Below are 57671 nucleotides of genomic sequence, written 5' to 3' on the forward strand. Positions count from 1 at the left end.
CTATCGAGGCTGAGATGCCCGCCGCCTTCATGATTTAGCTGGGCGACTTCGTCTTTGAAGTCCTCATACAGCTTCTTGTTCTCTTCCAGGTATTTGTTATTCAGCGTTTGCTCAAGCTCCGGATTGCCCAGGTTGGCAATGCCGGGCGTTTCGATATGCACTTCCGTGCTGCCGTCCTGCTCGGCATATTCGCGGATGGTCATCACCTTGACGATCTCGCCCAGAACGGGCACATCGGACATGGCCTTGGCGAATGCGGGACTTGCGTTCACGCCGGCAAACAGCAGTGCGCATGCAGCGGCCACGCCGGCGAGCCAGGGCAGGGCTCTATTTTTTGTTCGTCTGGCTGCAATGGCTTTGTTGACCACCGAGCTTAGTTCGTCGGGAATAGGAGTGCTCTCGTACTGCTCTTTCATCCTATTCAGCTTGTCATGCATTATCGTTGTGCCTCCTCTTGGTCTTCCTCGCTTAGGTTCACCCGCAGTCTCTGCAGTCCTTGGTATAGCCTCGTTTTCACCGTGCTGACATTCTCATGGAGCACCTCGGCAATTTCGTCAATCTTCATGTCTTCGAAAAACCGGAGAATAATGACGACCCGATACTTGTCAGGCAGATCCTCCAAGGACTGGGCCAGATCCAGATTCGGATAATGGTCATGACTGCCGGGTAAGATGAACTCCAGGTTCTCGTCGTCCATGACGCGGACTTTTTTCTGTTTTCGAATGAGATCCAGGGAGGTTGTGACAATAATTCGGAAAAACCAGCTTTTTAGTGAACCCGTCTGCTTCAGCTTTTCCATGGATAAAAATGCTTTGTGGATCGCGTCCTGAACGATATCGAGGGCATCCTCTTTATTTCTGACGTAGCTGTATGCCAGCCGGTAGGCGCTGTCCTGATTTTCGGTTATGCATTGGATAAGAAGCTTCTCAAGCTTCCGGCCGCCTCTCATGTAAATATGACACTCCTTTGGGCCCGCGCGGGTAACCATCAATTGCAATTGACTTACGGAAGCAAGACGTACGAGTCTTTCAAAAAGTTTGATTCTGCGAAAAAAAATTTCTAAAGGCGTTTCTGTCTTCATATTCAACTTATCCTTCAACAATCGCAACAAGAAAAAGCCCCCAGTTTTCACTGGGGGCTTTTAGTCTCATCGTTATTCGCTCTCATATCTCTTGAGGATAATCGCCGAGTTATGTCCGCCGAAGCCGAAGGAATTGGACATGCCAATGCGGAGCTTGGCGCTTCTCGCCTCGTTGGGTACATAGTCCAAATCGCAGGTTGGATCGGCATGATCGAGATTGATCGTAGGCGGTATAATGCCTTCTTGCAGGGATTTCACGAGGGCAATGGCCTCCGCGCCGCCGGATGCGCCCAGCATGTGCCCGGTCATCGATTTGTTGGCTGTTACCGGGATACGGTATGCCTCCTCGCCAAATACCTGCTTGATGGCCGCCGTCTCCGAACGGTCGCCGATGACCGTGCTGGTGGCATGGGCGCTGATGACATCCACGTCGGCCGGGGAGAGATCCGCTTCGGCCAGCGCCAGCTTCATCGCACGTGCCGCGCCGCTGCCGTCTTCCGGCGTTGCGACCATATGATAGGCATCCGAGCTGGCACCGTAACCGATAACCTCGCCGAGTATGACGGCGCCTCTGCGCAAGGCATGGGAAAGCGACTCCAGGATGAGGATGCCGGCACCTTCCGCCATGACGAATCCATCGCGGTCCGCATCGAACGGCCGGCTGGCACGGCCCGGTTCATCATTGCGGGAGGACAGGGCGGTGGCATTCGCGAAGCTGGCCAGCGAGATGTCGGTCAATGCGGCTTCGGATCCGCCCGCGATAATGACGTCGGACCGGCCGGCTTGGATGTTAAAGAAAGCCTCGCCGATCGCCGTATTGCCGATCGAACATGCCGTAACCGGTGCCAGCGTGGAGCCAAGCGCCTTGTATTTAATGCTGATGAGCGCGGCCGCCATATTAGGAATCATCATGGGTACCAGGGTAGGACTGACCCGCTCGGGACCCCGCGACGACAGCGTGCCGCTCTGATTCATCAGGGTTTGGATGCCGCCGATGCCGGAGCCTACGTAGACTCCCATGCGCTCATGATCGATCTGATCAAGATCAAGGCCCGACTGGCTGATCGCTTGATCCGCCGCAGCCAGCGCAAACTGGCAGAAGCGGTCCAACCGCCGGGCTTCCTTCGCACCGAACAGCGCGTTTGCGTCAAACCCCTTCACGGCCCCTGCTATTTGTACCTTTTGTCTTGATGTGTCCAAATTTTCTATATGTGCAATACCGGATTCTCCTCGTACAAGCCGGGACCAGAACGTATCAACATCATGGCCCAGCGGCGATATGATGCCCATACCGGTGATAACGACTCTTTCCATGGATGAACAGCCTCCTTAGGACTTTATAACTTGTCAATCTTAAGGTTATAATGTCACGTGTAGTATCCTATTACAAGATACCGTTTATCCTAGTATAAAAACTGCTATCCTTGTTGAAGGAAGGAGGATGATAGATGAATTCCCAGGTTAGGCTGCAAGCGTTGTCCGCTTTTTTGAAAGGGCAGCGTGCCAAAATCTCTCCCGAGTCCGTCGGGCTGCCGCCCGGTACCCGGAGGAGAACACCGGGCTTGCGCAGGGAGGAGGTCGCCCAGTTGGCCGGCGTCAGTACCACTTGGTACACCTGGCTCGAGCAGGGGCGCGACATCCAGGTGTCGTCATCCGTGCTGGACTGCGTCGCAAGTGCGCTGCAGTTGAACGCGGACGAGCGCAGATATCTGTACTCCCTGGCGCTGGAGAGCGGGGCGGAGCCGTATACGGTCAAACACGAAGCGGTGCAGATCAGCCCGTCCCTGCAAAAAATCATCACCGAGCTAAAATATTGTCCCGTCATGATATCCGATCGGAAGTGCAATATCGTGGGGTGGAACCGCGCGGCCGCGTACGTGTTCCTTGATTTTGACCGGATCCCGCCCGAGGAGCGGAACATGATCCGGCTGCTCTTTACCCGCAGGGAATTCCAGCGGCTGGCGGTGAACTGGGAGCAGTTTGCCAGCGGCTTCCTGTCGATGTTCCGAAGCTATTACGGTCAATATGTCGAGGATGAATGGTATGATCATTTTTTGGAGGAAATGAAGAACGGGCATCCGGATTTCAACCGCATGTGGGAGCAGAGCCAGGTCAGCTACGCCCCGGAGGTGCACCTGGAATTCCGGCATGCCAAGGCCGGGAAAATGGTATATGAGCTCACGTCGCTCAAAGTGTACGGAAATGATGACCTGCGGTGCAGCATCTATACGCCGGCTCCCGACACGACCACGGAAGCGAAGCTGCGGCAGCTGATGGAGGAGAAGTGAAGGGAGGTAGCGGGGGAGCGGACCGAGTTCACTTGCTGCGCCAGAGGTAACGGATGCTGGATATACTTGTTGTACCAAAGTAATTTGGGGTCCGTGCCGTTTGCAGTTGCTTAACGGATTGCGATACTGATGGTACTTGTTATGCCAGAAAGAATGGATTCCGTGCATTTTGCGCTTGCTGCACCAGTAATTCCTGACTCCGCGCCGGCACTTACTGTTCTTGAAGTAGCCAAACTACTTGTTGTTCCCGACTAATCGGACTCCAGTTCCGTTATTTGACGAGATTACGCCCTAATTACAACTTTATCGGACACAAGATCCGTTATTGGGCTCATAACCGGCATATTCATCATATTTTGGAGCAAATAACGGACTCACAGTCCGGTTCGTGTTCCAGTATCATGGGTTTTGGCTTAATAGCGTATTCTGTGTCCGTTAATAGAAAACATCGCCCTGTCATACGAGCTTTAAACGCGTAACAATGTAAATCTTCTCGTAGCTCGTCAACCGTGGTACATAACAAAAGCCCCGTGTCTGCACACGGGGCTTTTTGCTACGCGCTATGATGTTGTTAAAGAGCAACAACTGGAAGCCGTCTAGGCGTTCCACAGGCATTCCGCACTGTGCTCCAAGGGGGCGACTGTCCACAATCGCCTGACAGCTCGCTCCTTAACGCAGCGATTACGCCCAATCGCGCCGCAGCGTGAACAAATCCTTCAGCTCATCGGTAGACAGCTCGGTAATCCAGCCCTCGCTGCTTGCAATAACCTGATCGCTTAGCTGCTGCTTGCTCTCCAGCATCTCATCGATCCGCTCTTCGAGCGTTCCCATGGAGATGAATTTGTACACCTGGACGTCCTTGGTCTGCCCCATCCGATAGGCCCGGTCGGTTGCCTGATTCTCCACGGCAGGGTTCCACCAGCGGTCAAAGTGGAACACGTGATTCGCCGCGGTCAGATTCAGGCCGACGCCGCCGGCCTTGATCGAGAGAATCATGACATTCGGCTGCTCTTCGGGCGGCAGGGTCTGGGACTGGAACTGCTCGATCATGCGATCGCGCGTCCGCTTCGGCGTGCTGCCGTTCAAGTACAGCACCGGCTCACCCAGCTCCTGATGCAGCACCTGCCGCATCATCTCGCCCATGCCGATATACTGGGTGAAGATGAGGCAGCGTTCGCCCTCGTCCCGCAGCTCCTTCACCATGGACAGCAGCCGCTCCAGCTTGGCCGAACGGTTGACCACGGCCTCGGTGTCAAGCAAGCCGCCTCCCCCCGGCAGTTCCGGGAGCGGCTCCTTCGTGAGCAAAGCCGGATGGTCGCAGAGCTGCTTGAACTGCGTCAGAGCTGCCAGAATGGCGCCTTTGCGCTCGATGCCCTCGAGCTTTTGCATGCGTTCCAGGAGGCTGTTCACGGTCTGATCGTAAAGCGCGCCTTGCTCGGCCGTGAGATGGATATAGGTCTTCATCTCGTTCTTGTCCGGCAGGTCGAGCTGAATCGCCGGATCTTTTTTCTTGCGGCGGAGCATGAAGGGCTTGATCAGCTTCTGAAGATCGGCCGTGCGCTGCTCGTTCTTGTCTTTTTCGATGGCCTGGATGAACCGGAGATTGAATGCCCGCAGGCTGCCGAGATATCCAGGGTTGATGAAGTCATAGATGGACCACAGCTCGGACAGCCGGTTCTCAATCGGTGTGCCGGTCAGCGCAACGCGGTGCCTTGCCGGGAAGCTTCGCACGGCGGCGGATTGCTTGGTGTCGGCATTCTTGATGTTCTGGGCCTCGTCGATGCCGATCGTTTCCCATTTCATGTCTCTTAACATCTCTTGATCGAGCGTTGCCGTCGCATAGGAAGTAAGAATAATGTCCGCTTGGTAAGCCTCATGATAGAAATCCTCGCTGCTGCTGCGCTTCCCGCCATAGTGCAGCATGACCCGGAGCGACGGAGCGAACCGTTCAAGCTCCTTCTGCCAATTGCCAAGCACCGAGGTCGGACAGATCAGCAGGGAAGGGAGGCGTCTCTCTTCCCGCGCCATCGTCGTCTCCTTCACGTGCAGCAGGTAGGCGATAAATTGCACGGTTTTGCCAAGGCCCATGTCATCGGCAAGGCATGCACCGAGCCCGTATCGCCGCAAAAAGGCAAGCCAGGCAAAGCCGTCATACTGGTACGACCGGAGCTCGGCTTTAAGACCGGAGGGGACAGGGAGGCTCGGCCATTCGCTTTGCCGGCCGAGTTGGCCGATGAGCTTCACGAGATGCTCGTTCAGCTCCACTTCCAGTTTGATCCGTTCCGGATCCCGCGTTTCTTCCGCATCCTGATGAACCTGCTCCGTCTCATCGCTGTTCCCGAGCAGATGCAAGTGCAGAATATCCTGAAACGACAGGCCTTCCTCACGGTCTACGCCCGCCATCATCTGGCGGATTTGGGCGACCAGAGCGGGATCCAGCGGAATCCACTGGCCCCGGAACCGAACCAGTCGTTCGTTCCGGGCAACAAGCTCGGCGAATTCCGCTTCGGAAAGGGTAGCTTCGCCGATGGCGATGCGCCAATCGAAATTGACCAGCGAATCCAAGCCGAACAGGGACCCGCCGCTGCTTCGTTCCGCGCTCTCGCCTTCGCCGGAGCGGACTTTCGCCCGCAGCTTGGGCTTCTTCCTGCTAGCGGCTTCCCACCAAGCCGGAAGCAGCACCAGCCAGCCGGACTGGAGCAGCCGCTGGCTGTCGACGGTCAGGAACTGCCACGCGGCCTCGTCGGACAGCGGGGCGCCTAGCATGTCTTCAGCCGGAGCGTGAAGCACCCGGGCCGGCAGGGCTGCCCGCAAACCTTGGAGCCAGCCGGAGGACCGCTCCTTGATATGGGCGGTCCATGCCTCCGGCCACGATCCGTATGCCTGCCCGTCTTCGGCCAGACGAACGGCTGCAAGCGCCGCTGCGTCCAGCTTGTCCTGCAATACGAGCCGAAGACGCCACTCGGCTTCTTCTTCGTCCGGCTCCAGCAATTGCAGCAGGGGCCGGAACGGAGCGGTATCCGGCCGCCATCCGATGGCGATCAGCCAGGACTTGTCATCCATCCCTTCGGCAGCGGTACGACTCGGCGAGAACAGCAGGGGATACTCCCTGCGCAGGTCAGCCGCGGCTTCTTCGCTGCCGTACCACTGTTCTTGAACGGCGGCGGAGAACGCGGCGCGCAAGCCTTCATTCCATATCTCGTCTTCATTCAAGACGGAGAGGCGGGCCTGCTCTTCGGCTGAGAAAGCCTCCGCATCCCAGATCCATTGCAGCTTGCCCGACTTGAAGGCGCTCAAGCTGGGTGCGTATTGCTTATCCTGAATGCAGGCTGCCAGCGAAGGCGCAAGTTCAATGAAGGGAAGGCAATCCTCGTCCCAAACCCATTCGATATGTTCGAGCAGCCGGCCGTCCGCAAAGAACGGTATGACTTGCTCGGAAGGCAAGATGATGACTTCCATATCCTGAACGGATTGGACGATAAGCTCCGTTCCGTAGAAGGAGGCTTCATGCCAAGCGAATAAACGGTGCTTCAGGTATTGTCCGGATACGTAACCCCGCATGACGGTAGAGCCGTAGATCACGGCATCTCCGTATTCGCTTAATGCCATATGGACCGTGATGGTTTCCGTGTATCTGCTCATGATATCAGCTTTCCTCTCCGAAGCTCTTCCTGGAATGCGCGAAGCCGGCTGTTGCGTACGGACAAGGACATAATGAACAGATCCCAGCGCTCCTGCTGTTTGAGCTTTTTATATAACTTAGCCAGCCGTTTGAGCAGCTTGACGGCTGCTTTATAGCCGGCCCGGTTCTTATGAAGGATGTATCGCTCGACGGCCTGATGATAAAAAGGCAGCAGCAGCTCGGGCGCGTTCTTCTCAATCGGCGCGAGCTCGCTGACCCGGAGCTCCAGCGGCTCCCGGCCTGTGCTTAATTGATAGTCGATCCATTCCCGCCATCTGCCGTGCGTGATCAAGGCATTCTGATAGATGTCCTTCGAATAAGGGAGCATGTCGGCAAGACTGCTCCACATCCGTTCCGCTTCCCCGGGCAGGTGCTCTATGACGGCATCCCAGTAGAATTGATAGCTGCTGAGGTGCTCGTTGCGGTGACTGCCAAGCAGCGGGCCGATCTCCGGGAGCCAGCGGGCCAAGCGGTCCCAGTCTTGTCCCGAATGCAGCATGTCGAAGAAGCCCAGGACGGAAGCCGGGGGCAGGCTGCTGACCTTGTCCGCTGCCCTGATCAGGTCCCAGGACGATTCGTCTTCTCCGAGATAGAAGGACATGAAGCTCTGCGCCATATACCATGAGGCGCGCGAAAGGCTGCTGCCGAGTTCCGATTCGGCTGCCTGCAGCTGCTCCAATTCCTCCTTGATCAAGCCGTCGTTTTTTTTCGCCAACGGATGAATCCAGTACCTCCAGAGCTGCATATAGACCTGGGCGTAAAATTTACGGTTCCGCGGTTCGCTTAGCATGCTCCGCCGGACAAACGAAATCGTCTCGGTCAGCCGCTGTCCGAATGCCTCTTCGGGCTCGTTGCCCTCCAGCCCTTCATGAAGGATTCGCTCGATTCTGGCCAGGATATGATCCGCCGCCACCTGCGTATGATAGCCGATGTAAGAGCCTGAGGCATTCCAAGCGCTGGCTGGCTGCTTGACCAGCTTCTCGAGAATGAAGAGATGGGCATGGAGCTCGTATAACGGATCCATATCCGGCGGCAGCGGCGGTTTAATGTGATGGAGGGAAGCCAGCGCGTTTTTGGCGTAAAACGAATTCTGCGTATTAGCTCCCAGCGAAGCCGTGCAAACCTCGAACAGCTCATGCCATGCGGAGATCGGCAGCTCGGGCAAATGGTCGGCCTTGACTCTCCATTTCGAAACTCCGGCAGGCGGCCGTTCATGGCCTTGGCTCAAGCCGGAATCGCTTCGGTCATACGAGGAAGATGCGGCATACGTAGTCGAATGCGCATTAACCAAAGCATGGATGGATCGGCCCTGAAGCTGGGCATAGTCAAGCAGAACGGCCACCATATGCTTGCAGCCCTCGTTAACGGGACAGCTGCATTCGCTGTCGCTCAGGGAATGCAGCTGAAGCCTGATGCGGTAGGTTTCCGTTCCATCCACGGAAGCCTCGATCACACCGGACGGATCCGCCTTTTCGCTTGCGTGGACACGGCCCTGCTTATAATATTGAAATCCCCGTTTAATGGTCAAATCGCTGAAATAACCGGCAGTTTGCTGAATGAGCGTTTGCCACTGCAGATCATCTAAAGTTAGGTTTGGGTTCATCATCGTACAGTCTCCTAAGAGAAATAATTCTAAGTATCCATTTAATCTATCATATTCCCCTAGATGAAGAAACCAGCCGGAGCAGCTTCGCGCTGGAAAAGCCCGGCAGCAGGCTGCACGGACTTTTCGGCGTAGAGCGTTCGATCAGGACTCCTCATATTGAACGATGAAACGGCCGATCTGGTCGCATTCCTCGGCGAACCATACCTCGCCGCCGGAATCCACGGTAATGCCGTGAGGCTCGGCTGAGGGGGTGGGGATCGGGTACTCGGTAATGTCCCCGGTACATGTCATTCGTCCGATCCGGTTGGCTCCCCACTCCGTAAACCATAAATCTTCGCGAGCTCCCGCCGCGATGGCATGGGGTCTGGCATTCCCGGACGGGAGCTTGAATTCCGTAATCTCCCCGGCCGTCGTGATCCGTCCGATTTGATTGCCGTTGATTTGAACGAACCACAGGGCGCCATCGGCACCTGCCGTGATGCCGACAGGCCCTGATTGCTCGGTTGGAATCCGGTACTCGGCGATCTCCCCGTCTACCGTAATCCGGCCGATGCAGTTGTTTTGGTTTTCCGTAAACCACAGCGCGCCGTCCGGACCGGCCGTGATATAGGAAGGGTACGAGCCTGCGCGCGGCAAGTCGTATTCCGTGATAACGCCTGCCGGCGTAATCCGGCCAATCCGATTGCCGATTAGCTCGGTGAACCATATGGCTCCATCCGGGCCCTCCGTCAAGCCGTAAGGAGACGAGCCTGCTTCCGGCAGCTCGAATTCCGTGAATGCCCCTTCCATTGTCATCCGTCCGATTTTATTCGCTTTGTACTCCGTGAACCAGAGGTCCCCGTTAGGGGCAGAGAGGATGGACATGACCCCCGCATCCGGCGTCGGGACATCGAAAGTACGCATATCCCCTCCCTTGGTGATTCGTCCGATCCGGTTTCCTTTTTGCTCCGTGAACCAGATGGCCCCGTCTCGTCCTGCCGCAATGCCATAAGGTCCCGACTCCCGGTTCGCTATCTTGTACTCCTGTATCGTGATCTGCATGCGAACATGCCTCCTTGTAGAAGTTGTTAGGATGCTTAAAGCGGATTCTTCATTTGATTGAGCGTGTTCAAATCTCGCGTTCGGCTTTCCCGGAACGGGGAAGGCTCTCCCTTGGATGCTTAGATGAGTTCCTGTCATCGATAATCTCTAGCCTCTCAATTGGTGTTGATAAAATAGAAAAACCCCCCACTCCGAGATTTCGGAATAGGAGGCGAATACGAACAAAGAAGATGCGGACTCTACATGGAGAAGTCTCAAACATCCACCCGTCACATATAAAAAAAGCCGCACGAATCCTATCCCGAAAACCTCGTATCGTGAAATCGAAGTGTTTTCCAAATGCTTGGGACAGGATTAGTAGATCATTGGCTTTGGGTTCACCCTTTCATTTCTGGTTGCCTAGACTTTACCATAGGATATTCCGTGGTTTCAACCTCGGTTTATCCGAAGTTTGCCTTTACAACCGTCGGTTGCGCTTCTCGTCGATGTAGAGTTCAAGCGCGGTTATGGCCCGGATCATCAATTTGATGAGGAGATACAAAGCATATAAACCGAGAAGTGCGAATAGCCCGTGTACGATAATGCTGAGCATGGAAAACATGCCGAAAAAGGATATCCCCTGGTTCAAGGAGCTCACCTCCCTTCAAGGTACTGTTTTACGAATCATATCGAAGATTCCAGCTGTCGTATCCTTAAGACCAGGCGATGGCTTAACTCCCCGCTTATGCTCGGAGCTCGGATACAGGTGAGTTCGTGCCCGATCCATGACATACTGATCGTTGGTATCCCGAATGAATGCCATTAACCTTGAATTAAATATGTTCCATAATATAACAATCATTTCTGATTCTAACATATCATCTGGAATGTGGTCATGAATTTAAGTTTAAAAGCGGCAATTTTTACTGATGATGATCGAAAAAAATCGAAATAGAGACGTTTTTCGTCATTTTTCATGGATATGCACGAACCAATTGCGTTCACCTTGCGTCTTAGTTATAGATGCATTTGCTGAATATTACAAGCCAAGGAGATTAGCGAACATGATAACCCGGAAATGGACAAAAATGGCTGCAAGCGGCGCTATAGCGGCCGCAATGCTGTTAAGTACGGCGGTACAGGCCCAGGCCGCGCACAAGAAGGACTTGGAATTTTTAAACGTCAATCATTATGTAATGACGCCGGATGTCAAACCCGTCATCGTGAACGGCACAGTGCTGGTCCCCCTGAACACGGTCAAGGAATACTTGAAGCCTATGGGGCTCCGCTGGGATAACAAGAATAAGACGCTAACCGTCAACACGGGCACCGATCAAGTCACCCTGAAAATGGCAAGCGACGTTGCCGAGGGAAAAGAGAAGACCTACGCCCTGTCCGTTCCCGCGCAGCTTATGGATGGTCGCGTCATGGCTCCCGCCCGATTCATGACGGAGCTGTACGATGCTGAAGTCCGCTTGGATACGAAGGATGGCATGGTTTACATTTATACGCCGGAGGTTGACCTGTTGACGGCGGAGGAGAACAGCAATGTGAAGCTGTATCCGGTCAGCGCATCGAAATATGGCAGATATGAAGGCATGGTGGTCGAGGTAGAAGGCAGGAAGCGGGTCTTTAAGGACTGGCATGGAGGAGAGGCTACGCGTAAACCGGTCATTCATTACCAGGATGTCACAGGCGATGGCAAGCCGGACGTTGTTGTGTTCTACGTGGACGGGACGGGCACCGGTCTGTACGCGGGGGAGATGCATGTAGTGGATGCCGGTTCTCTGGAGGAAATCCCGATCGAATCGCTGGAGCAGGCCGTATCGAGCCATGTGAAATCCAGCATCGAGAAGGAAGCGGATCACTTTACGGTTAAGGTTACGGTTGACGGAAAGGAAAGCGTCCAGAAGTTCAAGGACGATTCCAAAGATAAAAGCTATCTATTTGATAAGCTTGGCTTCGGAGCCGTTGTCAGACATCGTTTGGCGGAAGGACGGCTTCTTACGGAAGCGGCAGGAAGCATGAGCCCGGCCGGTTTTGCCGGGGATCTCCGAATAACATACCGATTTAATGAAGAGCTGAACCGGTTTGAGGTGGATGACATGGAATATCGTCGCTTGGAAGAGCGAGGGCAATAACGGTTTTTCATTATAAAGCTTTAGGACTACACATAAACGCATGTTGGCAGGATGTGATCAACATGGGTTAGAAGCGGAAGGTTTCGGTCGAATGATGTGAATTCCGAATGTGAGGGCGCTGCGGCGCCCTTTTTGTGCTGTGCTTTTATAGATTTCAACGCCGTTTTCATCTCCGTAGCCGATCGCCGAAATGGGGCGTATACCATATGCTTCAAGAAGATTTCATCCCTCCTCATAGGACTTTATTACCATTTACTTGAGTCTTAAGATTCCTCTAAGATAGTTAATAAACCTGACACATTTTAGCGAAGAATGGAGATTGATTTTGAAGTAAACGCATTCAATGTTAAGTAATATAACAAGCCCATACCATGGGGACTTTGAACGGGGTGTATGTATGCAGCAATGGCTTGGGAAATCGCTAAAGCATAAATTGTCGTTGCTTATCATTATCGCTACGCTGGTGCCGCTGCTGTTTCTGGGTATTTTCTCTTTTAACATAGCCAAAAGCCTGACCGAAGAGAAGGCCAAAATTACGGGGATGAATACGCTCCGCCAACTGGAAGCTTACCTGGATACGATGGTCAAGGACGTGGAGAATATCTCGCTGTTTCTCATCGGGCATACCGGTGTTCAGGCCTATCTGAAGACCGAGCAGAGCAACTACGTTCAGCAGACGACGGTTATTAATTTTTTGACGAACCTGGCCTTTTCCAAAGATTATATCGCCAACATCATCGTTGAACCGCTCGGCAGCAAAGATGCGATTTCGCATAAATCCTTGGTACGCTCCGAGTTCCGGAATATTACCGAAACGGTTCCCGATTATTACGAACACCATCCCAAATGGTGGTCATTCGTTCACCGGCAGTGGACCTTTGAAGGCGTCAGGAAGGTCATCACGCTGGCCAGGCCGATTCGGAGCACGGATAAATACAAGCCGATCGGGAACCTGCAGATCAATCTGGATCAGGGCGTCATTGCCAATCAGTTCCGGCAAGCCGTCCTGGAGAAGACCGGATTCGTCCTTCTTCTTGACGAGAATAACCGGATTATCGCCGGTCCGCCGGATATGGAGACCAATTTGACGCTGGCGGATTATTATCCTGCGATTGGAGAGTTCGAGGGGCTTAGCGGAAATATTGACTATGGCGAGGGAAGCAGCAAGAAGACCATTCTCTATAAGAAAATGTCCAGCGTGAACTGGAAGCTCGTCGGCATCATTCCCTCGCAGGAATACCGTTCCCAGAACCAGTATTTCATCAAATTGACGGCGGTTGCGGTCACGGTGGCCATCCTGCTCGCCATTGTGCTGGTTCTTTTCCTGATCCAGAAGATTACGAATCCTCTGTCCGTCTTGACGAAATTCCTCAAGAACTCAAGCCCGGAAGAGCCGCTGCCGGCGCTGCCGGTTAAGACGGTCGACGAGGTCGGGCAGCTGATTATCAGTTATAACCGGCTCAGCTCCCGGATCGTGAAGCTTACCGATGAAGTGAAGCTGAACGAGTCGCTGAAGAAGGAGGCGGATATGCATGCGCTGCAGGTGCAGATCAATCCGCATTTCCTCTACAATACGCTGTCATCGATCCATTGGCTGGCGCTGATGAACCAGGATGTGAAGATTGCCGAGATGGTGGGGTCGCTCAGCGATTTTCTGAGGTTCAGCCTCAACAACGGGCAGGAATACTGCACGATACAGCAGGAGATCATGCATGTCCGCCATTACGTGAATATCCAAACCATCCGTTATCCGGAAAAATTCGAGTTTAAGGATCATGTGGAGGAGGATCTGTATCAGCACACCATGCTGAAGCTGCTGCTGCAGCCGTTGGTGGAGAATTCCATGCTGCATGGCATCCTGAGCCGTGACGGGATAGGGACGATTACGATTCGCGGACACCGCGAACCCGAAGGGATCCGCTTCGTGGTGGAGGATGACGGCATCGGGATGACGGCGGAGCGCCTGAAATGGCTCCAGGAGCAGCTGGTCGAAAATCCGCTGCAGTACGAGAAGGGACAAACCCCGCGCGGCAGCTACGGGCTGCGGAACGTCCATAAGCGGCTGCTCCTTCATTACGGGAAGGATGCGGGGCTGCGTGTGGAGAGCACCGAGGGTGCCGGGACGCGGGTGATGTTTACGATACCTGATTTACCTGAAATTCAACAATCGGAAATATCCGGCAAAGGGGATGGCGACATTGAAGGTCATGATCGTTGATGATGAAGTGATCATTCGAAATGGTTTGAGTACCGTGATCAATTGGGCGGATAACGGCTTTACGGTGCTGACGCCCGCGGCTTCGGCGGAGGAAGCCCTTCAGCGTATTCCCGTTGAAATGCCCGAAATCATATTTACGGACATACGCATGACAGGCCTGAGCGGATTGGACATGGCGCATCAAGTCAAGCAGCAGCATCCCGAGATCGAGATCATCGTCATCTCGGGATACGATGAATTCGCGTATGCGCAGCAGGCGATGCGGGAAGGCGTGAGCGATTACCTGCTGAAGACGAGCAGGCCCAGGGAAATTATCGAGGCTGCTGTCCAAGCCAGGGAACGGCTGCTGCAGCGCAGGCTTACACAAGCGAAGGGGAAGGCCCAGGAAATGGTGGTCAACCGGGGTTTTCTGCGAAGGCTGCTTGCTTCCGGCACTCCGCTGGATGAGCATGCCGAGGCCGAATTGTGTGAGCGATACCCGGAGCTGTGTTTGGAATCGAACGGCTCGGTGCTGCAGATCTGGATGCTGTCGGTATATCCGCTGCATCCAGAAGAGGCGGAGCAATCGAACGTTAGCGAGCTGCATCGATTAATCGGCACGGAGCTGGCCGAAGTGCTGCAATGCGCGTGGCTGGAATGGAACGGCTCCCTGCTTCTGTTGGTGCGGGCAGAGCCGAATCATGGCTGGGGGCGGGTAGATTCCGCTCTGCATAAGATGGAATCCACGCATGCCTGCCGCATCACGGCTGCCAGCGGCCGGCGGGTCGCAAGCGCCAGGGAGCTGCACATTGCGCTGGCTACCGCGGTAGAGGCCAGCTCCTACGAGTGGCTGCTGCAATCGGAACGGCATATCCGTTATGAAGATATCGAAGGACGTACAGGCATCCGCACGGTATGTTCGATGGAAGAAGAGACCAAGCTGTCATCCCTGCTGCGTTCGGGGGAATCCGCCGACTTGCAGGCATGGGTGGCGGATCTGCTGCGGCGTATCCAAAGCCAGGGCCAGGCAACGCCCGGCTCGGTTCAGGCTTACCTGCATTCCCTGATCGTTTCGGCACAGCGCTGGCTCATACGGGCTGCGACGTCTATCGGCTATACCAGTCCGGTGAAAGTGGAAGAGACGTACGATATCCGCGAGTTGACCAAGAATCCGGAGAAGGTGCTGGTCGATTCGCTCGGTCTCATCATGAAGGAGTACCGTGATATGGTGTCGACGACAAGTCCCGTCCAGCGAGCGATCTCCTTCATTCATGAGCACCTGGGACAGAGCTTGTCTCTCCAACAAGTGGCCAAGCATGTTCATATGAACCCCAACTATTTCAGCGAAATGTTCAAGAAGGAGACCGGACAGAATTACATCGAATTCGTAACCCAGGCGAAGCTTCGGAAAGCGATGCACCTGCTGCGGGAAACGCCGGCCAAAATCAGTGAAATCGCGAATGAAATCGGCTACGAGGATATCAAATATTTTAACCGCCTGTTCAAAAAGTGGACCGGACTGACCCCTTCGGAGTATCGGACAAATCCCGAATCCTGAATTTTGTCCCTCTATGGACTGAATTATATCCCCTATGTAAGCGTTACATCCTCTTTTATACTTGGGCTAATCATCTTGAAGCTTCATCATTTTCGTATATTAAAAGGGGGATTGACCATGAGACCAAAACGTAAAATAGGTCTTGTACTGCTGATGATGACACTGGTTCTTGCAGCTTGCGGAGGCGGGCAAAGCAAAGAGCAGGCCGGAGGGAACGAAGGCGATCAAGAAAAGGTCAAGCTGACCATCTGGCATAACTTTGCCGGTGACGACCTGCGCGCGAAATCAGTCCGAAGTTTTATCGATCAATTTGCTCAGGACCATCCTGAAGTTACGCTCGACGCGCAAGCGATTCCGCCGGACGGTTACCGTCAGCGTCTGAGCACCGTTGCGGCTGCGAATGAAATGCCGGACGTGTTCTTCGTTTATGCGGGAAGTCAGTCGGCCGAGCTTCATCAAGCGAAGCTGCTTCAACCGATCACGGAAGTGTTGGACGCCCATTCCGATTGGAAGGACAAATTCCTGCCGGGCGCATTTGATCCATACGAGTTCGAGGACGGCCAGATTTACTCCGCTCCACTGGGCATGTCCGCAACATCGATTCTCTACTACAACAAAGCGTTGTTTGACAAACATAACGTAAAAGTTCCGACGACTTGGGAAGAAATGATGGCGGCGGTTAAAACGTTCAACGATAACGGCATTACGCCGATCGCCCTCGGAAACAAAGCGCCGTGGGTTGCGCAATCCACCATTATCGGATCGATTGCCGACCGCGTGACCGGCACCGAATGGTTCAAAAAAGCGGCAGCACAGGATGGCGCGAAATTCACCGATCCTGAGTTTATCGAAGCACTTGGCTATTTCAAAGAGCTCGTCGACAACAAAGCATTCCAAGAAGGTGCCAACAGCATCGACAACACGCAAGCCGAGCAGTATTTCATCCAAGGCAATGCAGCAATGATGATCAGCGGCGCGTGGACGCTCACCAACTTGGCGGCTTCTTCCTCCGAAGAGCAGATGAAGGATATTGAAGTGACGACTCTGCCTGCGATCCCTGGTGGCAAAGGCGAAGCTAACACCATCTCCGGCGGAGCTGGCGGCGGTCTGGCCCTTAGCAGCAGAACGGAAGGGAAAGCGAAAGAATTGGCGCTCGAACTGATTTATGCCGTGAGTGGACCGGAAGCGCAAAAAGCGATTGCCGAGAGCAACTCCATGGTCATGTACGATACCGAAATCGATGAGTCGAAAGTTACTTCCTTGTACTACAAAGCCTTTAACCTGGTGAAATCCACAGGCATTACGCCGGTATACGATGCTTATCTGTCTGCAGAAGCGGCTGAAGTCATCAACAACGGCCTGCAGGAAATCATGATGGGCGGTGCCGTCGAAGGCGTGGCCCAGAAGCTGCAGGATGCGCAAGCCCGATCCGCTACTCCATAAGAATAGATTACCCGCTGCATAAGGATTAGGAGGGAGGAGGCTGCCATGCCTACAGCGATGAGAAGCAAAGGATTTATAGCCATAGCTCTTCTTCCTGCGCTTCTGTTGTTTCTGATATTTGTCATCATTCCGGTTTTTTGGTCAGCTTACTACGGATTTTTCAGTTGGAAAGGGTTCGGAGACGCCACGTTCATCGGCCTTGACAATTATAGAGAGATGTTCAAGGATCCGATCTTCTGGCGGGCGCTTCGAAACAACCTGATTCTGGTCGTATCGTCCATTATCGGCCAGGTTCCGATCGCGTTGATTCTGGCTATCGTATTGTTCAAGAATTCGTTCTTCTCCAGGTTCATCCGGTCCGCCGTCTTCATGCCGATGGTTCTCTCTACGGTGGTTGTCGGTCTCATCTGGGGTTACATTTACCACCCGCAGTTCGGGATTGCCAACTATGTGCTGGAGATGCTCGGCCTGGAGTCATGGACCCGTGCTTGGCTGTCCGATCCGAAGGTCAACATGCTGGCGATATCGATCCCGATTAACTGGGCGAACATTGGCCCTTATCTGGTCATCTTTATCGCAGCGCTGCAAAATATTTCGCCAGAGATCCACGATGCGGCCAAAATCGATGGCTCCACCGGCTGGAACAAGCTGATGCAAATCACGCTGCCGATGGTCTGGAGCACGGTGGTCGTAACCATTGTGCTCTGTATCTCGGGAAGCCTGAAAGCTTTTGACCATGTCATCGTGATGACAGGCGGCGGACCGGCGCAGTCGACCGAGCTTCTTGCTACCTATATGTACAACAGCACGTTCAGCGTATACCGTTACGGTTACGGCTCCGCCGTTTCCACGATGATCATGATCGTCAGCGCCATTCTTATCGCGCTTAACTATTTCGCAACGCGCAGAAAGTCAAGTTAACATGAAGGAGGGAGCGATGTGAATTTACAGACGACCGGGACCGGAAGTACCTCAGGGAAACGCGTCATCACGAAGGGGTTAACCGGATTCGTAAAATTGCTGCTGATTGTGTATGCGATTCTTACGCTCTATCCCTTGTACTGGCTTTTTACGAGCGCGTTTAAATCGAACCAGGATTTCTTCAACAACCCTTACGGCTTGCCGAAGGAGTGGATGACCGAGAATTTATTCCGGGCATGGGAGCTCGGAAATATGGGCCGAGCGATGATCAATTCGACGGTTGTAACGATTACGGCCGTCGTGCTGACCATCCTGCTCAGCGTGCTGGCGGCGTATGTGCTGTCCAGATTCCAGTTTCGGTTTAAAAAGCTGGTGGTCGTATTGTTTACGACGGGGCTGCTGATTCCGATCCATAGTACGCTGGTGCCCCTGTTCATTATGATGAAAAATATCGGCTTGCTCGACACGTACGGCGCACTCATCCTGCCATATACGGCGTTTGAGCTGCCGATCGCGATCTTCCTGGCGATGGCGTACATGTCATCCATTCCAAGAGAGATTGAAGAAGCGGCCATGATCGACGGCAGCGGCTGGTGGGGAATCTTCGGCCGAATGATTCTGCCGCTCTGTACGCCGATTGTGGCAACGATATCGATTCTGGCATTCCTCCGATTCTGGAATGATTTCTCTTTCGCCCTCGTATTCATCAATACGCAGGCATTGAAGACGCTCCCGCTCAGCTTGTCCCTGTTCTCGGACGGCTTCGGTACGGATTACAGCCTGACGATGGGAGCGATGGCGATCGCGGTCATTCCGACGATCGTGGCCTACCTGATCCTGCAGGAGCAGATCATGAAGGGCATGGTGGCAGGATCCATTAAAGGTTAAACTTCAAGCGAAATTCATATTCTTGAAAGAAAATAGCCTCTTCCGGTCAACGGAAGGGGCTTTTCGTATGATTGGTCAATCAGGGTCACGGAGTCGGCACTTTTTCCTCTCGAAAATATTCGTGCACGTTTTTCGGCCACGTCATGCCGGCAAAAGAAATATAATAGAAACACGAGAACAAGAGAGCATGATGATTAAGGCCAACAAGCGTATGGCCCTTTAGAAAGTACATCAGAGCGGGGAGGAACCCAAGTGATATCGGCTGCCAATCAGCAGGAGTATTACCAGGCGCTGCTGGAAAAGAAATCGGAGTACGAAGGCGTGTTTTATGTAGGCGTGAAGACTACAGGGGTGTTCTGCCGCCCGACATGCCCGGCCCGGAAACCGAAGATGGAAAACTGCGAATTTTACGAGACGGCTCAAGAAGCGCTGCTTGCATCCTTCAGGCCTTGCAAACGCTGCCGTCCGCTATCGCACCCCAATCAGGTATCGGACCTGGTCCGGCTGCTTGTAGAAGCCGTTGAGGAGAATCCGGAGAAAAGGTGGACCAACCAGGATTTCCAGAAGCTGTCCGTCGATGCTTCAACGGCAAGGCGCCAGTTCAAGAAACGGTTCGGGATGACCTTCGTTGAATACGCACGGGCACGGCGAATGGGACTTGCCCTGAAGCAAATCCGGGAGGGGCATGCCGTCATCGATGCGCAGCTGTCGACCGGCTACGAGTCGAGCAGCGGTTTTAGGGATGCATTTTCCCGCATCATGGGCGCGGCGCCTAGCCGATCGGGGCACCATAACATTTTAAAAGCTTCATGGATCGACACGCGTCTCGGGCCGATGATGGCCATCGCGGATGAAGAGGCGCTGTATCTGCTCGAATTCGTGGACCGCCGGGGCCTGGAGCGTGAGGTTGAACGTCTCCGGCAGAGAACCAAGTCGGCGATCATTCCGGGCCATACGGCTCCGATCCGTTCGATCGAGCTGGAGCTCGCAGCGTATTTTGAAGGGAAGTTAACGGAATTCAAGACGCCCTTGTTCTTGCGGGGTTCGCCGTTTCAACAAGAAGTGTGGGGCCGATTGCTGCGGATTCCCCCCGGCCAAACATCTTCGTATGGCGAAATCGCAGCGGCGATGGGAAGACCGACCGCGTATCGTGCCGTTGCCCAAGCGAATGGCGCCAATCAGCTTGCGATTGTCATTCCATGCCACCGCGTGATCAATACGAGCGGTGAGCTCGGCGGATATGGCGGCGGCTTATCGCGAAAGCAGTGGTTGCTGCATCATGAGCAGTCCATGAGTGCCGGAACCATTCATGAATAGTGGACTTTCGTCGTAGAAAATGGTCTTACCTATAGGTAAGACCATTTTTGTATAAATCGTGCAGTCATTGGTATGACGTAATGATATATAGAATCTTTAAAATAAAGAGCATACCTTACATCAGAAGAAAGGGAGCGTGAACTTTGTGCAGAATCAAGGACAACTGCCTCAGTGGGCAAATAACTATTTGCAATATATTCAAGTCCCGATAAGGGAAGCTTCATTGGAATATTTAACTGAAATTTGCACCGCACATCATCAGCGTGTACCGTTCGAGAACGTTACCACGTTGCTGCAGTATCGAGAATATCATCAAAAAGGAAGATTGGAGCAGGATGAGAAGAGATTCGTAGATCAGCTGTGGCAGCTGAATGCGGGAGGCACTTGTTATATGATTAACAGCAGTCTCCATCAGCTGTTGAACCGGCTTGGTTTCCAAACCCGTTATACGTTGCTGGGCGGAGGGCATGTCGGATTGCTTGTTCGTCTGCCCAACGAAAGCGAAGAAGTGTACGTGGATTGTGGAAACTCCGCACCTTTTTTCGAACCCGTTCGTTTGGAGACCGATTCAGATCGAGTTTCCGAGTATGCTGGAATCGAAGTGAGGTTGCGTTCGGGGGATGAACCGGGAACGTATACTTATTATCGGTATGTAGATGGCCGACTGCTGACAGAGTTGGTTTGGTCATTCGATACGAGGGAAACGTATCAATTCGATGACTTCCAACCTGCCATAAGAGAGTACTTCAAGCCTAATGATCTCTTCACCTCTACATTACGCTGCCAGCTGTGGCAATTGGATCAGCAGCGCTCGCTGTCCCTGGTCGACAATGTGCTGAGTATCCGGTATGCAGACGGGAAGGTGGAAAAGCGGATTCTATCCGGGCTCAGCGAGCTGCAAGAGGTCATCGATCAGGAGTTTCATCTCCCCAAACTGCCTGTTGAAGATGCCGTGAAGGTTCTTCAGGAACTCGGATTTGATATTTTTAAGGGCAGCGGTCTAACCAATTCTCTGGAGTAACCTGTCATTATTATCCAAGCACACGGCTTATCGCCTCCATCCTGCTGGTGACGATAAGCTATAAAGTAAGCCCGGGATACAGGAGCTCTATGCTATAATTTGGAATGTCCCTATCTGGTTTCAAGATGCCTGTTTCTGAAACGGGACGTTTGTTACATCGGTTCCTGTTCATCGAAAGCGTGTTGGATCAAGAGTTCAACAATTTTATGCTAAGACCGCATGGTTCAGCAGGTACGAGAGTGAGTGGAAGAGAACATGATGATTCCGATTCTAGCTTTGGCGGCAGCCGTTTCGGGGGGCGTTGTCGCTTCAGGAGCAGGTGTGGCCATTTTGGTCGGGTTTGTATTCTTTTTGATCGGCTTTTCCGGAAAGAAGGGGAGACGGCCGAATTTCCTGACTTCGGACGGTCTCAAGGCCATCGGCACGCTTTTGATCGTGGCCGTGTTCATGGTTTTGGCTTATTCCGGTACCTTGACCAGCGGCTCCCTGATCCGTTTTAACGGGATGGACCCTGTCTTCCAATACGAGCAAGGAAAGAAACTGCTGTTTATCGGATTGGCCTCCGCTGCATGGTTTGTCGCCAGCTTCCTGTGGCTGCTCCCGTACATTATCGAGATCAAGCCGCGGGAGTGGAATCGCAATCATCTGATAGGGGTCGGCGTTTATTTCGCGCTGGTCTTTGCCGCCGCTGGGGCTGCGATGCTATGAATGAAGATATGAGGGTTCGGATATAGGAATAGCTGGCTCCGGGAAACCGGGGCTATTTTAATTTGGTTCAAATTACCTATATATGTTGTCGAAACATGTTATAATATTCCGGATTCATCTTGGAGGAAAGATTATACATATACTGGAGGATTATTCTGTGAGAAAGATGTTGTTTTTTCTGGTTTTCTTGATTGCCCTGTGCAGTTTGCCGGGGGTTGGCACCGCAGCAAGTTCGGGGAACATCACAGCTTCAAAGCTAAAAGAAGAGGGCGTGATTCTCAAGAATAACACGATGGTTCCGGCGGCAGCTGTAACCAAGGCATTGGATATCAATTTTGAAATGAATAACAAAACCGGGCAAGTTTCCATCTGGAAGGGTACGATGAAGGTGGTCGCAAAAAAGAATTCAAAATACGTGAAAATCAACGGCGTTGCCACGTCTTATACTGCGCCTGTCCAGTTGGTCGAGGGCAAACTCATGATTCCGGTCCAGCTGCTGAAAGATGCCTTCAAAATCAAAGTTTCGGCAGATTATGATTTGCTGCATGACTACTTGAAGAACGTGACGCTCCAAAGCGAAACACATAAAGTCACAGTGCCGGTAAACGATCTTTACGAATCGCATCATAAATATATTGGAAAGACAGCGTGGATTTTTAAGCACAACATGATAATCAATAATGCCCAGGGAAGCATAGCAAACGGCGTCGGCAATCTGGCCCAGGTGAAAATAACCAAGATCAAACGCGACGGCGTTCTTGGCGATTGGTTGAACGTTTATTTTACACATAACGGCAGGACCTATTATGCCGAACTGGATGCCTACGATTTTGAATCCGGCTTCATGACAACTAGTCCGTATAAGCAATTTCATTTTCCGGAGAAATATTGGAAAAAAATCAGGGAATCCGTAATCAGCACAGGAATGACGACCGAGATGGTTTATCTGTCATGGGGATTATATGATCGTCACTATGAAGATATCTACTCATGGGGAACGACCGACATGTGGGTCTATGAATCCTCGTATGGCTCAGACCATTATCTCTACTTCTATAATGGCATTTTGGAGAATATTTCGAGTTACTAAAGTACAAAGCAGCCTAGCCCCTGCCTTTAAGGAGGAGCATGGGTTGCTTCTTTATATTATAGTAGAAAAAAATCAGCGGGGGCTCTTCTCCTGCCCCGGCCTTGCCGGAACCGTTGCCGTTTCCCGGAATTTGACCGGGGATACGCCATAGTTGGCCCGGAATACCCGGTGAAAGTAGGAGTAGCTGGCGAAGCCGCAGGTTTCCGCGATTTCCTCCAGCGTCATCGTGCTGTATTTGATGCGCTCGACGGCTGCGTTCAGCCTGATCTCGAGGGCGTACTGGATCATGGTTTTTCCGTAATACTCCTTGAACAGTTTAACCGCCCGGGATAAGCTGAGCCCGACATGGGAAGCAGCCTCCTCCAGCTTGAAGGTTAGGGTGGCATGCTCCTCCACGAATCGCTTCAGCCGCAGGGCAGTGAAGGCAAGGCGATCGGTAGGCTTGATCTCGGTAATGGCGCGGTCCAGGCAGAGGCAGAGACTGCGCAGCAGGTAGTCGGTCAATTCCCCGATTTCCCCTTCAAGGCCGCGCCGCTTCTCCAGCAGCATCTGTCTCCACAATCCCAGCAAATAATCGTCGAGCCCGACGTGACTGACGACAGGGCGGGGGATGCGGTTCCACCAATCATCAATCCAGGAGCCGTCGCAGAATATAAAATAATCCCCGCTGGACACGCGGCCATCCTCGCCGTCTTCCTTCACCCGCAGCTCGTATTCATCTCCGGGCTTCAGCAGCAGCAGGTCGCCTGCCTGCACATGGTGCTCGATGCCGTTGCAGTAGATTTCGCAGGAGCCCTCGGTTTGGAGTCGGAACAGATAGGTTGTCAAGCCGCCCCGATGGCTGTTGCTGAATTGCTGAAAGTGATAGGAATAGTCGCAGATGAGCAGCCTAGCTTCCATAATGGTAACAACCCCCAGTAAAAATATAAGCAGATAGTTCATGTTGCAGCAATATTGTTTATGTTCATTTTAGCCTATTTGCATGTATGATAGTAGCAGATAGAGCAGTAACTCATTTTTGGAATCGAGGTGCGCTATAATGAGAAGAATGAACATTGGTTTGCAAATGTATACGCTGCGCGATGAAACGGCACAGGATTTCCGCGGTACGCTCCGCAAAGTTGCTGAATTGGGTTATGAAGGCGTGGAATTCGCAGGTTATGGAGACATTCCGGCCGAGGAAATGAAAACGCTTCTTCAAGAGCTTGGCCTGAAAGCGATCGGCAGTCACGTGGGCCTGCATCTGCTTCGTGCAGACCTGCAGAAGGAAATTGATTACCTGAAAACCATTGGCGCTAAATATATGATGTGTCCATACGTAGCCGAAGAAGATCGTAAAGATGCCGAGGATTGGAAGAACCTCTTCTCCTTCCTGGAGGAAGTCGGGGCCGAAGCCCGCAAGCAGGGACTGATCTTTGGTTACCATAACCATGCATTCGAATTCGAATCCGAGGTTGATGGCCAGTTCGTTTTTGATGCGATGTATTCCGCAACGACGCCGGAAGCCGTGCAAGTGGAGATGGACGTATGCTGGGTACAATTCGCCGGACAAGATCCGCTCACTTACATTCCGAAATACGCCGGACGTCTTCCGCTGCTTCACCTGAAAGACTTCAGCAAGGATGCGGATGGCAACATGAAGACGCTGGAGCTGAGCCAAGGCTCGGTTAACCTGCCGGGCGTCATTCAGGCTGCATCCGATGCAGGCACGGAATGGCTGATCGTGGAGCAGGACGTATGTCAGAATCCGCCGCTGCAAAGCGTGGAGAACAGCATGAACTGGCTGAAGCAGAACTACCTGAACCAATTTTAATCTATAAGCAAAAAAGGAGACTATCAATGAGCAAAATTAAAGTGGCAGTGTTTGGCTGCGGCGCGATCGCCCAGCGCAGACATATTCCTGAATACGCGAACAATGCTAACGTGGAGCTGGTTGCTTTTGCCGATCCGGTGAAGGAACGCGCCGAAGAGATGGCAGCCCAGTATGGCGGTAAAGCCTACGCAGACTACCAAGAACTGCTGAAGAACGAGAAGCTGGACGCCGTTAGCGTATGTACGCCGAACTATCTGCATGCTCCGATGAGCATCGCGGCTGCAAATGCCGGCCTTCATGTGCTGGTGGAGAAGCCGATGGCTACGACGGCTGAAGAGGGAGAGCAAATGATCGAGGCCGCCCGCAAGAACGGGGTGTACCTGATGGTAGGCCACAATCAGCGCCTCATGCCTCCGCACGTAAAAGCGAAGGAAATTCTGGATTCCGGCAAGCTCGGCAAAGTGCTTACCTTCCGCACTTCCTTCGGCCACGGCGGTCCGGAGAGCTGGAGCCTGGATGGACGCGACAGCTGGTTCTTCCGCAAGGAAGAAGCGATTATGGGCGCCATGGGCGATCTCGGCGTGCACAAATCCGACTTTATCCGTTACCTGCTGAACGATGAAATCGTGGAAGTGGCAGGTTTCATCGGAACGGTCCATAAAGAAGGAACCGATGTGGACGACAACGCGACTTGCATCGTTCGCATGAAGAGCGGGGCCGTGGGCACGTTGATGGCAAGCTGGACGCATTACAGATCCGGCGATAACGGAACGGTGCTGTGGTGCGAGAAGGGTGCCATGAAGATCGGTACCGTTAACGGCGATGAGGTGGTTGTTGAACTGACCGACGGTACGGTTGAAACCTACAAGGTTGGCGCCATGGCAACCAATGAGAAACAGGTACCGAGCGGCGTCATCGACGCTTTCGTCGAATCCATTCTCACGAACACGCCGCCTAGCATTTCCGGTGAGGAAGGACTTCGTTCTTTGAACGTGATCCTGGGTGCATTCGAATCCCAAGAGACCGGTAAAATCGTGAAGCTGTAATAAATGAGTAGAGGGAGGCCGTATGCGTACGGCTTCCTTTTGTTTGTACTGCAAATCAAAGCAAAGCATAGCTTAGCTTAGGAATGCAAAAAAACTATTAAAAGACCGCTCTGCCATCTTCATGGAGAGCGGCCTTTTTGTATAGGGATTTTACTTGGGCATACGTGTTGTCCGATACATCCTATCCACCTTGATGCTATCACCATCTTCCGCGACGGGGATGAAGATCGGCCGTTCATCCGGCGTGCGGTTCGGGGTATGCACGGTCAGCATCAGCTGGCCGTTCCAGGTACGGAACACCATGCCGTGCCCGCCGTCGCTGGAATATAAGGGTTCGGGCTCTTGAAGCCAGGGACCCGTCAGCTTGCCGGTTGGCGACTTGGCAACGCCGAGCGCGTATCGGCCATCCACAAAGCTGGCCCATAATAGGAGCAGACTCCCCGATGTTGTCCGAAAAAGAAACGGGCCGTCCGTCACATAATTGCCCGATCCGGGAAAGCGGGGCGAGTGGAACGGCGTGGCCCAAGCGGCTTCAGAGGCTCGGAACAGGGTCACGGGCTCCGAGGCGGCCTCCGTGAGATCGGGACTCAGGCGCATGGCGCAAATCTCGCCGTCGCCGACCTGCTGCCACTCGTGGCAGAACACCATCCACGGCCGGTCCGTTTCGTCGATATGCAGCGTACCATCCAGGGAACTCCAGTCGACAGGGGTCACGGGCCCATCGCTATAGAGGGAGAAGGGCCCTGTCGGCTGCTCAGCCGACAGCACCGCAATGCCCAGCAGATCGTTATCTTTTCGGCGGAAGGTGGCAAACATGATGTAACGCCCATGGTAATAGTAGACCTCGGGCGCCCAGAAGTTCACGTCCGCGAAGAAATCGTCCGGTTTGCGAAAGACCGGATAAGGGCCTTCCCAATCGATTAGATCCCGACTGATATAGACATCGAAGCCGTTTCCTTCCTTCCATATATTTTTGTCGGTGCTGCCGTACATGTAGTATATTCGCTGTGTCGGGTCAGGCAGTACGTAGGGGTCCCGAAGCTGAATGTCTGCAATTTTCACGCTTAAGCGTTCACCTCCTTCAATTAACGATAGCTAGGATAGATGATGCCGATATCCCTCTCCGTCTTCAAATCTCCGTCTGAATACTGCTGCATTTCATTGCCTTTGATCCGGATCGGAATGGATGTGCCTTGATAGCGGAGCTCGCCTTCAATGGTTCGCGCGCTCATGCCGATCACGCCATCCAATTGTCCGCTGCGGTCCGTGACCAGCCGAATCCCGGCGGGCCCTTGAATATGAACGCGGCCTTCCCGGTATACGGTGACGTTGTCCGGGGTATTCACCAGTTCGTAGTGCAGCCCGTTCACGGTTCGGCTATAGGCCGTGTTGCCGGCGACTTCTTCCCCATGGTCCATATCGACCGGAAGCAATCCCGTAAACCACAGGCGATCCGATCCGATCGGCATGATGCCGCAGAGCCGTTCCACGTAATCCAGCAGGCACAGAATGGAGGGGGAATACGCCTCGGTAAAGCCCTCTGCACCTGTCCAAGGGCTCAAGGTTTGCGGGAAGCGCTTCGCCTTGGACAAGGCGGACAGAATCGGCTGCAGCACCCAGGTCAGCTCGACATAGCGGTGGTGATGTTCAAAGGCATGCGGCGCCCGGATCAAGCTCAGGAAATTGGACGGCCCGCCCCAGCTGTTATAAGAGGAGGACGGATCGAACCGCGGATCGTCCATCGCCATGGACGTAAACGGATATTTGGCGAAGAATTTGCCGGTATTCAGCAAATACCGCCGCAGCATGTTGCCAAACAGCTCGTCGTCGCCCACCTCGCAGGCCATCACGCGCAGCAGCACGTCGGATTGGACCCGGACCAGCTCGTCGTTCCGATCCCGGTCATAGAAGAATTGATCGTCTTCGTCATAACAGTAACGGAAGAGGCTGTCCAGGCTGGCTTCGGCTTTGGTCCTCCAATCGGCTCCGGATTCGCCGAGCTCTTCGGCCATGCGGGCCAAATACATGCGCTGGCAGTAGATGTTGGCCGTCAAATCCGGTGCCAGGAAAGGCAGAACCGGGGAGTCCGGGTGGAAGGCTGCGGCATCGTTCCTATAAGGCGTGTCCGGAACATGCCAGAACCTGGGCGACAGATCATGCCCGGTATCAAAGGTACTGAAAGCCTCCACGCAGCCGGTCCCCCGGGTGTTGCGGTAACGCGCGATCCAATCGTCGTAACGCGACATGGCTTGGTACATGGTCTTCAGGAAGGAGAGACCCCTTCCATGAAGCTCATAGTGGTTCCAGACGCAGCGCGCCAGCGGCGTGACGAGCTGGATCTGGCGGAATGAAGCGCCCTTCTCCGTCAGTTTATAAGGGAGCAGCCCATCCTCTCTTTGCTGATCGGCAAAGGCGAGGTAGGTTGTTTCCGAGACCGAAGGGATCAGTCGCGATAGCAGTTCCGCGTTGATGGTGCCGGTGCTCTCCAGCCAGCAGCCGAGATAGATACCGCCCTCCTGCAGAATCGGATCGGTGCCGTTCATCGGCACGATGCAGGCCAGCAGCTTCTCCAGCGCGGTATAATAAGCCGTTTCCAGCCGTCCTCCCGATGCCGCGAATCGGACGCCTGTCGCCTGCCACTCCTGCAGCAGCCTCCGGTCTTCCGGTTTGCCCGGCTGCACCCGATCCGGTATCGAAATCCGCCGCAGCCGGTCCAGCATAGCTTCTGTCATGTCCGCCTCCTTGAAAGCTTTGTTATTGATTCGATTCAAATATGCGCACGGTGCCGTTGTAGAAGTCCGCAACGGCCTGCTCGACGTTTTTCCGGCCGAAACCGATCTCCTGGGTCGTCGTCTGGGCCAGCTTGGAGAACTCGGCGAATCCCGGCGGATTATAACTCACGTCAAAAGGCTCGGTCTTCGTGGCTTCCGATACGAGGCTCGTATAATTGTACACAATCTCTTCCACAGGACCCGCTTCCTCCTGGAGAAGGTTGCGGTTGGCTTCCGTCACCGGCACGCCGCGGTCGTTGCCGAGGATTTTGGCCGCTTCGGGATCGTTGATCCAGAAGTCCATGAGCGTGGCGACTTCCTTCGGATGCTTGGTGTTGGCATATCCGGATAGTCCTTGGCTGGACTCGAATACCACGCCCGTACCCTTCGGACCTCTAGGTACCGGATGGAGGATGAGCGGATCTTCCGTCAGGCTCTGGAATGCGGCCAACTGATTGGAAGGGAGGAGGCTCATGGCGGCTTTACCCGTAATCAACAAGGATTTGCTGGTATCATCGTGCGGATTGGACACCTGAAGTTCAGGCGTAACGACACCGCCGGCCTTCGAAGCCTGTTCCCAATACTCGAACCATTCCTGAATGTCTTCCTTCGCGAAGCCGAGCTTTCCGTTCTCCATATCATACAGCTGTTTTCCGCGCTGCTTCAGAAAGATATCCATTCCGTCGACGGTGAAATTATAGGTACCGTATACGCCGTCGCCAAGCTTATCGGACAATTCTTTGCTGATGGCGGCAAAGTCCTCCCAATCCCAATCCTGCTCCGGCAGAGGAATGCCTGCCTTTTCGAACAGTGCCTTGTTGATGACGATTCCCCGGGCGTTTGCGCCGGCCGAAATATGCTGCAGCTTCCCATCCAGGCGGCCGTATTCCACCATGGTGGCATCCATGCCGTCCAGCTTCAGTTCGCTGCCGACATACGGATCCAGGTTCAGCAGCACATCTTTTTTGGCATAGTCCACGACGTTTCCGCCCAGGAAGAAGATATCCGGCGCGGTGCCGGAAGCGAGCTGGGTGTTCAGCTTATCGAAATATCCGGAGGAAGGCGAGAATTCGCCGACGATTTTGATGTTCGGATGTTTGTTCTGGAACACCTTCAGGGCTTCGTTCGTAATATCGGCCCGTTTCTGGTCGCCCCACCACATCATGCGCAGCTCGACTTGGCCGCTCGGCTCGGCCCCTGCGTCCGCATTCCCGCCTTCTCCCGTGTGATCCGTTCCGGAACAGGCGGTGACGAATAATAGGAGCGAAGCCAACATGCCAACGAAACATTTCTTCAACATGGATAATCCCCCAGTCTAATCATAATTGGTTCATTTGCAGCACGCCCTCGCACGTCGGCAGGCAGCTTCTGAGGCTACTTCAGGCCGGTCGTGGCAATGCCTTCGAGAAAATACCGTTGAAACACCAGAAAAATGATCGTCACAGGCAGCAGCGATAGCGTGGACATGGCGAGCAGCGCCCCCCAATCCGATTGCCCCGAAGGATCGAACAGGGATCGGATCCCCAGCTGTACGGTGAACAAATCAATCTTGCTTAAATAAATCATCTGGCTGAAGAAGTCGTCCCAGCTCCAGATGAAGGTGAAGATGGCCGTCGTAATCAGCGCAGGGACGAGAAGCGGCACCACGATGCGGAAGAAGATCTGCGATTGTCCGCAGCCGTCGATGGTCGCGCTCTCGTCCAGCTCCCGCGGAATGCCGCGGATGAACTGAACCATCAGCAGAATGAAGAAAGAGTCATGCGCCAGCCATTTGGGCAGGATGAGCGGGAAATACGTATTGATCCAATGAAGCTCGTTATACAGAATGTATTGAGGCACGAGCGTTACGTGGTAAGGCAGCATAATCGTCACCAGCATGATGCTGAACCACAGGCCTTTGAATTTGAACTTCAATCGGGAGAAGGCGTAGGCTGCCAGGGAACAGGAGACGATGTTCCCGATGACGCTCATGACCGAGATCAGCACGGAGTTGCCGAAGAATCGGCCGAAGGAAATGCCCTGGAGCCCGCTCCAGCCGTTCACGTAATGATCCAGCGTGAAGGCAGTCGGAATGAGGCTGCTGTTGGTGAAGATAAGATGATTCGGTTTAAACGAGCTGAAGACGAGCCACAGCACCGGATACAGCATGAGCAGGCCGAGGAGGATAATGGCGGCATGCCTCCCGGCTTGAACCAGTTGTCGCTTAAGCGGCATATCCATTACCTCCCTTCCTGGTTATCCCCGTAGAAGACCCAGAATTTTGATGTAAGAAAAACGATCCCGGTGAACACCCCGATGATGACCAGCATGATCCATGCCAGTGCCGAGGCATAACCCATATCGAAGAACGAGAAGCCTTTCAGATACAGGTACAAGGTGTAGAACATCGTGGCGTCGAGCGGTCCTCCCCGCCCGTCTCCGATGACGTAGGCCGGCGTGAAGGCTTGGAACGAATTGATCATGCTCATGATCAGATTGAAAAAGATAACGGGTGACAGCATCGGCAGCGTGATGCCGAAGAATTGACGGATCTTTCCGGCACCGTCTACGCCGGATGCTTCATATAAATCAGTCGGAATCTGTTTCAGACCGGCAAGGAAGATGACCATGGCCGATCCGAACTGCCAGACGGACAGCGTGATAATCGTATACACCACATAGTCGGGGTGGGCGATCCACGAGGGGCCCGTGATGCCGAACCAGCCGAGGAACTGATTGACCAGCCCGCTGCCGTCAAAGATTTGGCGCCAGACGATGGCAATGGCAACGCTGCCTCCCAATAGAGAGGGGATGTAATAAACGGTCCGGTAAATGCCGAGTCCGCGGATGCCCTTGTTCAAGGCCATGGCGATCAGCAGCGCGAACGCAAGTCTCAGCGGCACGGACAAGAACACATAGTAGAACGTTAGCCACAAGGATCGTTGAAACGTATCGTCTTCGGTAAAAATCTGGACATAGTTGCTGAGTCCCGTCCAAGTCGGCGATGACAGCAGGTTGAATTTGGTCATGGACAAGTACAGCGATGCGATCATCGGCCCCAGCGTCAGACAGAAGAAGCCGATGAGCCAAGGCAGAAGAAACAAGTAGGCTGTCTTATTCTGCTGGCCGTATAAGGGCTTGGACAGCTTTCTCATAATGTGCCTCCCTTCAGGATGAATGAGCAGGGGCGGTTACCTGACGGCCTGAAGCGCTTACAATCGGTATGTCGGTGCGCCCGGTAAACACATCATACCGGGGGAGGAGAGAGGGCGGAATCTCATTTCTTCGGATCATCGTGTTCGATTTTTTCGGATCGCGACAGTCGGAACTCGGAAGGGCTTTGATTGAACATTTTTTTGAATTTGGAGCTGAAATAGCCGGGTGAAGAGAAACCCGTCAGCTCGGCTATGTCCCATACCGTCAATCGGGTCTCCTGCAGCAGGCGTACGGCGTGTTTCATCCGAACCTCCGTAACGTACTGGATGAACGAGACCCCAGCCCCTTCCTTGAACATTTCCGAGAAGTAGGTAGGGTGGTAGTTATACTGCTCGGCCAGCGAGGTCAGCGATAATTCCTGCATATAATTTTCCTCGATATACCGCTTGGCGGATTCAATCAGGGTAGCATCTCCGTCTCCGGATTCTGGGAGGTTGTCAACAAAATCCTGTGCCCACTGCATCAGCAGGCGTTCCGCCTGCTCCGGGGTCTCCAGCCATAAAACCCATTCGGGTGAAATCCATAAAGGCCCCGCTCCCCGTGAATGCCGTATGTTGTCGAAAGCGGCGGATTCCATAATCAGCGTGATTTGAAAAAGGCTCCGTACCAAGCGGGCAGGCGATAGCCGGAATGACTCGCCCAGCTCCCTCCGGATGATGCTGCGGAAGGATTCTAATTCGCCCCGGATCAGGCAGCGATGAAGCGCGCGGCTTGTTTCGTCCGGCAGCAACGGACTTTGGTCGGTTACGGGTGCCTGATCCGGTCCGTTCTGGCGTCCTGCCAGATTCCAGGCCAGGAGGGAGTGGATATAACCCTCTTTCCAGCGCTCAAGTCCCGACACGGGCAGCCCTAATCCTACCTGCACCTCCACGGTTAAATACGAGGATGCCTGCGCGGCGAGTTTATCCGCGAATGCACGCTGAATGCCGTCAAGCGCAATGAAATGCATGATACCGGGATGAGCTGCATCATGAAACACTTGAACGCCGCCCGGATAAGACTCGGCGATTTCATGGCAGACCATTTGAAACGGAAGGCGGAGCTGCTCGGGCGCTCGGCCTGCGGGTGCTTTCTGCATGCCGGATTCCCTCATGCCCGCGGTGATGAAGCATACGCGGCCATCCTGCCAATCCTCCAAATGAAACAGTCGAATCCGTTCCGGCATGGAGGCGGGGGGCAGGCGGTTGCCGCGCACGAGATCCAGCAGGAAGCGTTCCTTCATTTCTTTGTAATACTGGGATAACCGCCACTGCAGCATTTCCGAGTCGTCCCGTACCTTGCGGTTCTTATCCAATTCGTGTTTGATTTTGCTTAAGGCGGATTTCAGGTCGTCCCGGGCAACGGGCTTCAACAAGTAGTCCATGGCCTGGCTGCGGACGCCCGCTCTGGCGTATTGAAAATCCTCGTATCCTGTAATGATGATGATCTGGATGGTCGGATTGTGGCTCCGGCAAACGTCCAGCAGCTGGACGCCGTCCATGACAGGCATGTTCATGTCGGTAATGAGCAGGTCATACGAATGGGATTTCAAGAGCTCTTCAGCTTCCAGGCCGTTCCCGGCCTCCCCGAAATGGCAAAGCCCATGCTTTCCCAGTCGACTTTCAGCTTCAGCCCTTCGCGAACCTCGATCTCGTCATCTGCGATCAATACGTTGTACATGATATTCCTCCTGTACCGGTAGAATCAGTTCGATGCATGTGCCGGCTTCGCTCCCGTTCCGAATATGAACGGCAAATAAGTCGCCGTAATGCAAGCGGCAGCGAGCAATTACGTTGCCGAGTCCAATGTGCCAGCTCTCGCTTCGGAGGATCGGCTCCAATTGGGAGGCCGCCGCGGGATCCTGGAGCTTGCGGATGATCTCGGAGGGCATGCCGGGACCGTTATCCGCGACGCGGAGAAACAGGCGGTTGTCCTGCCTGCTGATTTGGATGTCCACCTGTGCCGTGGTTTGATGCTGAAAGCTGTATTTGACCGCATTCTCGATCAGCGGCTGCAGAATGAACTTGATCATCACCAGCGAATCCAGCCGGCCTTCCTCGTGGATGGAGATGTCGAGTTTATGCCCGAAGCGGGTTTGCAGAATGGAGATATAGTGGCGGACATAGGCCAGTTCTTCGGTTAGGGGGACCCGGTCGTCGCTGGTATTCATGGAGAAGCGCATCATTTTGCCCAGGTCCTCGATCACCTGCACGGTATCGTCCGTCCGGCGCTGCATGGCAAGACTGCTCACCAGCTCCAGGGTGTTAAACATGAAGTGGGGATTGATCTGCATGAGCAGCGCTTTATATTCCGCCTGCTGGCGGAGCAGCTTCAGTTCGAATTCGTTCTGGATATGCTGCCGGAGACGGCTGATCATATAGCGGAAGGTGGAGATGACGTAACTGACCTCGCTCTTTACGTTTTTGTCAGGAGGCAGAACGGACTCGGCCTGGTCGAAGGCTCCGCGCTGCACCTGCCTCATCGCCAGCACCAGACGCGTTAAAGGCTTGGTGACGCCATAGGAGAGCCATGCGGCGGCAAACAGGGAGACCACGATCAGAACGACCGTGACCACCAGAATCGTGCTCTGAAGCTTGTGAAGAGAGGAGTACAGCTCCTTCTCCGGCGCCAGGCCGGCCAGCATCCAGCCGGTGCGCCCCAGTTTCTTGTAAACCAGAATGTCCCGCTGCCCCTCATCGTTGGTCAGATAGACGACGCCCGATTTCAGCGGGCCGTTTCGAATGCGATCGATCTCCGATAGGGCTCCGGCGCCGAGTTCATGCGCCTGCTGGGATAGAATCGGGCTTCCCTGCTCGTTCAACAGAAAAATCGTGCTGTTCTTGGCCAAATGGATCCGGGTGAGCGGCTCCAGAAAATAAGACTCGCTGACGTTAACCTTCATCACGTTTTGCGCCGTGGCATGATGGAAGGTTCCGATGGGCATCAGCAGGCTGACAACGGGATTGCCGTGATCCCGGACGCGTTCATGCTGGTCCGTATGCGCTGGCAGCCAGCGGTCTCCGGACGCGAAGAAGTTCGTGTACCACGATTCCCGCAAAAAGGCAGGGTCGGTTTCGACTTGGTTCTCGCCGCCGACCCGAAGCCCGCTGCGCCGGTAGATGGATACGTCGGAGATACTGGTGTAGCTGTTGGTCGCTTGGGTCAGAAATCGGCTCATCGCAAGATTGGCCAGCATTTTCTCCCCTTCGGGCAGCAGCGGATCGCCGATGGCGTTATCCCAGTTCTTGGCCGTGTCACTGTTAAAGACCAGGGAAGCGACGTCATAAATCTGCATCTGGACCATATCCACGTAGGAACCGTATTCCTCCATCTTTTCAAGGGCCGAGGATTCGATGTAGGAGCGGATCACGGTGCGCGATTCCGTAAACAGCAGGAAGGAGAGCGTGCCGAAAGAGAGGACGAAGAGTGCGACGATAAAGGCGATCAAACGGCTTTTTAATGAGAAGAACATCCATTTCCTCCTTTTCGAAAAGCGGATTTCTAGGCGGTCTGCGACATGTGAAAAAAGGCTGCGCAAAATACGCAGCCTTTGAAGGAAAAATGCTTGGAGCAGCCGTGTACGGCTTAGAAACGAACCAAATTACCGATTCGTACAGGCATGCCGGTGGCGATGGCGCGGTTGGCTGCAATTCCTGTCAGTATGGATCTCGCCCCATCGATATGGTTGGCCGCGCGGGCATAAGGATCTTCCACCGGTTCCCCGAACAGATCATTCAGCAGCACCGGGTCGCCCCCGCCATGTCCGCCCTGCTGCTCCTCGACGTGAACCTCGTACGGGGCATCGAACATCGGAAGCACCCGCAGCGTTTTCCCGATTAACGCGCCTTCCAGGCTCTTGTCGCCCAGTGAATTGACGTAGGATTGTTCGACGATGTTCATCTCGATCCGGCCTTTGGTGCCGTTGATGGCGATGCGATAGCCTTCCCACGGCTGATAGGCGACCAGCGAATACGTTAAAATGGCCTTGTTCTGATATCGCACGAGGACGCCCATCGTATCTTCAATGTTGATGCCGTCCCCGAATACGCTTTGGTCCCGCTGGTAGCCGTCCTCCGGCTCGGCATCCAGGTACATGGCTTTGAGATGCGCATCGGAATCCAGATGGAGCGCAAAAGGGTCCTCTTTCGCAACCTTGTTGCCGGTCGCGCGAGTATAGAATTGCGTAACGCCCCGCGCTTCGGCATTCTCTCTACCATAATACATGAGATCGCCGAATGCGAAAACGGTTTCAGGATGGGAACCGATCCAGAAGTTGACCAGGTCGAAGTGATGGGTGGATTTATGAACGAGCAATCCGCCGCTGTTCCGCTTGTCCCGGTGCCAGCGCCGGAAGTAGTCCGCGCCGTGGCGGGTATTCAGCAGCCATTCGAAATGAACCGAGGTCACCTGGCCGATGGTATCGTTCATGATCAATTCCCGTACCTTGGTATGGTGGGGGGCGTAACGGTAGTTGAAGGTAACCCTGATGTTCTGTCCGGTCCGCTTGGCTGCATCCAGGATGGCCTGGCATTTTTCCTCGTCGATCGTCATCGGCTTCTCGGTCACGACATCGCATCCAAGCTCCATCGCGCGGATAATATACTTGTGATGGGTCCGGTCGATGCTGGTCACGATGACGAAGTCGGGCTTCTCGTTCTCGATCATCCGGTCGAATTGGTCCGCGGGGTAGGTAGGCACCTCGGCGTATTTATATTTTTCCCGCAGCAGCTGATTCGCGTAATTCATGCGGGTTTGATTGATATCGCAAAAGGCAGCAAGCTCGGATTTGTCGCGGAAGTTTTGGGCCAGGGCGCCATAAAAAAATTCGGCGCGGCCGCCGGTACCGACCAATACATAGCGTTTCTTGTCACTCATCTCTATCGCCTCCTTGAATATAACTCTAGCCTATAACAAGGGAGCACTGCTTTCGCCGCATTTTATGCGTAATCGCTTTCAAATGCCGCATATTTTGCTATAATCCAAGAAAAGGGGGCAGCGACATGACGAAGCCGTTTCGAGCGGATTACCATGATCCCACCGGATATTTGGACATTGAATATGACCGCCGTATTGGATATTTCTCGATGACGGTTGACCATCTTCACGATCATTACGAGCTGTATTACCTGTTATCGGGCGAGCGGATCTACTTCATCAAGGACCGTTCTTACCGGGTTCGAGCCGGAGATCTTGTCTTCGTGGACCGAAATGCCGTTCATAAGACGCTGGACAGCGGGCGGCCCGACCATGATCGCCTTGTCCTCTACTTAAGCCCGGAATTGTTCGCGGATTTGACCGTACCGCCTGAACTGGCCGAGGGGCTGAAGGAGCCGTTCGGTTGGGATGTTCCGATTCTAAGACTTCCTTCGCCAGCGAGTGAAGCGGTGGAGCGAATGGTCGGCGACATGGTGAATGAGATGATCCATCCTCAAGCCGGAAGCAGCTGGCTGCTTCGGCACCGAACGGTCGAATTGCTGCTCTTTGCCTACCGCAGCCGGCATCTGGGCACGGTCCGTTCGGCCGATACGGAGCCGGTCCTTCATCCGAAGACCCAGGCGGTCGTCCGGTATCTTAACGACAATTACCGGCAGGCCTTAACGCTGCCCGAGGTAGCGGAGGCGTTCCGGATCAGCCCCCACTATCTCAGCCGGCTGTTCAAGCAGACGACGGGATTTACCTTCAGTGATTATCTCAACCTGCTTCGGGTCAAGGAAGCGCAGCGTCTCCTGCGGGAGAGCGATGATTCCATCACGGATATCGCCTGGCGATCGGGCTTTAGCAACTTCTCTCATTTCGGGAAGATGTTCAAGCGGACGGTTCAGCAGTCGCCGAGGGCATACCGGCAGCAGAATCGAATGCGAAGCTAGAGGGATTATGGCTATGTCTTTTTTCTTTCAGGTTTACTAGAAAAAGCTGTATTGAAATGATAGGCACCACGTTCAGCGAGTTGAATCAGCCCGTGAATGTGGTGCTTTTTGGTGTGTTTATGGTATCTTGGAAGTGACGAAAACGCCATGTTTAATAGATTCGTTGAGAGGATCGACAGTCAAAATGAAAACAAAAATACAAGAGCTGCCGCTGTCGCCGGGCGTATATCTCATGAGAGATTCGCGGGGAACGGTCATTTACGTTGGCAAATCCAAAAGTCTCAAGAAGAGAGTACAATCGTATTTTTACAACAATAAATCGCACTCCCCAAAAGTGAAGAGGCTGGTTCAGCATGTCAAAGACCTGGAGCATATCGTCACCGACACGGAGTTTGAGGCGTTCATGCTGGAATGCAGGCTCATTCAGGACATAAAGCCGATGTATAACCGCAAGATGAAAAATCCGCTAGGTTATAGTTATATCGTATTGCGGCAAAAACGAGATTGGCGATGGCTGGAATTTACGGATACACTGGATGAAGGCAGTCACGAACCGTCTCGTTGTTTCGGCCCCTATACAGCCAGCAGACATAGTCTTGAACATGCAGTGCAGAAGGTTAAGGAATGCTGTAAAATCGCCTGCAATCATGCACCTGCCGCTTCTTCGGCAAATACTCCCTGCTTGAATTATTCGATTGGCCTCTGTCTTGGCAAGTGTCTTGGCGGCGAAACCGCGCGGCAATTTGATGAAATCATGGATCGATTCATAGCTCTGCTTCAAGGGGACGACCGACGTTTATATGATGAAATGGAGCGAACCATGCTGGGCGCCGCAGAGCGTTTCGATTTTGAGCAGGCTGCAAAATACAGGGACGGCATGGAGGCGGTGAACTTGCTCTTAAGTAAACGGCATGTGATCGAGTTCGCCGAAGAGAAACACAGCATCGTTGTCTACGAGTATTTAAACGAAGATACGATCAAGTTATTCCTGATAAAGGGGAACGTTGTGCTGCACAGCGAGCGATGCTCTGTGGCTACCACGGCGGACATTGAAACGTTGAGGCTGAGGGTCAAAGCCTTGATTCTCAGCTATTTCACGAGTGATTTGGAATGCGAATCTACTGAGGTTACCCGGCAAGATATCAATGCTGCACAAATCATCTACAGCTATTTGCAGAGCAGCGCCTGCCGCTATCTTGTTCTTCAGGATTCATGGCTCGAAGACGGTGGGGAGCCTGATATGGAGGCTGCACTGGGGGATTTTATGAATCATTATGTTGTGTCATCTTAGTTGGATCATGAACCGGGCTGCTGCAGCCCGGTTTTTATCGTCCATAAATCTCCAATCTTATTTTTGAGAAGACGTTATCCCGCTGGGCGGAGATTGTATCATAGGAAAGCTATCAGCAACATATCGATGATGATTAAGGTTTATTGAAAAATCGCCCCATCGGCATCTCTCTCGTAAAAGTGATCCATCCATACTTATATTTCACTTCAATCTGCGTGATGGGCTGATTGTTATAAAGACGGATGCCGTAATTAAGCGGAATCCGCGAACCTTGATCGAGGGCGGCTCTCTTCTCGTCCGGCATGAGCTCGGGCTTTAACGGCACCTCCCGAATATCGACGAATTCGATATCGGGATCTTCATCAAGGCCTTCGCCGCCGACCAGATGAAGGGAATAACTGACGCCCAGTTCGGCCTTGGCGGGCTTCATGCCATCGTTCACCCGCACATCCAGCAGCTTCACATCGGCGAATCCCTTATTCATCACCTCGAAGATCATGGTATTTTCATCCGCAGAGGACGTAAATCCACCCACCTTGATGGGCGTGGGGCGAAGGAACAGCAGGCATAGAAGGATGGACGAGAGGAGCAGCCCCAGGCTCCAATACCCGAGCCGGCGGAGATGTTTGGATTTAGGTTTCATGGCAGAGCAATCTTCCTTCTCTTATTAAATAGACAGCTTTACAACGGATTTGCCTGCCTCAATATCCGCTTTCATCGATAACAGATATTTCCGGGTGCGTTCATCCATCTCATTCCAATTTACGAATTTGGCGAAGTAGGCATAGGAGTAGATATTACGAAAGTCGATGAACAACGGGATCCGCTGGATCCATTCCTCGCTCAGCGTATTCTCTTGAAGATAGCCGGACAAGAACGAGTCGAAGAATCGGGCCACAAACTCGGCTTTCCGGTTTTCCGAAACCGTCTGAACCGCATGATAGATGGCGATGGCGATATCGTAGGCGAACCAATGGTACGAGACATCCCCGAAATCGAAAAAGATGATCTCCCCGTTATGTACGTGAAAGTTGTGATGGTGGAGGTCATTGTGGACGATGCCGTAGCCTTCCTCATCCTGCGGGAGGGACTCCAATTCCTTAAGATACTGCGTCCACTGCGTATGGACTCTTTCACCTGCAGCCTCCGGGAACGCATCGGTAAAAATCACATGATCATTCCACTGGGGAAACGCCATTCGATGCACGAGTGAGGAAGCGGTGGCGTCCTTTTTGCCGAGCTTATGCATACGGCCCATCCCGCGTCCCCACTGCTTGATTATCGCAAAATCCGATGTTACATCCGTTAACGGGCTGCCGGGAGCCTTCGTAAAGGCAATGACATGGTATCGCTTGGATTCATGGGTTACCTCTTCAATAAGAAGATCCTGAGCAGATCGAATGGACACCGCCATGTTCAGACCCTGCTCGGCGAGATAGGCCATCCACGTCAGCTCGCGAATGATCGAGGCTTTGCGGTATTTGGACGCGTCCAGGAATTTCATAATGAAGCGTCGTCCGTCTTCACCGTTGTATTCAAATACATTCTGATCGAATCCCCCAAGTAACTTCAGCGAATAAGAACCTCGGCCGAATCGTTCGGCCCCTTGATCCAAGACAGCCTGTTCCATGGAAAGTCCCCTTTATCGTATTCTCGATATGATGCTCATGCTTACATACCGGAAGGTTACTGTACTCACTACCAACTACAGTCTAACGAAGATGGCGGGTGGTTGCAAAGAATGGGAGGGCATACGAAAAAGGGCGCTCCCTTAGGAGCACCCTTACATTTCTTTATCAACCTTCGAATTTCTGCGCCAGCTCACGGAAATTCAGCTCCTTCGTGCTGGACAGCACGATATCCGCATGCGGGAAATGCGCGGCGTTGCCGATCGCGACGGCGAACATGCCGGCGCCCTTGATGGCGTCAACGCCGGAGGCGGCATCCTCCACGCCGATGCAGTCGGCAGGCTCTACGCCAAGCTCTGCGGCAGCGGTGAGGAATATTTCCGGGTCCGGTTTATTGTTCTTCAGCTTGGTTACGTCGACGATCACGTCGAACTGGTCCATGACCCCAAGCCGTGTAAGCACGGCGATGGCGTTTTTGCTGGCGGACGCGATGCCGGTCTTCAGGCCGGCCGACCGGATGTCTGAGACAAACTTCGTTATCCCTGGCAGCAGGTCGGCTGGCGTGATCGTTTCGATCAGCTCGACGTACCGCTTATTTTTGCGGTCAGCCAGCTGTACCAGCTCTTCATCGGAATAGTTTACAGGCGTCTCCGCCTGGCTTAACAGGAGCTTCAGGGAATCCATGCGGGATACCCCTTTGAGATTCTCGTTGAATTCTCTCGTGAAGGGAATGCCCAGCTCGGTTGCCGTGGCTTTCCATGCCTGATAATGATACTCCGCGGTATCGGTAATGACGCCGTCCAAGTCAAAGATGACAGCCTTCAGCTTGCGTGTTTCATTCATATCTTATAGCTCCTTTTTGAGATATCAGAAAGTATAAGCCCGAAACGGGGACTTCCGGATAACGCAAGAAAAATGACGGTTTATCGCGGTCTGTTTTCATAGAAAACTATGTCGAAAAATTTGACGATCGATCGTTTTCCTCGCAAACCGGGAGTGATGCCCTACGTTTAGGGAAGGCAAGCATCTAATGCCTAAACATCGTTATTTGCTCTGCAGCGCATGTTTCACAGGTTTCCCGGCTTCAAGCGTTATGGCCTCGTCGTACAGCTTGATCTCGATGGAATCGCCTTCGACGATCTCCAAGGTCACGCCGTCCTTTTCGATGGATACGCCGATGAGACGGCCGCGGAAGTTCAAGCGGAACGCATACTTCTCCCAGTCCTTCGGAATGGCCGGGGAGAGGGAAAGTCCGCTTTCCTTCAGACGCATGCCGGCAAAGCCGTAGACGATCGACATCCAGGTACCGCCCATGTTGGCCATGTGCAGGCCGTCCTTCGTATTGCCGTGCGTATTGTCCAGGTCGAGGCGTGCCGTCTCGATGAAATACTCATACGCTTTGTCCATATTGCCGATCTTTGAGGCCATGATGCTGAAGATGCAGGAAGACAGCGACGAATCATGCGTCGTGATGCCTTCATAGTAATCATACGAACGCTGGATCGTTTCCAAGCTTTGCTCGTCTTCCAGCAGGAAGTGGGCGAGCACCGTATCGGCTTGTTTGCACACCTGATAACGGTAAATGGTGAGCGGGTGATAGTTCAGCAGCAGCGGATATTTGTCCTCCGGCGTGTTCTCGAAATCCCATACCGCTTTGCGAAGGAACGTATCGTCCTGCGGGTTAATGCCGAGTGCTTCATCATACGGGAGCAGCATGGCGTCCGCCGCCTTCGCCCAAGCGGAAATTTCATCCGCGGTTACGCCAAGTCGGCCGCACAGGGATTTGAAGCCTTGCGCATCGTGGGATTCCAGAATGGCGCAGCTTTTGGCGGCCCATTTCAGGTTATGCTTTGCCATGACGTTTGTGTAATAGTTGTTGTTCACGCAGCAGGTATACTCATCCGGCCCCGTCACCTCATCGATATGGAAAGCGCCGTTATAATAGTGGCCGATGTCGGCCCACAGGCGGGCGGTTTCGATCAGCACCTCGGCCCCGTAGGACAAGAGGAAATCCCGGTCCTGCTCGGCGAGATAATACTGAATATAGCTGTAGGCGATATCTGCGCTGATATGGTATTGCGCCGTTCCCGAAGGGAAGAAGGAGGAGCATTCCGTTCCGGAGATCGTGCGCCACGGGAACAGCGCCCCTTGCCGGTGTCCCATTTCCCGCGCTCTGTCTCTCGCCTGCTCCAGCGTGGAATAACGATACAGCAGCAGCTGGCGCGCAATGTCCGGCTGCGTCATCAGAAATACAGGGAACATGTAAATCTCCGTGTCCCAGAAATAATGGCCTTCATAACCTTCGCCGCTCAGTCCTTTGGCGGAAATGTTGCTGTGCTTGTCCCGTCCGGCGGATTGCAGCAGCTGGAATAGATTGAAGCGGATGCCTTCCTGGAGCTGGTCATCGTTCTGAATCACGACGTCGGCCGATTTCCAGTAGTCGTTCAGATACTCGCCCTGCTCGGCAAGCAACTGCTCGAACGAAGTATCCTTCAACTCCTCCTGCAGCTGAATGCCGCGCTCGATCATCTCTTGCCCGTGACGAAGACTGTCGGTATACAGATTGTATTTCGTAAAGTGGATCGGTCCGGTCAATGGAAGGACAGCCGTGAACGTAACCTCTCCGGTTCCGGCTTCGAGCTGAATGTCCGCATCGGCATTCAAGCGATGACGGGTCACGCAAGCGGCACGCAGCATGGACGCCATCGTCTCGTCTACGACATAGGCATCGCTGCCCTTGACGCCGGCATCGATGACGGTCATCCGTTCCGCATGCCCTGCGCCTACCCGGGGATCGTTGGCATTGGTGTAGTTCTTCACTTTGCCGTTCACGGTGGAAACGATGCGAACCTGGCCGTTGAAATTGACCGGCTCCATCCGAACGTCGATGGCGAACAGCTCCCGGTGCGAGAAGGACACCAGACGGCGGAAGGTCAGCTTGATCTCTTTGCCCTCGGGCGATTTCCACTGCACGATTCGTTCGGAGTACCCCTTGTCCATATGCAAGCGGCGTTCATGGGCAGTGATCGTTCCGTGATCCAGGCGGAAGGGTTCTTTCTCGTCGCCTAAATAGATCAGGACCGTTTGGGCATCAATATTGTTAACGAGCTTTTGCTGTGTATCGGGAAAGGCGAAGAGCTTCTCGCCGTAAGGGATTTCAATCACGTCGTGGAAAGCGTTCAGGTAGGTGCCGCGAATGGTGGACAGGCGATCTCCGTAGCCTTCTTCGAAGTTGCCGCGCACACCCAGGTAACCGTTGCCGAGTGCAAAAATACTTTCCATATTCAGCAGGGCTTGCTGCGACAAATCAGGATTTGATATATTCCAGGTCATGGTCTACACTTCCTTCCTAGCATGGTTATGCTTGAATTTTAGAGCCAATCGGAGTTATGTTATACTAAAATATCAAGGTTTTTATCAATATTTTTAGGTGGTGGGGAAATAATGAAAGAGCCTTCACGTTCTGGAAACCAACCCTTTTACCTTTCTTCCCGCATGCATTATTTGCGCGAGAATTTTATCCATCCCCCGTTCGACTATGAGCACGAGCTGCTGGAAGCGATCCGCTTCGGCGATGAGAATAGAGCCATGGACATGCTGCGCAAAATTAACGAGCTGGAAGCGGCCGTGCTGGCGACGTATCCGCTTCGATCGAAGAAGAATGCCTTGATTGCCTCCTGCACCTTATTTACCCGGGCCATTATCAAAGGCGGCGTGGATCCCGAGATCGCCTTTCATTTAAGCGACACGCTGATCCTCGAGATCGAGCGAATGAGCGATGTGGAGCGGCTGGTTCATTTTGAATATGAGATGCTGGTGCAGTTTGTGTCGATGATCCGCTCCGAGAAGGAAGACGTGTCGTTCTCTCACATTGTGAACCTGGCGATCTATTACATCCGGGAGCATATTTTCGAGGAGCTGACCCTGCAGAGGGTCGCGGAATATTTGAAGGTCCACCCGAGCTACCTGTCCGATCGTTTCAAGCGGGAGACGGGCGAAGCCATAACCACCTTTATTAATCGGCGGAAGATTGAGGAATCCAAGCATTTGCTGGCTAATACGAACCAGTCGATATCCGAAATCGCGTTTACGTTCAAGTTCTGCAGCCAGAGTTATTATACGCAATTATTCAAGAATTTTACGGGAATGACGCCGAGAAAATTCCGAATAAGCGGAACGGCGCGGTAAAGGACGATCCTATCGAACAACGAGAAAAGAGAGACGCGGCCCATGAAGAAACTAAAGCAGAAAATGCTTCACTTAAGTCTGGAGAAGAAACTGATTGCGGCGTTCTCCGCCTTCATCATCGTTCCCCTCCTTCTGATCGGCGGCATCGTATCCTGGGTCTACGTGGAGAATAATCGGAGCACGATGATTGATGCCGCCGTGGAGAACAACAAACAAATCATGAAAAATATCGATACCTCCCTGCAGCCGCTGCTCCGGCTGTCCATGTTCCCGATCCAGGACTCCACGGTGTACCCCATTATGCGGAAGGATTACGGCAAGGTGACGTATCCATTGCTGGAGCGGGGGCAGGATTTCGATAAAGTGAACGGCTTGATCCAGAGCGGGATCATGCTGTATTCGGACTTGATTGACTCCGTGGTTATCTACCACGAGAACAGCCGGTCCATCATCGGCCGAAGCAACCGGGAATATATGAACTTCGCTTATTTCAAGGAGCAGTTTACCCGCGAGCCTTTTGTCCGGAAGATCAGGGAAGCATATGGCGGCTTTGTCCCGGTAGGGATTCATCAGGAGCGACTGCTGTCAACGAAGGGAATTCCGGTCGTGTCAGTGGGCAGGGCCATCTTGGATCCGTACACGAAGGAGGATCTCGGGTTTATCCTTTTTAATATTTCGGTGGATAAACTCAAGACGCTGTGGAGCGAGTCGGCATTTTCCGAGAATACGAATTTTTACTTGATCGACGAAACCGATCATATCGTGCACAGCGTTCACCCCGAGGAAATCGGACTGGCGGCGTCCGAGGTATTGGGAAGCGACTTTCAATATAACGCGGACGGCCAGGTCAACACGCAGATCAGTCGGGATACCTACATGATTTCTTCTTCCTCTTCCATGGCGAATTGGAAGGCGGTCACGGTCATCCCGAAGAAGGATTTGTTCTCGATCGTGTACCTGATGGTGGCTATTCTGATCGGTGCGTTGATCCTGCTGCTCGTGCTGTCCATCCTGATCTCGGCCCGGATCGCCACCACGATCATGAAGCCGCTGGCGGTGCTGAACAGCAAAATGAAGCTTGTCTCCCAAGGTCAGCTTGACGTAAGCTTTGATACAAAGCAGCACGGCGAAATCGGGGTGATTAGTCATACCGTGGACCAGATGCTGCACGAAATTCGCGATTTAATCGAGCGGATTTACGTGGAGGAAGAGGAGAAGCGGAACCTGGAGATGAATGCGCTGCAATCGCAGATTCGTCCGCATTTTATCTACAACACGCTGAACGTGATCAAGTGGATGGCCAAGATTCAGGGGGCAACGGGCATTGAAGAAGCGCTGCAGGCTTTCTCTTCGGTCATCAAGTTTACGGTGAAGAAGGAAGGCGACTACGTGACCATTGCAGAGGAAGTCGAATTCATGGAGAACTATACGAAAATTCTCGATTTCCGCTATTTTAATAAATTTGATGTCACGTACGAGGTGGATCCGGCCGTAATGAATCATAGGACCTTGAAGTTTCTGCTTCAGCCCCTTGTGGAGAACGCGGTTTTCCATGGCTTTGAAGGCATCGATTACAAGGGCAGCCTTGTCATATCGATTTATGAGGAATCGGATGCGCTGATCATGAAGGTATGCGATAACGGGCGCGGTTTTCCGGAGGGTGGACAGGCGAAGGTGGAGCAGGAAGGTCCGCAGGATACCTTCAACTCGATCGGACTGAACAATATACGGAACCGGATATCCCTTCATTTCGGGCCCGAGTACGGCCTGTGTATCCAAAGGGGAGAACAGGGCGGAACGGTCGCATGGCTTCGGGTTCCGATCATCACAGAAGAAGCAGGGTGATAGAAAGTGCGAATACTTATAGTAGATGACGAGCCGCTCGTTCGGATCGGGATCAAATCGGCGATTGACTGGGAAGCTCAGGGCGTGGACATTGTCGGTGAAGCGGGCGACGGCGAAGAAGCGCTGCGTCTGATAACGGAAACGGTGCCGGACGTGGTTCTGCTGGATATCAAAATGCCGAAGATGGACGGGCTCGAGGTGCTCCGGACGATTAAGGACCGGCAGATCCCGGTTCAAACGGTCGTGTTGAGCAGCTTCGATGATATTGCCTACGTGAAGGAAGCGTTGAAACTGGGGGCTTTTGATTATTTCCACAAACCCGACATGAATGAACGCGAGCTGACTGCGATGCTGAAGAGCGTCCGGGAGCAGTTTGGGAGCCGGGGGATTCCGGCTCAAGTCGGGCCGGCTACGGCGGGCAACCGGAAGGAGCAGATATTATTTGACGCTCTCCGAGGCCATGTTCATGATCTGCATGAAACGGAGCTCAAAGAGGGCAATATGTACGTCGTCCTTTTCAGAATCAAAGATTATCACACGGTTATCAAAAGGTACGCCAAGGAAACCGAGTCGATCCTGCCGAATACGGTGCAGAACGTCGTCAGCGAGATTCTGTCCACGGAGAAGGAAGTCGAATATCTTCAGCTGGATGAACAGTGCAGTGCCGTATTCATCAGCAACAGCGAGCTGAAAAGCCTGCTGGCCTCGTTGACGCGCGTCAATAAAATGGTGCAAATGATCAGTTCGGCGCTCAAGCGGTTTGTCAATATCGACATCGTGCTGGGCATCAGCGACTGGTTTGCCGATTTCGACGGCATTCGGACGGGCTACGAGCAGGCGGGCAAAGCGCTGTCCCATCGATTCTACCACCCGGATACGTCGATCTTTTATTATCAGCATCTGAAACAGAAGGGTGAGCACGTCTATAGACAGGCCGATGCCTATTTAAGCCAGATGAAGTCTGCCCTCAGGGAGGAGGCGAACGAGCGCTTCCTGGAGCTGCTGTCCCAGTGGGAGAGGTTTCTGGCGCAAGAAGAATGCATGGAAGAGAAGGATGTCCGCAAGGTATACGAAGGTCTGCTGTTTATGATCGGAGAGGGCACGGGTGTACCGGGCGGGGGAGACGTTCAAGAAGAAACATCGGCCTTTGAAGAGATCCATGAGTTCGGGCAGCTGTCGGCCGCATACCGTGCCTTGTTCGAGGAGCGGCTCAAGAATCGCAGCCATCTGGAGCTGAGAGGTTTCAGCCAGCTCACGCGCAATATTATGGAATATACGGAGGAGCACTACCCGGAGAGCCTTTCCTTGAAATTGTTCGGGGATTTGTTCCACGTCAGTCCGAATTATGTCAGCCGATTGTTTAAGCAAGAGGTCGGTCAGGGCCTGTTCGATTATATTAACGAGCTTCGGATCGAGAAGGCGAAGGTGCTCCTCAAGGACTATCGCTACAAAATTTATGACGTTGCCGAGATGGTGGGATTCAATAATCAGGCCCATTTCGCCATTGTATTCCAGAAATACACAGGCTTTTCTCCTAAACAATATAGGAAAGATGAAGTGTGATATTAGAGAAGAAAGTGTGATTTTTCATAAAAACGCTCGTGCAGTGCAATCTATTTATAAAAAAATAGTCAATTTTAAAAAATTAATCATCATTTGATTAATTTTTTTTGTTGTCCCGGCTCTTTATCATGAAGATGTAAGGTAAAACGAAAAGAAACGTGGGGGGTAGCATCATGGGTAAATGGAACAAGAAGTTTTCGGCCATGCTGGTTTTGTGCCTGGCTCTTGTTGTGGGTTTAACCGCTTGCGGCGGCAGTAAAAGCGCTGACAATACAGATAATGGAGCCGGAGACGCTGCTGAAAAAGTAACGGTGAATTTCGGATTCTGGGGTACGGCGCAGGATTTGGAGATTTATCAGAAAGCGGCTGACACCATCTCCGAGCAGTATCCGGAGATCGAACTAAAAATTAAACAATATCCGAGCAGCGAGCAATTCTGGAACACGCTTCCGGGTGAAATTGCTGCGGGCGTAGCGCCCGACTTCATCAAGATGTCCAACGAAGGTGCTTACGAGTACATCAATAAAGGGCTGTTCTCGCCGATCGACGATCTGGTTCAAACCACGGGCGTGGACATGAGCCGTTTCCCGGATACATCGAAGAAAATCTGGAACGTGGACGGCAAGCAGTACGGCGTGCCGAACAGCGATATGCCGGCGATGTTCTTCATCAATGAGCAAATGTGGAAGGATGCCGGCCTCGGCGAGTACCCAACCACATGGGATGAAGTTATCGATGCGGCCAAAGTGCTGAACAAAGGCGATGTGAAGGGCATTATCGTGAACCTGGATGCCTTCCATATCACGAACTACGTGAAGAGCTTCGGCGGCGGCTGGGGCAATGGTGCGACCATCAACTCCCCAGAGAACGTCAAAGCGCTGGAAATGATCATCGACATGTATGACCAAGGACTGGCGGTTACGCCGAAATCGCTCGGCTTCGGCTGGGACGGCGAAGTATTCAGCAATGGGCAAGGCGCAATGAGTACAGGCGGTTACTGGTACAAAGGGTACCTGAAGGATGCGAATCCGGACCTGAAAATGGTGGCCATTCCGGTTCCGAAAGGAACGACGAACGGAAGCACCATGAGCTCTGACGCTTACATGGTATTGAAAGACGCGAAGAACAAAGAAGCTGCGCTGAAGGCTGCTTATTACATGACCAACGACGATACGCAAACCGCATTCATGGAGCTTGGCTTCAATCCGGCCGTATCCTCGCTGTCCGAGCAGTATTTCGAGAAGAACCCTGAATTCAAGGCGCTGCAGCCTGCGCTGGAGTACAGCACGGACTATGGGTACCCAACGGATACCAAGCGCTTTACGGATGAGCTCGTGAAAGAATTGGAAGGCCTGATTCTGGGCGGCTCCGGTAAAACGGCTCAGCAAATTCTCGACGACATTCAAAGCCAGTTCAAATAAGAAAGAGGCAACACCCGCTCCCGCTCCTTGTTATCAGGGGAGCGGGAGCCTTTGTTCACACCACTTTGTGGGGGTTTCTCATGAACCAACCAATTTAAGTTTGGAAGCGGGGGATAACTTATGTCCGATTACAGCAGCAAGCACGCTGATATGAAAGGGAACAAGACCAGGCAATCCTGGTTCCGTTCGCTGGCAGACTCCGATAAGACGCTGGGCTGGTTGTTTACGCTGCCCTTTTTGATTTTGTGGGCATGGTGGTTTCTGTATCCATTCATCCAGTCTTTCGTAAGAAGTTTTCAGGATGCGAACTTTGCTGCCCTGGACCAGGCCAAATTCATCGGCCTCGAAAACTATGTCACCATTCTGCAAGATAAAGAATTCTTCCGGGCGCTGCTTCACTCCCTGGAAATCGTGGTCATCTCGATTCCGATTCAGACCCTGCTCGGTCTGCTCTTGGCGATCCTGGTGAACCAGAAGCTGAAGGGCAAGGGGATATTCCGGACCGTGTTCTTCATTCCTTATATTACCTCGCAGATCGCGATCACGACCGTGTTCATGATGCTCTTCAAGCAGGGCACCTTCCTGACGAAATTTTTCGGAGCTTTAGGCTTCGGGAACGTGACTTGGTTTGCGGATACCAGCTATGCGCTCTTATTCGTATGTATTCTGTTTATCTTCCAGCAAGCCGGCTTCACCATGATTGTGTACTTGTCGGGCCTGCAGGAAATTCCGAAGGATCTGTATGAAGCGGGCGAGATCGACGGGGCGTCCAAGTGGAACAAATTCCGCTACATTACGGTGCCGTTCCTGAAGCCGATCACGTTCTTCATCGTGTCGGTGTCGACGATCGCCGGTTTCCAGATCTACGACCAAATTGCCGCGATTTCCCGTTATGGCGCGCTCGGCTCGCCGGCCGGCGCTACCAGCACGGTGGTAACGTATTTCTACCAGCACGGGATCCGTTACATGAACATTGGATACGGAAGCGCGGCGGTGGTGCTGTTCTTCATGATCATCATGCTGATTACGTACCTGCAAAAAAATTCCTGGATGAGAAGGAGTGAGAGTAATGTTGACCCGAACGAATAAAGGTCGGCCGTTTCTGTACATCGGCACGATCATCCTGGGGCTCTTATTCGCCCTTCCTTTTCTCTATACCATCTATACGTCCGTCATCCCGATGCGCCATGTCAATACCCTGACGTCGCCGGCCAACTGGACGTTCGAGAACTTCAAAATCTTCTTCACGAACGATGCGTACAACGTGCCGAGATGGTTCATGAACACCGTGATCATGACCGGCGTCGTTGTCATCGGGAACCTGATCATTAACCCGATGGCCGGCTTTGCGCTGGCCAAGCTGAATTTCAAGGGAAAAGGACTGATATACTGGATCGTCGTGGCCACCATGATGGTGCCGTACCATATGATCCTGATCCCGGTATACGTGAACGTGGCGCAGCTCGGATGGCTGAACACGTTCTGGGGATTGACGGTGCCCTTCCTCTATCAAGGCTTGTACATCTTCATGCTCCGCCAGTTCTTCATCTCGGTTCCGAACGAGTTCCTGGAGGCTGCGCGGATGGATGGCTTGACGAAGATGGGCGCTTTCTGGCGGATCGTGTATCCCCTGGCCCGCTCATCGCTGATTACGATGTCGATCCTTGCATTTGCCGGAACCTGGAACAGTTACCTCGTTCCGAGCACGCTGGCGAATACGCCGGAAATGTATGTGCTGGTGGTCGGCCTGAACAGCGTGAAGGATATGTTCTTCGAGAATACGCCGATGATCATGGCGGGGGTCGTGCTGTCCACGCTGCCGATCATCCTGTTCTTCTTCCTGTTCCAGCGCCAATATATCGAGGGGATTTCGAACGCAGGCGTCAAAGGCTGATATAGAAGCATCGGGAGGGATTAGACATGGATAACGTGGAACAGCGTGCGAAGGACCTTCTCGCGCAGATGACCTTGGCCGAGAAGATCGGTCAAACGGTTCAGTACGGCCGGTGCGAGGAGCGGGAGCTGAAGCTGGTTGCCGAAGGCAAGATCGGGTCGCTGTTGAATGTGCATGGTCCGAAAAAATCAACGAGCTCCAGCGGCTGGCCGTGGAGGAAACGCGGCTGGGGATTCCTCTTCTCATCGGGGATGACGTCATTCACGGTTTTCGCACCATCTTTCCGATTCCGCTCGGCGAAGCCGCCAGCTGGGATCTCGACGGGATGGAGGAGAACGCCCGCATTGCGGCAGAAGAAGCGGCAGCGGAAGGCATCCGCTGGACTTTTGCCCCGATGGTGGACGTGACGCGCGACCCCCGGTGGGGCCGCATCGCGGAGAGCACGGGGGAGGATGCCTATCTGTCCTCCCTGGCCGCTGCCGCCAAGGTAAGAGGATTTCAAAGTCCAAACGGGGACGGTAATCCGACCGTAGCGGCTTGCGTGAAGCATTTTGCCGGTTATGGCTGGATTGAAGGCGGCCGGGACTATGATACGACGGACATGTCGGAGCGGACGCTGCGGGAAACCGTGCTGCCGCCGTTCGAGCACGGGATTCGGGCAGGCGCTCTGTCGGTGATGAGTGCTTTCAGCGAACTCAATGGGGTTCCCGCTTCCGGAAGCCGCTATCTGCTGCGGGATATATTGAAGCGGGAGTGGGGCTTTGACGGCATGGTGGTCAGCGACTGGGAGTCGATCGAAGAGCTGATCTACCATGGCTATGCGGAGGACCGGAAGGATTCCGCGTGGAAGGGGCTTAACGCCGGCGTCGACATGGACATGCATTCCGGCGTCTATCTCGATCATCTGGAGGCGCTGGTCCAGGATAACCCCGAGCTGCTTCAGCTGTTGGATGACGCGGTGCTTCGCATTTTGAGGGTGAAATTCCGCCTCGGATTGTTCGAGAACCCGTATGTAAGCGATGAAGGCGAAGAAGCCGGAGATCTGCTGAAAGGGCGGGCCATTCCAGCGGCGCACCTGGCCCAGGCCAGGGACAGCGCCCGGAAATCGATCGTGCTCCTGCAGAATCGCGGCGGGATGTTGCCGCTGGATACCGGCAAGCACAGGAAGCTGGCCCTGATCGGGCCGCTGGCCGATGATCGCCATAATTCAATGGGCTGCTGGGCTTGGAAAGGCCGGGATGAGGACGTTGTCACGGTGCGGGATGCTTTTCAATCGGAAATCGCACCGAAGGCCGAGGTGTTATACGAGCAGGGCAGCGGCATACTGGAGGATCTGGACGGCGGAGTCGAGCGTGCCGTTCAGCTTGCCAAGCAGTGCGATGTCGCCGTGGTCGTTGTCGGCGAATCCGAAGCGATGACCGGCGAGCACTACAATGTGACGTCCATTACGCTTCCATCCTGCCAGGAGCACCTGATACGGGAGCTGAAGCGTCAGACTGACACGCCGGTCGTCGCCGTGCTGATGAACGGACGGCCGCTTGCGACTCCATGGCTGCATGAGCAAGCCGATGCCGTGGTGGAAGCTTGGCATTTGGGAACCGCCACAGGCCTAGCGCTTGTAGACGTGCTGACGGGCAAGTACAATCCGAGCGGTCGCCTGCCGGTTACCGTTCCGCGCGCGACGGGCCAAATTCCGATGTATTACAACCGGAAGAATACCGGGCGGCCCCATCTGTACGAAGATTATATCGATTGCGACGATTCTCCGCTGTATCCGTTCGGGTACGGCCTCAGTTATACAACGTTCGAATATACGGATCTGCAGCTGGATCGGCATCAGATCGGCCGGGACGAATCCGTCCGTGTATCCGTGAGCATCACGAATACGGGATCCAGAGCCGGCGAGGAAACCGCGCAGCTCTACATCCGCGACTTGGTGGCAAGCTCGACCCGGCCGGTCAAAGAGCTGAAGGGATTTTCCAAGGTGCGGCTGCAGCCTGGTGAAAGCCGTGAGGTACATTTTACTCTGGGACGTGAAGAATTGGGACTGCTGGATGAAAGGCTTGAATTTACGGTAGAGCCCGGAAAGTTCCATGTCTGGGTCGGACCGCATTCGGAGGAAGGACTGCAGGCTGAGCTTGAGGTTGTTGAATAAAGGGGGATTTATGCATGGACTACCGCGTAATTAAAGAAGGAAACGTGTTTTTTCTGACCGGGCTTAACGGAGATATCGTCCAGGGGGACGATCAGGGCCATGGTTTGTATACGAAGGATACGCGTTTTCTGAGCCGTATGGAGCTGTTCATCGATGGCGAGAAGCCTTCGCTTCTGTCCTCCACGGGGGATAAAAGCTATGTGGCCTCCTTCCGCCTGATGAAGGATGCCAAGGATGAAGGGGCGATCGAAGTGCTTCGGGAACGCTTCATCTATGATGGCGTCCTGTATGAGCGCTGTACGCTGACCAATTACTTTGTGACCGATTCGAATATCGAGTTCGGGGTTTCCTTCGATGCGGATTTTCAGGATATGTTCCTGGTCCGTAAATACCGTACGGGCGAAGTCGGCAAAATGGAAGGGATTCGGACAGGCGATCAAGAGATGACGCTGGCCTACGTCGGCGCCGACAAGCTGAGAAGGCAGACGCGCATTGCCTGGGATGCGGACGGCGGCAAAGCGGATGATACCGGCACGGTTTCGTTCTCCTTGTCCCTGAAAGCCAAAGAGCAGAAGGTGATTACGTTCTTTGTCACGCCGATGACGGAGCGGCAACCCGCAGCAGAGACGCTGACTTATGAAGAGGGGCTGAAGAAACTCGAAGCCTCGTACGAAGCTTGGTACGGAAACAGTTCGCAGCTCCAGTCGGATTCCGCGCTGTTCAGCGGCTTGTACCAGAGAGGATTGCAGGATCTGCGCATGCTGACGACGGATGCAGGCTTCGGCGATACAACGGTAGCCGGATTGCCGTGGTTCGCGGTTCCGTTCGGCAGAGACAGCTTGATCACGGCGCTGTTCATGCTTCCGGCGAACCCGCAGCTTGCCAAAGGAACCTTGAGAACGCTGGCGGCTTATCAAGGCGAGAAGACGGACCCTTGGCGGGATGAGCAGCCGGGCAAAATCATGCATGAGATCCGCTATGGAGAGCTGGTCACGACGAACCAGTCCCCGTTCTCGCCGTACTACGGCACCATCGATTCCACGCCGCTGTTCCTGGCGCTGATCGGCGAGTATTACCGCTGGACGGGCGATCTCTCCTTAGCGGAGGAGCTCAAGCCGAACGTGCTGCGGGCACTGGATTATATCGATGCCGCGCTCGAAGCGGGCTCCGGCTTCATGGCCTACAAGCAGGAAGCCGAGAAAGGCTTCCCGAACCAGGGCTGGAAGGATTCCGCCAACTCGATCATCCATGAGAACGGCGAGTATGCGGAATCGCCGATCGCGCTGTCGGAGGTTCAGGGTTACGTGTATCAAGCGAAGCAATCGCTGGTACCCGTCTTCGCGGAGCTGGGCGAGCCGGAACTGGCCCGCAAGCTGGAAACGGAAGCCGAGGAGCTTCGCGTCCGTTTTGAAGCGGCCTTCTGGATGGAGGATGAGCAGTGTTACGCCATTGCGCTGGATAAGGATCAACGCCAGGTACGCAGCGTAACCTCGAATCCCGGGCATCTGCTCATGAGCGGATTGCCGGAAGAGAGCCGCTCGAAGGCGCAAGCCGAGCGGATGCTTAGAAGCGACATGTTCAATGGATACGGCATCCGCACGATGAGTACTGGCTCCACCGGCTACTATCCGGTGAGCTATCACAATGGGAGCGTATGGCCGCATGACAATGCCATGATCCTGCTGGGTCTCGGCAAGCAAGGATTCAAAGCTGAGGCAAGCAAGGTGATTTCCGGCCTGCTCCAGGCATCCGCGCATTTTGAATACCAGCGTTTGCCGGAGCTGTTCTGCGGTCATGATGCGAAGCTGGGCCATCCCGTTCCGTACCCGACAACCTGTTCGCCGCAGGCTTGGGCGGCGGGAACCTCGATCGTCTTCCTGCAGGCGATGCTCGGATTGTATCCGAACGCGGCGAAGAAGGAAATCGCGTTGTCCCCGTTCCTTCCGGAAGGGATGAACGAACTGAAGGCCGAACGGATTGCGATCGGAAGCGGGCACCTGTCGGTAAGCGTTGTGCGTAAGGCTGACGGCAGCGCGTTTCATGTGGAAGTGCTTGAGAATACAACCGGATTTGACCTGGTTAGCTGATCTTATACAAGATTTGCTTTTGAACAACCTGTCTCTTAGTGCTTAAGGGTCAGGTTGTTTTTTTGTTGAAATATCAGGAACGTATGTTCTATAATAATGAGGTGATTTTGAACAGATTACTGTATACATACCGGATTGGAGAGAACCTATGAATTCCTATTGTACATATGCCCTACATCAGATCGAGGTGGCTGTCGTCTCGGTTGTCGCGATTATCGATAAGCTGGATGAACGGGATTTGCTCGTCAAGCCGACGGAAGGCAAACATTCGGTCGGAGAGCTGCTCAAGCATATCGCCGTCATCTGCCGGGCCGATTTTCATATATCCGGAGGAGCCACCCAAGAGGAGATGAGCGCCTATTACGCAGGCGTGTCGTTAAATAACCTGAAGGACATACAGGCGGAGTTATTGAGCAACTATTCATATCTGGAGCAGGCGTTCCGAGAAATGACGGAAGAGGAGCTTCATCAGGAGATGACCTCTTATTGGGGCGTCACCTATTCGAGGTACGAATGGCTGCTCGAAATCGTGGCGCACCTGTATCACCACAGGGGGCAGCTGCACGCGATGCTGGTTCACTGTAACGGGAAGGACCCGAAGGTTCCTTTGTTCGAATAGCTAGTGCTCTCTATATTCATCGACCCGAATTCCGCTTCCGGAATTCGGGTTTTTATATTTCTATAATGAAACTAGAAATTTATGTTACTATAACTGACATAATACGGCTATAATCATAATATTTTTGTTGAATACATTTAATTTATGTAAATATACCCTACATTGGACTATAATTATAGTCGATTAAAGAGTTATTATGTAATTATATATTACACAAAATTATGAGGAGTGATTAGCATGTCCAGATTAACCGGAGTCCTTTTCAAGAGCACGCTTGCATTTATCTTATTCACGACGACTTGGTTTATCTCCTTGGGGCAAGTCCCCAAGGCTTGGGCAGCCGGAACGCAAAACGGCAGCCTGGACCGGTTGGAATCCGTTCTTCGGCCTATTGTAAAAGCCGCAGCAGAAGATGGCATCGAGCTGTCTGTCGGCATTCAAGATCTTAGCGGTACATACGGCGGCGGGAAGATCCAGGTGGGATCATCGGATGTATACTATGCTGCCAGCACGATCAAGATCGCCATCGTAACAGCGCTGATGCAGGACATCGAAGCAGGGAAGTATGCGCTGGAGCAGACTATTCAGGTTCAACCGGAACAGGTTGTAGGCGGAGCCGGTTCGCTCAAGGACGGAAAATTCCCTCTGGATATCACAATCGAGTCTTTAGCGCGACTGATGATTACGCAATCCGACAATACGGCAACCAATGCCCTGATTGATCTCCTCGGGTTCGAGCGCATTAACGCTTTCATTGAGGAACAGGGATTTGAAACCATGCAGTTAGGTCGGAAAATGATGACGCCCGCAAAATCCCCTGCTGCTGATAATTATGTGGATGGGGAGGAGCTCCTGACGCTCCTTGAGAGAATCTATGCCGGCGAGATCTTAACCGCCAAATCGCGGGATCAGATCCTGGCCTGGATGAAGGCGCAGGAAGTGAAGACCAAATTCGGCGCGGCGCTGCCGGGTAAACCGATTGCTCACAAAACCGGGGAACTGGGCGATGTCAGCCATGACATCGGATATTTCCTCGTCCCCGGACGCGAAGCTGCCGTCACCGTATTAACGAAGGTCACTAAGCCTGAGGATGCGGGCAAAGCCCAGGAACTGGGCAACCCGGTCGTACAGCGTGCGGCCAAGGCAGTGTATAACTTCTTGATGGACACCCCGGCCCCGGCTGAAGCCGTATCGGCGGATACGTGGCCGGCCCTGTTGTTAGCCGTAAATCCCATTATTCGAGAAGCTGAGGACAAGGGGATCAGGGTTTCCGTAGGCTTGAAGGATCTAAGCGGCAAACCCGGCGACCGGGAGCTGCTTCTGGGATCCCGCCAATCCTATATGCCTG

47 protein-coding genes (2 of these 47 running past the window's edge) are annotated in these 57671 nt (G+C 53.5%); 25 read left to right on the forward strand and 22 right to left on the reverse strand.

Going from position 1 to position 57671, the window contains the following annotated elements; genetic code table 11:
- The 3 genes from rsiV to fabF form a co-directional block, all read right to left on the reverse strand.
- Positions 1 to 437: the beginning of an anti-sigma-V factor RsiV gene (gene rsiV, locus P0X86_RS02090; RefSeq protein WP_192569943.1), read on the reverse strand. Its footprint begins 445 nt before the window's first position; the window shows 437 of its 882 coding nt (coding positions 1–437); the start codon lies at positions 435 to 437; its stop codon lies beyond the left edge, outside the window.
- Positions 437 to 949: an RNA polymerase sigma factor SigV gene (locus tag P0X86_RS02095; protein ID WP_012818661.1), complete on the reverse strand. Its 513-nt coding sequence runs from the start codon at positions 947 to 949 to the stop codon at positions 437 to 439. Before P0X86_RS02095 ends, rsiV begins: the two co-directional genes overlap by 1 nt.
- 204 nt (positions 950 to 1153) lie before the next feature.
- Positions 1154 to 2395: a beta-ketoacyl-ACP synthase II gene (gene fabF, locus P0X86_RS02100; protein WP_096774775.1), complete on the reverse strand. Its 1242-nt coding sequence runs from the start codon at positions 2393 to 2395 to the stop codon at positions 1154 to 1156.
- Positions 2396 to 2529: 134 nt separating this feature from the next.
- On the opposite strand from fabF, the gene P0X86_RS02105 reads away from it, so the two are divergent.
- Positions 2530 to 3369, forward strand: coding sequence for a helix-turn-helix transcriptional regulator (locus tag P0X86_RS02105; protein ID WP_012818663.1), 840 nt, complete (start codon positions 2530 to 2532; stop codon positions 3367 to 3369).
- Positions 3370 to 4050: 681 nt separating this feature from the next.
- On the opposite strand, the gene P0X86_RS02110 is transcribed toward P0X86_RS02105, so the two are convergent.
- The 4 genes from P0X86_RS02110 to P0X86_RS02125 all read right to left on the reverse strand — a co-directional run bounded on the left by P0X86_RS02110 (position 4051) and on the right by P0X86_RS02125 (position 10326).
- Positions 4051 to 7011 carry a DEAD/DEAH box helicase gene (locus tag P0X86_RS02110; RefSeq protein WP_277747655.1) on the reverse strand — a complete coding sequence of 987 codons (2961 nt, stop codon included), beginning with the start codon at positions 7009 to 7011 and terminating at the stop codon, positions 4051 to 4053.
- On the reverse strand, positions 7008 to 8657 hold the full coding sequence (locus P0X86_RS02115; protein ID WP_213580039.1) for an SWIM zinc finger family protein: 1650 nt from the start codon (positions 8655 to 8657) through the stop codon (positions 7008 to 7010). The genes P0X86_RS02110 and P0X86_RS02115 overlap by 4 nt, the downstream gene beginning before the upstream one ends.
- Positions 8658 to 8798: 141 nt before the next feature.
- Entirely contained in the window at positions 8799 to 9698 is a 900-nt protein-coding gene (vgb(C), locus tag P0X86_RS02120) for a streptogramin B lyase Vgb(C) (protein ID WP_277747656.1), read from the reverse strand.
- A 457-nt stretch (positions 9699 to 10155) separates the two neighbouring features.
- On the reverse strand, positions 10156 to 10326 hold the full coding sequence (locus P0X86_RS02125) for a hypothetical protein (protein ID WP_277747657.1): 171 nt from the start codon (positions 10324 to 10326) through the stop codon (positions 10156 to 10158).
- 415 nt (positions 10327 to 10741) lie between these two features.
- On the opposite strand from P0X86_RS02125, the gene P0X86_RS02130 reads away from it, so the two are divergent.
- From P0X86_RS02130 to P0X86_RS02175, 10 genes are all read left to right on the forward strand, one after another.
- Positions 10742 to 11818 (forward strand): copper amine oxidase N-terminal domain-containing protein, encoded by a 1077-nt coding sequence (locus P0X86_RS02130; protein WP_277747658.1) that lies wholly within the window; start codon positions 10742 to 10744, stop codon positions 11816 to 11818.
- Between the two features lie 397 nt (positions 11819 to 12215).
- The gene (locus P0X86_RS02135; RefSeq protein WP_192569937.1) at positions 12216 to 14036 is read left to right on the forward strand and encodes a cache domain-containing sensor histidine kinase; all 1821 of its coding nucleotides are present in this window, start codon (positions 12216 to 12218) and stop codon (positions 14034 to 14036) included.
- On the forward strand, positions 14026 to 15573 hold the full coding sequence (locus P0X86_RS02140; RefSeq protein WP_277748983.1) for a response regulator transcription factor: 1548 nt from the start codon (positions 14026 to 14028) through the stop codon (positions 15571 to 15573). The genes P0X86_RS02135 and P0X86_RS02140 overlap by 11 nt, the downstream gene beginning before the upstream one ends.
- A 117-nt stretch (positions 15574 to 15690) precedes the next feature.
- Positions 15691 to 17016 (forward strand): extracellular solute-binding protein, encoded by a 1326-nt coding sequence (locus tag P0X86_RS02145; protein WP_009595478.1) that lies wholly within the window; start codon positions 15691 to 15693, stop codon positions 17014 to 17016.
- 45 nt (positions 17017 to 17061) lie between these two features.
- Positions 17062 to 17937 (forward strand): carbohydrate ABC transporter permease, encoded by an 876-nt coding sequence (locus tag P0X86_RS02150; protein WP_009595489.1) that lies wholly within the window; start codon positions 17062 to 17064, stop codon positions 17935 to 17937.
- Positions 17938 to 17955: 18 nt separating this feature from the next.
- Positions 17956 to 18825 carry a carbohydrate ABC transporter permease gene (locus tag P0X86_RS02155; protein WP_012818671.1) on the forward strand — a complete coding sequence of 290 codons (870 nt, stop codon included), beginning with the start codon at positions 17956 to 17958 and terminating at the stop codon, positions 18823 to 18825.
- Positions 18826 to 19077: 252 nt separating this feature from the next.
- Positions 19078 to 20142, forward strand: coding sequence for a bifunctional transcriptional activator/DNA repair enzyme AdaA (locus P0X86_RS02160; RefSeq protein WP_277747659.1), 1065 nt, complete (start codon positions 19078 to 19080; stop codon positions 20140 to 20142).
- A gap of 145 nt (positions 20143 to 20287) precedes the next feature.
- Positions 20288 to 21163, forward strand: a complete 876-nt coding sequence (locus P0X86_RS02165) for an arylamine N-acetyltransferase (RefSeq protein ID WP_277747660.1) — start codon at positions 20288 to 20290, stop codon at positions 21161 to 21163.
- Positions 21164 to 21406: 243 nt separating this feature from the next.
- Entirely contained in the window at positions 21407 to 21871 is a 465-nt protein-coding gene (locus tag P0X86_RS02170; protein WP_255250545.1) for a hypothetical protein, read from the forward strand.
- Positions 21872 to 22037: 166 nt separating this feature from the next.
- The gene (locus tag P0X86_RS02175; RefSeq protein WP_255250558.1) at positions 22038 to 22961 is read left to right on the forward strand and encodes a copper amine oxidase N-terminal domain-containing protein; all 924 of its coding nucleotides are present in this window, start codon (positions 22038 to 22040) and stop codon (positions 22959 to 22961) included.
- A gap of 72 nt (positions 22962 to 23033) precedes the next feature.
- Here the strand turns inward: P0X86_RS02175 and P0X86_RS02180 are convergent, their stop codons facing one another.
- A complete protein-coding gene (locus P0X86_RS02180; RefSeq protein WP_071222296.1) occupies positions 23034 to 23861 on the reverse strand; it encodes a helix-turn-helix domain-containing protein in 828 nt (275 codons plus the stop codon).
- Positions 23862 to 24000: 139 nt separating this feature from the next.
- Between P0X86_RS02180 and P0X86_RS02185 the strand changes: the two genes are divergently transcribed.
- Together P0X86_RS02185 and P0X86_RS02190 are read left to right on the forward strand one after the other, a co-directional pair.
- Positions 24001 to 24774: a sugar phosphate isomerase/epimerase family protein gene (locus tag P0X86_RS02185; RefSeq protein WP_096774761.1), complete on the forward strand. Its 774-nt coding sequence runs from the start codon at positions 24001 to 24003 to the stop codon at positions 24772 to 24774.
- 26 nt (positions 24775 to 24800) lie between these two features.
- Positions 24801 to 25820 (forward strand): Gfo/Idh/MocA family protein, encoded by a 1020-nt coding sequence (locus tag P0X86_RS02190; RefSeq protein ID WP_012818677.1) that lies wholly within the window; start codon positions 24801 to 24803, stop codon positions 25818 to 25820.
- A 150-nt stretch (positions 25821 to 25970) separates the two neighbouring features.
- Here the strand turns inward: P0X86_RS02190 and P0X86_RS02195 are convergent, their stop codons facing one another.
- The 9 genes from P0X86_RS02195 to P0X86_RS02235 all read right to left on the reverse strand — a co-directional run bounded on the left by P0X86_RS02195 (position 25971) and on the right by P0X86_RS02235 (position 36640).
- On the reverse strand, positions 25971 to 26882 hold the full coding sequence (locus P0X86_RS02195; protein ID WP_096774760.1) for a glycoside hydrolase family 43 protein: 912 nt from the start codon (positions 26880 to 26882) through the stop codon (positions 25971 to 25973).
- 23 nt (positions 26883 to 26905) lie between these two features.
- On the reverse strand, positions 26906 to 28552 hold the full coding sequence (locus tag P0X86_RS02200; RefSeq protein WP_277747661.1) for an MGH1-like glycoside hydrolase domain-containing protein: 1647 nt from the start codon (positions 28550 to 28552) through the stop codon (positions 26906 to 26908).
- Positions 28553 to 28574: 22 nt separating this feature from the next.
- Positions 28575 to 29891 carry an ABC transporter substrate-binding protein gene (locus P0X86_RS02205; protein ID WP_213580046.1) on the reverse strand — a complete coding sequence of 439 codons (1317 nt, stop codon included), beginning with the start codon at positions 29889 to 29891 and terminating at the stop codon, positions 28575 to 28577.
- A gap of 74 nt (positions 29892 to 29965) precedes the next feature.
- Positions 29966 to 30805 (reverse strand): carbohydrate ABC transporter permease, encoded by an 840-nt coding sequence (locus tag P0X86_RS02210; protein ID WP_012818681.1) that lies wholly within the window; start codon positions 30803 to 30805, stop codon positions 29966 to 29968.
- Positions 30806 to 30810: 5 nt separating this feature from the next.
- Positions 30811 to 31725: a carbohydrate ABC transporter permease gene (locus P0X86_RS02215; protein WP_009595490.1), complete on the reverse strand. Its 915-nt coding sequence runs from the start codon at positions 31723 to 31725 to the stop codon at positions 30811 to 30813.
- 122 nt (positions 31726 to 31847) lie between these two features.
- Positions 31848 to 33335: a helix-turn-helix domain-containing protein gene (locus P0X86_RS02220; protein ID WP_277748984.1), complete on the reverse strand. Its 1488-nt coding sequence runs from the start codon at positions 33333 to 33335 to the stop codon at positions 31848 to 31850.
- A complete protein-coding gene (locus P0X86_RS02225) occupies positions 33314 to 33445 on the reverse strand; it encodes a response regulator (protein ID WP_277747662.1) in 132 nt (43 codons plus the stop codon). The genes P0X86_RS02220 and P0X86_RS02225 overlap by 22 nt, the downstream gene beginning before the upstream one ends.
- Positions 33420 to 35237, reverse strand: a complete 1818-nt coding sequence (locus tag P0X86_RS02230; RefSeq protein ID WP_277747663.1) for a cache domain-containing sensor histidine kinase — start codon at positions 35235 to 35237, stop codon at positions 33420 to 33422. Before P0X86_RS02230 ends, P0X86_RS02225 begins: the two co-directional genes overlap by 26 nt.
- Positions 35238 to 35350: 113 nt before the next feature.
- Positions 35351 to 36640, reverse strand: a complete 1290-nt coding sequence (locus P0X86_RS02235; protein ID WP_213580049.1) for a Gfo/Idh/MocA family oxidoreductase — start codon at positions 36638 to 36640, stop codon at positions 35351 to 35353.
- Between the two features lie 125 nt (positions 36641 to 36765).
- Here P0X86_RS02235 and P0X86_RS02240 point away from each other — a divergent pair, with 125 nt between their 5' ends.
- Positions 36766 to 37632, forward strand: a complete 867-nt coding sequence (locus P0X86_RS02240) for an AraC family transcriptional regulator (RefSeq protein WP_277747664.1) — start codon at positions 36766 to 36768, stop codon at positions 37630 to 37632.
- A gap of 184 nt (positions 37633 to 37816) precedes the next feature.
- Positions 37817 to 38923, forward strand: coding sequence for a GIY-YIG nuclease family protein (locus tag P0X86_RS02245; RefSeq protein ID WP_277747665.1), 1107 nt, complete (start codon positions 37817 to 37819; stop codon positions 38921 to 38923).
- A 133-nt stretch (positions 38924 to 39056) separates the two neighbouring features.
- Here the strand turns inward: P0X86_RS02245 and P0X86_RS02250 are convergent, their stop codons facing one another.
- From P0X86_RS02250 to P0X86_RS02265, 4 genes are all read right to left on the reverse strand, one after another.
- A complete protein-coding gene (locus P0X86_RS02250; protein ID WP_277747666.1) occupies positions 39057 to 39566 on the reverse strand; it encodes a hypothetical protein in 510 nt (169 codons plus the stop codon).
- Positions 39567 to 39590: 24 nt separating this feature from the next.
- Positions 39591 to 40553 (reverse strand): phosphotransferase enzyme family protein, encoded by a 963-nt coding sequence (locus tag P0X86_RS02255; protein WP_277747667.1) that lies wholly within the window; start codon positions 40551 to 40553, stop codon positions 39591 to 39593.
- 166 nt (positions 40554 to 40719) lie between these two features.
- Positions 40720 to 41394: a beta-phosphoglucomutase gene (gene pgmB, locus P0X86_RS02260; RefSeq protein WP_277747668.1), complete on the reverse strand. Its 675-nt coding sequence runs from the start codon at positions 41392 to 41394 to the stop codon at positions 40720 to 40722.
- A gap of 201 nt (positions 41395 to 41595) precedes the next feature.
- On the reverse strand, positions 41596 to 43884 hold the full coding sequence (locus P0X86_RS02265; RefSeq protein WP_277747669.1) for a glycoside hydrolase family 65 protein: 2289 nt from the start codon (positions 43882 to 43884) through the stop codon (positions 41596 to 41598).
- 111 nt (positions 43885 to 43995) lie between these two features.
- Between P0X86_RS02265 and P0X86_RS02270 the strand changes: the two genes are divergently transcribed.
- From P0X86_RS02270 to P0X86_RS02295, 6 genes are all read left to right on the forward strand, one after another.
- Complete coding sequence (locus P0X86_RS02270) at positions 43996 to 44739, forward strand: helix-turn-helix domain-containing protein (protein WP_096774748.1); 744 nt, start codon at positions 43996 to 43998, stop codon at positions 44737 to 44739.
- A 42-nt stretch (positions 44740 to 44781) separates the two neighbouring features.
- A complete protein-coding gene (locus tag P0X86_RS02275) occupies positions 44782 to 46584 on the forward strand; it encodes a sensor histidine kinase (RefSeq protein WP_277747670.1) in 1803 nt (600 codons plus the stop codon).
- A gap of 6 nt (positions 46585 to 46590) precedes the next feature.
- Positions 46591 to 48147: a response regulator gene (locus tag P0X86_RS02280; protein WP_277747671.1), complete on the forward strand. Its 1557-nt coding sequence runs from the start codon at positions 46591 to 46593 to the stop codon at positions 48145 to 48147.
- A gap of 173 nt (positions 48148 to 48320) precedes the next feature.
- Positions 48321 to 49568 carry an ABC transporter substrate-binding protein gene (locus P0X86_RS02285; protein WP_277747672.1) on the forward strand — a complete coding sequence of 416 codons (1248 nt, stop codon included), beginning with the start codon at positions 48321 to 48323 and terminating at the stop codon, positions 49566 to 49568.
- A 120-nt stretch (positions 49569 to 49688) separates the two neighbouring features.
- Entirely contained in the window at positions 49689 to 50657 is a 969-nt protein-coding gene (locus P0X86_RS02290) for a carbohydrate ABC transporter permease (RefSeq protein WP_277747673.1), read from the forward strand.
- Positions 50638 to 51462, forward strand: a complete 825-nt coding sequence (locus P0X86_RS02295) for a carbohydrate ABC transporter permease (RefSeq protein ID WP_009593690.1) — start codon at positions 50638 to 50640, stop codon at positions 51460 to 51462. The genes P0X86_RS02290 and P0X86_RS02295 overlap by 20 nt, the downstream gene beginning before the upstream one ends.
- A 20-nt stretch (positions 51463 to 51482) precedes the next feature.
- Here P0X86_RS02295 and P0X86_RS02300 read toward each other — a convergent pair whose 3' ends face one another.
- Positions 51483 to 51638 (reverse strand): hypothetical protein, encoded by a 156-nt coding sequence (locus P0X86_RS02300; protein WP_277747674.1) that lies wholly within the window; start codon positions 51636 to 51638, stop codon positions 51483 to 51485.
- A 35-nt stretch (positions 51639 to 51673) separates the two neighbouring features.
- Between P0X86_RS02300 and P0X86_RS02305 the strand changes: the two genes are divergently transcribed.
- The 4 genes from P0X86_RS02305 to P0X86_RS02320 all read left to right on the forward strand — a co-directional run.
- The gene (locus P0X86_RS02305; protein WP_277747675.1) at positions 51674 to 53617 is read left to right on the forward strand and encodes a glycoside hydrolase family 3 N-terminal domain-containing protein; all 1944 of its coding nucleotides are present in this window, start codon (positions 51674 to 51676) and stop codon (positions 53615 to 53617) included.
- Positions 53618 to 53631: 14 nt separating this feature from the next.
- Entirely contained in the window at positions 53632 to 55704 is a 2073-nt protein-coding gene (locus P0X86_RS02310) for an amylo-alpha-1,6-glucosidase (protein ID WP_277747676.1), read from the forward strand.
- A 148-nt stretch (positions 55705 to 55852) separates the two neighbouring features.
- Complete coding sequence (locus tag P0X86_RS02315; RefSeq protein ID WP_096774742.1) at positions 55853 to 56323, forward strand: DinB family protein; 471 nt, start codon at positions 55853 to 55855, stop codon at positions 56321 to 56323.
- Between the two features lie 237 nt (positions 56324 to 56560).
- Positions 56561 to 57671 carry the start of a serine hydrolase gene (locus P0X86_RS02320; RefSeq protein ID WP_277747677.1) on the forward strand. The gene runs 1208 nt beyond the window's last position, so 1111 of the gene's 2319 nt are visible here — the first part of the coding sequence; it begins with the start codon at positions 56561 to 56563; its stop codon lies off the right edge, out of view.

This window comes from Paenibacillus sp. BR1-192 (genome assembly GCF_029542445.1).
GTDB lineage: Bacteria > Bacillota > Bacilli > Paenibacillales > Paenibacillaceae > Paenibacillus_AQ > Paenibacillus_AQ lautus_A.

Bases quoted from the DNA above. Each gene is read 5' to 3' on its own strand.
- P0X86_RS02095 (WP_012818661.1), bottom strand. From the start codon at position 949: ATGAGAGGCGGCCGGAAGCTTGAGAAGCTTCTTATCCAATGCATAACC.
- fabF (WP_096774775.1), bottom strand. From the start codon at position 2,395: ATGGAAAGAGTCGTTATCACCGGTATGGGCATCATATCGCCGCTGGGC.
- P0X86_RS02105 (WP_012818663.1), top strand. From the start codon at position 2,530: ATGAATTCCCAGGTTAGGCTGCAAGCGTTGTCCGCTTTTTTGAAAGGG.
- P0X86_RS02110 (WP_277747655.1), bottom strand. From the start codon at position 7,011: ATGAGCAGATACACGGAAACCATCACGGTCCATATGGCATTAAGCGAA.
- P0X86_RS02115 (WP_213580039.1), bottom strand. From the start codon at position 8,657: ATGATGAACCCAAACCTAACTTTAGATGATCTGCAGTGGCAAACGCTC.
- P0X86_RS02130 (WP_277747658.1), top strand. From the start codon at position 10,742: ATGATAACCCGGAAATGGACAAAAATGGCTGCAAGCGGCGCTATAGCG.
- P0X86_RS02135 (WP_192569937.1), top strand. From the start codon at position 12,216: ATGCAGCAATGGCTTGGGAAATCGCTAAAGCATAAATTGTCGTTGCTT.
- P0X86_RS02140 (WP_277748983.1), top strand. From the start codon at position 14,026: ATGATCGTTGATGATGAAGTGATCATTCGAAATGGTTTGAGTACCGTG.
- P0X86_RS02145 (WP_009595478.1), top strand. From the start codon at position 15,691: ATGAGACCAAAACGTAAAATAGGTCTTGTACTGCTGATGATGACACTG.
- P0X86_RS02150 (WP_009595489.1), top strand. From the start codon at position 17,062: ATGCCTACAGCGATGAGAAGCAAAGGATTTATAGCCATAGCTCTTCTT.
- P0X86_RS02175 (WP_255250558.1), top strand. From the start codon at position 22,038: ATGTTGTTTTTTCTGGTTTTCTTGATTGCCCTGTGCAGTTTGCCGGGG.
- P0X86_RS02180 (WP_071222296.1), bottom strand. From the start codon at position 23,861: ATGGAAGCTAGGCTGCTCATCTGCGACTATTCCTATCACTTTCAGCAA.
- P0X86_RS02185 (WP_096774761.1), top strand. From the start codon at position 24,001: ATGAGAAGAATGAACATTGGTTTGCAAATGTATACGCTGCGCGATGAA.
- P0X86_RS02190 (WP_012818677.1), top strand. From the start codon at position 24,801: ATGAGCAAAATTAAAGTGGCAGTGTTTGGCTGCGGCGCGATCGCCCAG.
- P0X86_RS02200 (WP_277747661.1), bottom strand. From the start codon at position 28,552: ATGACAGAAGCTATGCTGGACCGGCTGCGGCGGATTTCGATACCGGAT.
- P0X86_RS02205 (WP_213580046.1), bottom strand. From the start codon at position 29,891: ATGTTGAAGAAATGTTTCGTTGGCATGTTGGCTTCGCTCCTATTATTC.
- P0X86_RS02210 (WP_012818681.1), bottom strand. From the start codon at position 30,805: ATGCCGCTTAAGCGACAACTGGTTCAAGCCGGGAGGCATGCCGCCATT.
- P0X86_RS02215 (WP_009595490.1), bottom strand. From the start codon at position 31,725: ATGAGAAAGCTGTCCAAGCCCTTATACGGCCAGCAGAATAAGACAGCC.
- P0X86_RS02225 (WP_277747662.1), bottom strand. From the start codon at position 33,445: ATGTACAACGTATTGATCGCAGATGACGAGATCGAGGTTCGCGAAGGG.
- P0X86_RS02230 (WP_277747663.1), bottom strand. From the start codon at position 35,237: ATGTTCTTCTCATTAAAAAGCCGTTTGATCGCCTTTATCGTCGCACTC.
- P0X86_RS02235 (WP_213580049.1), bottom strand. From the start codon at position 36,640: ATGAGTGACAAGAAACGCTATGTATTGGTCGGTACCGGCGGCCGCGCC.
- P0X86_RS02240 (WP_277747664.1), top strand. From the start codon at position 36,766: ATGACGAAGCCGTTTCGAGCGGATTACCATGATCCCACCGGATATTTG.
- P0X86_RS02245 (WP_277747665.1), top strand. From the start codon at position 37,817: ATGAAAACAAAAATACAAGAGCTGCCGCTGTCGCCGGGCGTATATCTC.
- P0X86_RS02250 (WP_277747666.1), bottom strand. From the start codon at position 39,566: ATGAAACCTAAATCCAAACATCTCCGCCGGCTCGGGTATTGGAGCCTG.
- P0X86_RS02255 (WP_277747667.1), bottom strand. From the start codon at position 40,553: ATGGAACAGGCTGTCTTGGATCAAGGGGCCGAACGATTCGGCCGAGGT.
- pgmB (WP_277747668.1), bottom strand. From the start codon at position 41,394: ATGAATGAAACACGCAAGCTGAAGGCTGTCATCTTTGACTTGGACGGC.
- P0X86_RS02265 (WP_277747669.1), bottom strand. From the start codon at position 43,884: ATGACCTGGAATATATCAAATCCTGATTTGTCGCAGCAAGCCCTGCTG.
- P0X86_RS02270 (WP_096774748.1), top strand. From the start codon at position 43,996: ATGAAAGAGCCTTCACGTTCTGGAAACCAACCCTTTTACCTTTCTTCC.
- P0X86_RS02275 (WP_277747670.1), top strand. From the start codon at position 44,782: ATGAAGAAACTAAAGCAGAAAATGCTTCACTTAAGTCTGGAGAAGAAA.
- P0X86_RS02285 (WP_277747672.1), top strand. From the start codon at position 48,321: ATGGGTAAATGGAACAAGAAGTTTTCGGCCATGCTGGTTTTGTGCCTG.
- P0X86_RS02290 (WP_277747673.1), top strand. From the start codon at position 49,689: ATGTCCGATTACAGCAGCAAGCACGCTGATATGAAAGGGAACAAGACC.
- P0X86_RS02295 (WP_009593690.1), top strand. From the start codon at position 50,638: ATGTTGACCCGAACGAATAAAGGTCGGCCGTTTCTGTACATCGGCACG.
- P0X86_RS02300 (WP_277747674.1), bottom strand. From the start codon at position 51,638: ATGCACATTCAACAGCGACCCGATCTTGCCTTCGGCAACCAGCTTCAG.
- P0X86_RS02310 (WP_277747676.1), top strand. From the start codon at position 53,632: ATGGACTACCGCGTAATTAAAGAAGGAAACGTGTTTTTTCTGACCGGG.
- P0X86_RS02315 (WP_096774742.1), top strand. From the start codon at position 55,853: ATGAATTCCTATTGTACATATGCCCTACATCAGATCGAGGTGGCTGTC.